This window comes from Micromonospora sp. NPDC002717 (genome assembly GCF_040295705.1).
In the GTDB taxonomy this organism is placed as follows: Bacteria; Actinomycetota; Actinomycetes; order Mycobacteriales; family Micromonosporaceae; genus Micromonospora.
This window is the reverse complement of sequence record NZ_JBEOVW010000038.1, coordinates 1-56414: the sequence shown is the minus strand read 5'-3', so window position 1 is coordinate 56414 and position 56414 is coordinate 1. Positions and strand designations below refer to the sequence as shown.

Here is a 56414-nt window from a genome sequence, read left to right as displayed (position 1 = left end):
GCGGCGCGCAGGGAAGCGGGAACCCACCCGGACGCCGCGTGTTCCACGCGCAGCGTGGAGGGAATCTCCGTCCTTTAGGGCAGAGAGGATGTCAATCCGGGAGTGGGTCGCTGAGCTCGTAGCCCGCTTCCTCGACGGCGGCGCGCACCTCGGCGACGGCGAGAACCCTGTCGCTGGTCACCGTGACCGTGCCGGCCTCGACGTCCACCGCCACGGCGGTGACGCCCCGCAGACGCTCGATCTCCTCGGTGACGAAGGCCGCGCAGTGCCCGCAGGCCATGCCGCTCACGGCCCAGGAGGCGGTGCTCATGCCGACTCCGTCGGCAGGTCGCGGGCCTGCGGTGCCGGCTGGCCCGGAGCGGGTCCGGGGTCGGCGGGCACGGCGCGGGTGAGCATGTGCGACCGGCGCATCCGACCGTCGGGGGTGAACTGTCCGAAGAAGTGCACCTCCATGGCGAGGGGCCGCTTCGGGTTGTCCACGTGCAGCGTGTACCGCGCGGCGATGCGGTCCCCGTGCGCCAGCGCCTCGTGCACCTCGATGCGGCTGTCGAGCCCCTTCCTGCGCACCGGGCGGGTGTGCGCCACCAGCTTGTCCCGGTCCATCCGGTGCCCGTCGGCGACCTGGACGATGTCGGGCGTGTGGTAGCGGTCGACGATCAGCCCGGCGTCCTCGTCGCTGCCCAACAGGTCGGCGGTGAAGGAGGTGAAGAAGTCGGCGATGAACTGCTCCGGGTCGGTGTCATGGCGTGGACGCATGGCGCTCCCGTCTCGCGGCGCGGGGGGAATAACTCTTACAGCTTGTAAGATATGGATGCCGGACAACTTTGGCAAGATGTAAGAGATGACCTCGTCCCCGAAACGCCGCGCCGACGCCCTGCGGAGCAGGGCCGCCGTCCTGGACGCGGCCGTGCGGCTCCTCAGCGCCCATCCCGACGCGAGCGTCGAGGCCGTCGCCTCGGCCGCGGGGGTGACCCGGCAGACCGTCTACGCCCACTTCTCGTCCCGACAGCAGCTGCTGACGGCGGTCCTCGACCGGGTCACCGAGGAGGTCGTCGCCGCGATGGACGCCGCCGACACCGACACCGGGCCGGCCGCCGACGCGTTGCTGCGCGTGCTCGACGTCAGCGCCCGCGAGGCCGGGAAGTACCGCGGCCTGCTCCAGGCGATCAGCGCCGTGCCGGTGAGCCCGCGGGCCGACCAGGAGCGCCACGCGCCGGTCGCGGACCGGCTCAGGCGGGTGGTGCGGCGCGGGCAGGAGGCCGGAGAGTTCGACGACCGGCTCCCGGCCGACTGGTTCGTCGCGGTGGTCGTCAAGCTGGGCCACGCCGCGAGCGAGGAGGCCGACGCCGGCCGGATGTCCGAGGCGGACGCGACGGCGGCGCTCCGCACCAGCCTGCTCCGCGTGCTCGGCGCCCCCACCCGGCCCCGCTGACCGGCACCGCCCGCTGGTCGGTGCCGGTCGGCGTCCGTCTACTGCCGCAGCGTGCTCAGCGGGTGGCGGCGGCCAGGGCGGCGCGCACCGTGGCGGCGTCGGCCGGTGCCTCGCGCTCCCAGTTCGCCGGGTCGGCCGAGTAGATGGTCCCGTACGCCGGCGTGTCCGGCTGGTAGCGCCAACTCTCGGCGAGCGTCCCGGCGTCGACGGCGTCGTAGCCGATCCGGTCGAGGAAGGCCGTGGCGTCGGCCTTCGCGCCCGCGTCGTCGCCGCCGACCGGCAACGCGCTGCGGTCGGCGGCGCCGGCGGGCCGGGCCAGCGCGTGCAGGTGCCTGAAGAAGATGTTGTTGAAGACCTTGACCACCCGTGACCGCGGCAGGTGCCGCTGCAGCAGCTCGCTGCTGGTGACCGAGCCGGCGTCGAGCTCGGGGAAGGCGCCGTCCCGCTCCGGGTAGTAGTTGTTGGTGTCCAGCACGACCTTGCCGGCCAGCGGCTCGACCGGCACGTCCCGGTACGCCTTGAGCGGGATGGTGACGACCACCAGGTCGCCGGCCTCCGCCGCCTCCGCCGGGGTGGCCGCCCGGGCGCGCGCGCCCAGCTCGTCGACGAGGTCCTTGAGGGTCTCCGGGCCGCGCGAGTTGCTCAGCACCACGTCGTAGCCGGCGGCCACCGCCAGCCGCGCCAGCGTCCCGCCGATGTGTCCACTGCCGATCAGTCCCACAGTTGTCATGTCGGTCCCCAACTCCGTTCGTTGCGGCCGTATTCCCTATCGGTTCGGTCGACAATTTCCGCCGTCGCCGCACTGGCGGCAGGGGGCGCGGCCGGCGGCGGCGATGGGTGGCCCGTACGCCAACGTACCGCCGACCGTGGTCCGGCGGACGCGTAGCGGCACCGTTCCGTCCACGGGGGAGCCGAGCCGGCGCCGGGTGGTGGTCAGGCCGCCGGGGGCAGCACCTTCTCGATCGCGGCGCGCAGCTCGGCCGCGTCGGGCTGGACGGTCGGCGCGAACCGGGCCGCGACCGTGCCGTCCGGCGCGACCAGGAACTTCTCGAAGTTCCACCGCACGTCGCCCGTGTGCCCCTCGGCGTCGGCGGTGCCCACCAGCGCGGCGTAGAGGGGGTGGCGGTCGGGGCCGTTGACGTCGACCTTCTCGGTCAGCGGGAAGGTCACCCCGTAGTTGACCTGGCAGAAGTCGCTGATCTCCTCGGCCGTGCCCGGCTCCTGGCCGGCGAACTGGTTGCAGGGCACGCCGAGCACCACCAGGCCGCGGTCGGCGTACTCGTCGTGCAGCGCCTGGAGGCCGGCGTACTGCGGGGTGAGGCCGCAGCGGGAGGCGACGTTGACCACCAGCAGCGCGCGTCCGCGGTGCTGCGCGAGGTTCGCCGGGCCGCCGGTCAGGGCGTCGATGTGGGTGTCGAAGACGGTCATGGGCCGAGGTTACGCGTCGCCGCCGGGCGCGCCGCGGGGGCCGGGCGGAGCCGACCACGCTCCCAGTGGAAATCGATACATGTACATCTTGACGAAGTGATGACGACGTGAGTAGCGTCGCAGCATCATTCTGGAAAGTTTCCTAACTGTTTAGGGAGACGCCACATGAAGAGATCGCTCCGCCGGGCCCTCTGGGTCGGCGCCGTCATGGCGGTGACGGCCGCCACGGTCCCGATGGCCAGCGCGTTCGGCGACGGCAGCGTGACCGCCGCGTTCGCCAAGGCGCAGGACTGGGGGACCGGTCACGAGACGCGGGTGACCATCACCAACGGGTCGAGCGCCTCGGTCAGCACCTGGCGCATTGAGTTCGACCTTCCGTCGGGCACCAGCATCAGCAGCTCCTGGGACGCCGACGTCACGCGCACCGGTGACCACTACGTCGCGGTCAAGAAGAGCTGGGCCGGCCCGCTCGCGCCGGGTGCCACCTTCAGCTGGGGCTACAACGGCACCGGCGCGTACAAGGCGCCGCTGAACTGCACGATCAACGGCGTGGCGTGCGGTGGCGGCAGCACCCCGCCGCCCACCACCGTGCCGCCGACCACGACGCCGCCCACCACTCCGCCGCCGACCACCCCGCCACCCACCACTCCGCCGCCGGACCCGGGCGGCAAGAAGGTCGTCGGCTACTTCGCGCAGTGGGGCGTCTACGCCCGCAACTACCACGTCAAGAACATCCACACCAGCGGCTCGGCCGCCAAGCTGACCCACATCCTGTACGCCTTCGGCAACACCACCGGCGGCCGCTGCACGATCGGCGACAGCTACGCCGACTACGAGAAGGCGTACACCGCGGCGGACAGCGTCGACGGCGTCGCCGACACCTGGGACCAGCCGCTGCGCGGCAGCTTCAACCAGCTGCGCAAGCTCAAGAAGATGTACCCGAACCTCAAGGTGATCTGGTCCTTCGGCGGCTGGACCTGGTCCGGCGGCTTCACCCAGGCCGCGCAGAACCCGGCCGCCTTCGCGGAGTCCTGCTACAACCTGGTCGAGGACCCGCGCTGGGCGGACGTCTTCGACGGCATCGACATCGACTGGGAGTACCCGAACGCCTGTGGTCTCACCTGTGACAGCAGCGGCCCGAACGCCTTCAAGAACGTGGTCAGCGCAGTGCGTACCAGGTTCGGCTCGGCGGCGCTGGTCACCGCCGCGATCACGGCGGACGGCAGCAACGGCGGCAAGATCGACGCCACCGACTACGCCGGCGCCGCACCGCACCTGAACTGGATCATGCCGATGACGTACGACTTCTTCGGCGCGTGGGCGGCCCAGGGTCCCACGGCCCCGCACTCCCCGCTCTACTCCTACCCCGGCATCCCGCAGCAGGGCTTCTGGTCCGACGCGGCCGTCCAGAAGCTCAAGAGCAAGGGCATCCCGTCCAACAAGCTGCTGCTCGGCATCGGCTTCTACGGCCGGGGCTGGACCGGGGTGACCCAGGCGGCTCCGGGCGGCAGCGCCACCGGGCCCGCCCCGGGCACCTACGAGCAGGGCATCGAGGACTACAAGGTGCTCAGGAACAGCTGCCCGGCGACGGGCACCGTCGGCGGCACCGCGTACGCCAAGTGCGGCAGCAACTGGTGGAGCTACGACACCCCGTCGACCATCAACGGCAAGATGACGTACGCGAAGAACCAGGGCCTCGGTGGCGCGTTCTTCTGGGAGCTCTCCGGCGACACCGGCAACGGCGAGCTGATCGGCGCCATCAAGGGCGGTCTCGGCTAGGCCGCAGGCCGACGCACCACCCACCCGGCGGGGAGGGGCCACGCACCGGTCCCTCCCCGCCCGGCCGTGCCTCCTGACACCCGCCCCGCGCCCCCGGGCGTCGGCGACCGACGCCGCCGAAGGCGGGAAGCGGCAGCCGGACCGGTTCGGGCGCGGCGGACCGCCAGGCACGTCGGTCGATGTGACAGACTCGCCGCTCAACGGGCTCGATGTCCACGGCGACGGAGGTGGCGATGCGCGCGACGCACGGGAGGCTGGCGGCGGGCGCCGTGCTGCTGGGAACCCTGCCCTTCGCCCTGCTCGGCTGCGGCTTCGGCCAGGAGGAGGACCCGGCGACCAAGCCCGGGCGGGCCCCGGCCGAGGAGGCCGCCGCCAAGTCGCGGGAGCGGGTGCAGGCGTACCTCGACGCGATGACCGCCAAGGACGTCGCGGCCGGCCGCAGCCAGCTCTGCGCCGTCCTCCAGGAGGGCTTCGACGCCGCCGCGACCGGCCCGAACGGCGACTTCGCCGACCACTTCACCGTCCCCCAGGCCGAGATCACCGACATCCGCCCGGGCCCCCAGGGCCAGGAGGTCAGCACCACGGTCTCGGTCAAGGCCGGCTCCCGCACGGTCGCCCGGTCGCTGCTGTTCACGGTCACCCGCGACGGCGCCGACTGGTGCATCGCCGCCGAGGCGCCGGGCGGCCACTCCCCGGCTCCGGCCGCGACGCCCTGACCTGCGCTCCGGTGAGTCATCTCTCACCTGCCGGAACCCTGCCCTCCGCCGGTCGGTCGCCCGGTCGGTCGCCGTAGGCTTTCTGTCATGCGCCATGAGTGGCATCAGCTGAGCCATCCCGCGGTGGGCAGCCCGGGGCTGCAGACCAGCCGCCCGACCATCGACTCCGCCGAGGACGCGGCCCTCGGCCTGGACCGCTGGCGGGAGCTGCCCCGCGCGCAGACCCCGCCGTGGCCGGACCCGGCCGGGGTGGCCGAGGTCTGCAAGGTGCTCGACACCGTGCCCTCGGTGGTGGCGCCCTACGAGGTCGACCAGCTCCGCCAGCGGCTCGCGCTGGTCTGCGAGGGCAAGGCGTTCCTGCTCCAGGGCGGTGACTGCGCGGAGACCTTCGCCGACAACACCGAGAGCCACCTGCTGGCCAACGCCCGCACCCTGCTCCAGATGGCGATCGTGCTCACCTACGGCGCCTCGCTGCCCGTGGTCAAGGTCGCCCGGGTCGCCGGGCAGTACACCAAGCCCCGGTCGCTGCCGACCGACGCGCGCGGGCTGCCGGCCTACCGCGGCGACATGATCAACTCGCTGGAGGCCACGCCGGAGGCGCGGGCCGCCGACCCGCAGCGCATGATCCGGGCGTACGCGAACTCGGCCGCCGCGATGAACATGCTCCGCGCGTACCTGGCCGGCGGGCTGGCCGACCTGCACGCGGTGCACGACTGGAACAAGGGCTTCGTGAAGAACTCGCCGGCCGGCGAGCGCTACGAGGCGATCGCCCGGGAGATCGACCGGGCGCTGGCGTTCATCCGCGCCTGCGGGATGACCGACGACGAGGCCCTGCGCACCGTCACCCTCTACTGCTCCCACGAGGCCCTCGCCCTGGAGTACGACCGGGCGCTCACGCGGGTCTCCGACCGCCGGGCGTACGGCCTGTCGGGGCACTTCCTGTGGATCGGCGAGCGCACCCGGCAGATCGACGGCGCGCACATCGACTTCATCTCCCGCATCGCCAACCCGATCGGGGTCAAGCTCGGCCCCACCACCACCCCGGACGAGGCGATCGAGCTCTGCGAGAAGCTCAACCCGGACAACATCCCCGGCCGGCTCACCCTGATCAGCCGGATGGGCAACCACAAGGTCCGCGACGCCCTGCCGCCGATCGTCGCCAAGGTGACCGCCGCCGGCGCCAAGGTGGTCTGGCAGTGCGACCCGATGCACGGCAACACGCACGAGTCGTCCAACGGCTACAAGACGCGGCACTTCGACCGCATCGTCGACGAGGTGCTCGGCTACTTCGAGGTGCACCGGGGCCTGGAGACCCACCCCGGCGGCCTGCACGTCGAGCTGACCGGTGAGGACGTCACCGAGTGCCTCGGCGGCGCCCAGGGCATCGAGGACCTCGACCTGCCCGACCGGTACGAGACCGCCTGCGACCCGCGACTGAACACCCAGCAGTCGCTGGAGCTGGCCTTCCTGGTGGCGGAGATGCTGCGTGGCTGATCTACCCGTCGACCTCCGTTCGGACACCGTGACCCGGCCCACGCCGGGGATGCGGGAGGCGATGGCCACCGCCGAGGTCGGCGACGACGTCTACGGCGAGGACCCGACGGTCAACGCGCTGGAGGCCGAGGTCGCCGCGCTCTTCGGGCACGAGGCGGCGCTGTTCGCCCCGACCGGGTCGATGGCCAACCAGATCGCCCTGCAACTGCTGGTGCCGCCCGGCAACGAACTGCTCTGCGACGCCGACGCCCACGTGGTGACGTACGAGATCGGGGCCGCCGCCGCGTACGGCGGCATCTCCTCGCGGACGTGGCCGGCGGTCGGCGCGGACATCGACCCGGACGCGGTCGCCGCCATGATCCGCCCGGACGGCTACTGGGCGGTGCCCACCCGCGCGATCGCGGTGGAGCAGACCCACAACCGGGGCGGCGGCGGGGTGATCCCGCTGGCGACCCTGCGCGAGCTGCGCCGGGTCGCCGACGACGCGCAGGTGGCGCTGCACTGCGACGGCGCCCGGATCTGGCACGCGCACGTCGCCGACGGCGTGCCGCTGGCCGAGTACGGCGCCCTCTTCGACACCCTGTCGGTCTGCCTCTCCAAGGGGCTCGGCGCGCCGGTCGGCTCCCTGGTCGTCGGCAGCGCCGAGCAGATCGAGCGGGCCCGGTTCATCCGTAAGCGGATGGGCGGTGGGATGCGGCAGGCCGGCATCCTCGCCGCCGCCGGCCGGTACGCGCTGGCCCACCACGTCGACCGGCTCGCCGCCGACCACGCGAAGGCGGCCCGGCTCGCCGAGGCGATCGCCCCGTTCGGGGTGCTGGCCGGCACGGTCCGCACCAACCTGGTGCCGCTGGACCTGACGAAGGCGCCGCTGGACGCGCACGCCCTGGCCGCCGCCGCCCGCGCCGAGGGCGTCCTGGTGTCGGTCCTCGGCCCCCGCGTCGCCCGCCTGGTCACCCACATGGACGTCGACGACGCCGGCATCGACCGGGCCGTCGAGGTCGTCACCCGCATCCTCCGGGGCTGACGCCCGGCGCGGGCACGCGGGGCCGAGCCGTTACGGAGGCCACGCGGCGCGTCCGGGATCCGGGCGGCTGGGGGGACCACCGCGGCGCGTGGGCCCGGGCCGCCGCAGGCCGAACTCCGCCCAGCTCCGGCCCGTCGGACCGGGGGCGGAGCTGGGCGACGTCTCAGGGGTGCAGGCGTTTGAGGGTGGCGATGTCGGCGGCGTGGCCGACGTGCTTCTCCGTCGGGGTCTCCACCACGACCGGGACGCCGGCGGTGGCCGGGTGCGCCATCAGCTCGGCGAACGCCGGCTCGCCGATGGTGCCCTTGCCGATGTTCTCGTGCCGGTCCCGGGTCGAGCCGCACAGGTCCTTCGAGTCGTTCGCGTGCACCAGTCGCAGCCGCCCGGCCCCGACCGTCGCCACCAGCGTGTCCAGCGTCGCGGTCATGCCGCCCTCGGCGGCCAGGTCGTGCCCCGCGGCCCAGGCGTGGCAGGTGTCGAAGCAGACCCCGAGCCAGGGATGCCGGTCCACCGCGTCGAGGTAGGGCCCGAGCTGTTCCACCCGGGAGGCCAGCGACCGGCCGCCGCCCGCGCTCGGCTCGACCAGCAGCCGCGGGCCGCCCGCCGCCTCCGCCTCGTCGAGCAGCGGCAGCAGCGTCTCGCGGACCTGCCGCATCGCCGCGTCGGCGTGACTCTCGTCGACCGCGCTGCCGGCGTGGAAGACCACGCCCTCGGCGCCGATCGCCCGGCCCCGGCGCAGCGCGTGGGCCAGCGTCTCCGCCGAGCGCTCGACCGTGTTGGCCGTGGGGGAGCCGAGGTTGACCAGCAGCGACGCGTGGATGAAGACCGGCAGGCCCCGCTCGCCGCAGCCGTCGCGGAACAGCGCGTCCTGGGCGGGGTCGCCGGCCGGCAACGCCCAGCCCCGCGAGTTGGAGACGTAGACCTGCACGACCTGCGAGCCGGCCGCGTCGGCGTACGGCAGGGCCGCCTTCGCCAGGCCGCCGGAGGTGGGCGTGTGTGAGCCGACCGGCCGGTGCTGCGCCGTCCCGTCCTGCGCCGTCGTCCCGTCCTGCGCCGTCATCTCGTGGTGTTCCGGGTTCGTCGTCATCACAGGCATCCGATGGTGACCTGGGTGCCCGGCGGCACCTGCGTGTTCTCGGGCGGGTTCTGGAAGCGGGTGATGCCGTTCGGGTTGAACTGGATCACCACCGGGAACTGCTGGCTCTCCAGCACCTGCTTGGCCTGCTGGCACGGCAGGTCGATGACCCGGGGCACGGGGACCAGCGGCGGGCCCTTGCTGATCTCCAGCTTGACCTTGGCGCCGCGCTCCACCCCGGTGCCGTCCGCCGGGCTCTGCCCGAGGACCTCGTCCCTGGGCTTGTCGGAGTCCTTGTAGGTGGGCGGCTCGACCAGCACCAGGCCCAGTTGGGCGAGGATCGTCCGGGCCTCGGTCAGGCTCTTGCCGACCAGGTTCGGCACCGAGATCGGGGCCTTGCCCTTGCTCAGGATCACGGTGACCTTGTCGCCCGGCTTGACCTCGGTGCCCACCTTCGGGTTGGTGTCCACCACGACGCCCGCGGGCAGGTTGTCGTCGTAGCGGGCGGTGCCCTTCGCCACCACCAGCTTCGCGTCGAGCAGGTCCGCCTCGGCCAGCTCGAACTCCTTGCCGACCACGTCGGGCACCGGGAAACGCTCCGGCCCCAGCGAGAGGGTCAGCGTGATCGTGCCGCCCTTGACGATGCGGGTGGCGGAGACCGGATCCTGCGCCAGGACGGCGTCCTTCGGGACCTTCTCGTCGTAGCGCGGCTCGGCGTAGGCGAGGGTGAAGCCGGCGCGGGCGGCCTGCGCCTCCGCGTCGGCCTTGCTCAGGGTCACCAGCTGCGGCGCCACCGTGTAGCGGCCGACCCCGAACCACCAGCCGCCCCCGGCGGCCACGAGGCCCAGCACCACGAGAGCGGCGATGACCGCCATCCGGCCCCGCGGGTCGCCCATCACCCGGGCGCGCAGCGCGGACAGCCGCGACCCCACGCTCTCGCCCTCCTCGGCCGCGGCGGCCCGGCGGCGGCCCGCCCGCGGAGCGGCGCCCTCGGGCAGCCGGGCCCAGGCCGGCCGCTCGGCCGGCTGGACCGCCGCGACCACCATCGTCGGCTGGGCCACCGCCGGCTCGTCGGTCACCCGGCGCAACACGGCGGTACGCGTGGTCGCGTTGCCCAGGTCGTCCCGGGCCACCTGCACCTCGGACAGCAGCGCGCCCGCGTCGGTCGGCCGGGCGCCCGGATCACGCCGGGTGGCCCGGGCGACCAGGTCGTCCAGCACCTTGGGCAGGCCGGGCACCAGCGTCGACGGCGCCGGGACGTCCCGGTCGACGTGCTGCCAGGCGACGTCGATCGGCCGGTCCCCGTCGTAGGGCACCCGGCCGGTGAGCATCTCGAACAGCACGATGCCGGCGGAGTAGACGTCGGTGCGGGGGTCGGCGTGCCCCTCGGTGACCAGCTCCGGGGCGACGTACGCGACCGTGGCCATCAGCTGGTTGCCGTTCTCGTCGTCGGCGCTCGCCTCGACGGCCCGGGCCAGCCCGAAGTCGGCGACCTTGACCACGCTGTCGACGAGGTTGCCCGTGCCGCCGGTGGGTGCCTCGGCGACCAGCACGTTCTCCGGCTTCACGTCGCGGTGCACCAGCCCGGCCCGGTGCGCGGCGGCGATCGCGGCGAGCATCTGCTCGGCGATGGCCAGCGCCTCGTCGGGGTCGAGCCTCCGCCGCTCGGCGAGCACCTCGCGCAGGGTGCGGCCGCGGACGTACTCCATCACCAGGTAGGGCAGGCCGGCGTGGGTGCCCTGGTCGTAGACCGCGACCACGTTCGGGTGGGTCAGCCGGGCGATCGTCTTCGCCTCGTCGGTGAACCGCTCCACGAAGCCCGCCGCCCGGGCCTGGGTCTCGGGCGCCTGGGACGGATGAATGATCTTGACCGCCACGGTGCGCTCGAGGCGCTCGTCGGTGGCGGTGTACACGGTCGCCATGCCGCCACGAGCCACGCGACCGCGGATGCGGTAGCGCCCGTCGATCAGCGAGCCCAGCAACGTGTCGGCGACCTGTGTGTCCATCGGCAGGGAGTCTATGTGCCCGGAGGGTGAAGGTTGAACAGGATGGTACAGCCGGGCTGCGACGGAAGCCTTCCCGTCGCGCTCGCGCCGCCTGTCCGACCTGCTCAGCCGCCTTGACGGGGTGCCGTTGGTCCCGCCCGGCCGGGGCATGGCAGGGTGGTCGGGTGACCGACTCCGTACCCGCCGACCGGGCCGTGCCCGCCCCCGAGACCGCCGGCCCCGCCGACGCCGCCGACTGGCTGACCCTGCCGGACGTGGCCGAGCGCCTCGACGTGTCGATCAGCAAGGTCCACCAGATGATCCGGGACCGCGAGCTGATCGCGGTGCGCCGCGACGGCGTCCGCCGGATCCCGACCGACCTGGTGGCCAACAAGACCGTGCTCAAGCACCTGCCCGGCGTGCTCAACCTGCTGGCCGACGCCGGCTACGACGACGAGGCCGCGCTGCGCTGGCTCTACGAGCCGGACGAGACCCTCCCCGGCGCCACCCCCGCGAAGGCGCTCGCCGGCGACCAGGCCCGCGAGATCAAGCGCCGCGCCCAAGCCCTCGGCTTCTAACCCTCCCCCTCCCCGCTCCCGTCCCTCCATCCCCGCGATCTTGCACTTTGCGCCCCGGCATTTCCGGCATGCGGGACAAAATGCGGGCCGAACGTGCAAGATCGCGGCGCGGGGTGGGCCGGGGGCGGGCGGTGGGGTGGGTGGGGCGCGGTCAGTCTGTGCGGCGGGTGGCGGCGATGGCCAGGTCGACCAGGGCCTGCCGGGCCTCGGTCTCCAGGTCGACCGTGGCCAGCGCGGCCAGCGCGGCGTCGGTCAGCGCGGCGATCCGCTGCTCGGTACGCGCCAGCGCGCCGCTGTCGCTGATCATCTCCCGCAGCCGGGCGACCCCGGTCTCGTCCAGCCCGGGATCGCCGAGACCGCCGAGCAGCAGTTCGCGCCCCGCCTCGTCCGTCGCCTCCAGGGCCGCCGCCACCAGATAGGTCCGCTTGCCCTCGCGCAGGTCGTCGCCGGCGGGTTTGCCGGTCTGGGCCGGGTCGCCGAACACCCCCAGCACGTCGTCGCGGAGCTGGAACGCCTCGCCCAACGGCAGCCCGTACCCGGAGTACGCCGCCAGGACCTCGGCCGGCGCGTCGGCCAGCGCGGCGCCGAGCAGTACCGGCCGCTCGACCGTGTACTTCGCCGACTTGTAGCGGGCGACCTTGCCGGCCCGCTCCAGCGAGGTGTCGCCCGTGGCCTGGGTCAGCACGTCGAGGTACTGGCCGACGGTGACCTCCGTGCGCATCTCGTCGAAGACGGGCCGGGCGCGGGCGACCGTGCGCGGGTCCAGCCCGGAGGAGTGCAGCAGCCCGTCCGACCAGACCAGGCAGAGATCGCCCAGCAGGATGGCCGCGGCGTCGCCGAAGCCGTTCGCGTCGCCGCCCCAGCCGGCCGCCTGGTGCCGGGCCGCGAACCGGCGGTGCACCGCCGGCTCCCCGCGCCGAGTGTCGGAGCGGTCCATCAGGTCGTCGTGGATCAGCGCGCTGGCCTGCACGAACTCCAGCGCCGCGAGAGCGGTGACGACCTGGTCGGAGTCCACCCCGCCGGCGCCCCGGTAGCCCCAGTAGGCGAACGCCGGCCGCAGCCGCTTGCCGCCGCCCAGCACGAACGCCTCGATCGCCTCGGCGACCGGCATCAGGGCGTCGTCGACGCCGGTCATCCAGGTGCGCTGGTCGGCCAGGAACTCGGCCAGGGCCTTGTCGATGCGTTGACGCAGCCCGGCACGGTCGACCGGGGAAACGGGAGCAGCGTGGGTCACCCCACGACGCTAGCCGGTCGGGCTCGACCCCGTCGCACCGCCGGGGGGCCGACGCGCCGCGCGCGTCGCCGGACCCCGCCGGCCGCCCGGTCCGGGCGGCGACCCAGGGCGGGGCAGGTACGGGCCGGCAGTCGCGACCAGCGCCCGGTAACGCCGGACGGCCGGCTCGTCGCCGTGCCCGGCCAGCCGCCGCCGCACCTCGGCCAGGTGGCCCAGCGCCCGGGGCGACCCGGCGCGGACCGCGTCGAGCAGCGCCTCGCCGGCCACGGCGCAGGCCCGCTCCACCTCGCCGAGCTGGAGATAGCCGCGGGCCAACCAGCCGCCGTAGATCGCCGAGGTGCGCGGGCGACCGGGCTGCCGGACGGCGTGCAGCGGCGCCTCGGCCGGTCGCGGCCGGCCCAGCGCGACCAGCGTGCGCCCGGTCATCGCCGCCAGCTCCAGGCCGTCGAGCCAGTAGAGCCACGGCGGCTCCCGACCCGGCTCCGGCGCATCGGTCACGCGGCGGGCCGCCTCGAGCGCCTGCCGCGCCGCCCCGGCCCGACCCCCGGCCGCCGCGGCCAGCGCCACCCGGTGCAGCAGCAGGGCGCGTAGGCCGGGGGTGGCCCACGGCCGCGCCCCGGCGTACGCCGTGCGGGCCAGCACCAGCGCGCCCTCCGGGTCGCCCACGCCGGCGAGCAGGTGGCTGGCCGAGCCGAGCACGTGCCCGGCGAACGCCGGGTCACCGGCGGTCGCGGCGGCGCGTAACGCCAACCGGTAGGCGTCCAGCGCGCCGGCCGCGTCCCCGGCATCGGCGGCGAGCCAGCCGGCGAGCTGGGCCGACTCGGCCAGCTCGGGCAGCAGCCGGCGGCGCGCGGCCGGCCCGCACCCCGCCAACGCCCGCACCGCCCGCCCCAGCCGGTACGCCCCGAGCCCGGCCAGGTCGGCCCCGCCGGCGAGGTCGTCGAGCCGGCGCAGCTCCGCCAGCCGCACCGGCCGGGCACGCGGCCGGGCCGGGTGGGGCCCGGGGCGGTCGGCCACCACCGCAGCCGCCGGCCGGGCCGGGCCCCGAGGCGGTGCGTCGGACCCGACTGGGCGGTCCCGGTCGTCGGCCGGTTGCCCGGACCCGGCCGGGCAGGCCTCGGCGTCGCCCGGGTCGTCGGTCGGTCGGGCGGGCGCGCCGGGCAGCAGCGCGGCGCGCGGGTCGACCAGCCAGCGCTGGGCCAGGGCGAGCAGCGCCGCCCGGGACCGGGACCCGCCGAAGGACGGCGGCGGACCGAGGCGCCGGGTGCGGGCCGCGGCGTCGGCCAGCAGGTCGAGCGGCACCGCGAGGACGACGGCGAGCCAGCCGAGCCAGAACTCGCCGGGGACGCGCAGCTGCCGTTCCCACCGGGAGACCTCGTGCCGGCTGAGCGTCGGCACCGCGGAGGCGGCGCAGAGCTCGACCGCGAGCCGTAACTGGCTCCAGCCCCGGGCCAACCGGAGTTGGGCGAGCAGCGGCCCGAGCAACTGCGGAGCGGGTGGGGGCGGCGTCATCGGTCCTCCGGGCGGGGCGTCGGCGCGGGCGGCGGCGCAGGCCCGGACGGGACCCGTGCGTCACCGGTGGAAGGCTGACCCCCGCGCGTGCCCCCGGCAGGTCGACCTCCGGCCGGCCCGCCCCGCGCTGCACCATGACTACTCCGGGGGTACGACGCTTTCCGGCCCCGGCCGGGTGGACCCGGGGCCGTCCCGCGCCGGCGACCTGTCTCCCGGCAGGCCGGTCCGGGGAGCAGTCGACGCCCTGCGGCTCGGGCACCGCCCCGCGCGGACCGTTCGGCCCGGGTCGCGGGGCGGGCGTCGGCCGGCGCCGGCCGCTCGGTCCCGGTGCGGTGGGGCGCGTCGGCCCGCGCGCGGCCGGCGTCCCCCGCTGTGGGAAGGTCTCCGGCGCGGCGTGCCCCGCCCGCTAGAGTCGTGGGGTGGCGCTCGGTCTTCCCTCGGTCCTCCCCAATCCGCAGCCGGCGATCGGGGAGCTGATCCGTGACCACCAGCCGACCTTCTCGTTCGAGTTCTTCCCGCCCAAGACCGAGCAGGGCGAGCGGCTGCTGTGGCAGGCGATCCGCGAGCTGGAGTCGCTGCGTCCCTCGTTCGTCTCGATCACCTACGGCGCGGGCGGGTCGACCCGCGACACCACGGTCGCGGTCACCGAGCGGATCGCCACCGAGACCACCCTGCTGCCGATGGCCCACCTGACCGCGGTCGACCACTCCATCGCCGAGCTGCGCCACGTCATCGGCCGGCTCGCCGGGGTCGGGGTGCGCAACGTGCTCGCCGTGCGGGGCGACCCGCCGGGCAACCCGGGCGGCGAGTGGGTCCGCCATCCCGAGGGCGTGCTCTACGCCGAGGAGCTGGTCCGCCTGGTACGCGACGCCGGCGACTTCAGCGTGGGGGTGGCGGCGTTCCCGTACAAGCACCCGCGCTCGCCCGACGTGGCCAGCGACACGGAGCACTTCGTCCGCAAGTGCCGGGCCGGCGCCGAGTTCGCGATCACCCAGATGTTCTTCGACGCCGACGACTACCTGCGGCTGCGCGACCGGGTCGCCGCGGCCGGCTGCGACACCCCGATCCTGGCCGGCGTGATGCCGGTGACCCAGATCGGCACGATCGAGCGTTCCGTGCAGCTCTCCGGGGCGCCCTTCCCGCCGGCCCTGGCCGAGCGGTTCTCGGCGATCGCCGACGACCCGGAGGCGGTGCGCCGGCTCGGCATCGAGCAGGCCAGCGAGATGTGCCGGCGGCTGCTCGACGAGGGCGTGCCGGGGATCCACTTCATCACCCTCAACCGCTCCACCGCGACCCGCGAGGTCTGGCGCAACCTCCAGGTCGGCGCGCGGGTGTGACCGCACATGCCGCGACACCTGAGCGCCGCTGCGACGGTTGATCCGTGGTGGGCACACAGCTGAACTGGGACGACTACGCCACGGCCTGGGCCCGGCTGCACGGGGGCTTCGACCCGCGGGCGGCGGCCCCGGTCGTCCGCGCCTGGCTGCGGTTCGCCTACCACGTCGGGTTCGTGCTGGGCCGGCTCCGGGTCGGCCCGACGCCGGTCACCGTGGTCGGCGTGCTGCTCTGCGCCTGCGTGCCCCTGTTCGCCGTACGGCCGCAGGACGGCCCCTTCCTCGGGGCGCTGTTCGTGCTGCTCGCCGCGGTGGCGGACAGCGTCGACGGCGCGGTGGCGGTGGCCACGAACCGCACCACCCGGCTCGGCTACGTCTACGACTCGCTGGCCGATCGGCTCGGCGAGGTCGCCTGGCTGGCCGCGTTCTGGCTGATCGGGGCGCCCGGGGCGCTCGTCGCGACCGCCGGCGCGATCTCCTGGTTGCACGAGTACGTGCGCGCCCGCGCCGTCTCCGCCGGCATGCGGGAGATCGGCGCGGTGACCGTGGGGGAGCGCCCCACCCGGGTCTCGGTCGCCCTGGTCGGGCTGCTGCTGGCCGGGCTGACCGGGCTGATCGAGCCGGACCTGGCGGCCGGCACCATCACCATGGCGACCGCCGTCTGGGTGCTGCTGGCCGGCTTCGGGCTGGGCCAACTCCTCTCCGCCGTCCGCCGCGCCCTGATCGACGCCGGCTGACCGCGCGCCGCCCGCGCAGTGCCGCCCGCGCGCCGCCCGCGCGCCGCCCGCGCGCCGCCCGCGCGCAGTGCTGACCGCCGCCCGGATGTCGGGAAGGTGCCCTCCCGCGCACCGGTCCTACCAGGCGGGGCCGATCTCGTCGGCGACGATCTGGGCGGAGAGCGTCACCATCGGCAGGCCGCCCCCGGGGTGGCTGGAGCCGCCGACCAGCCACAGCCCGTGCGCCGGGCCCCGGTTGGCCGGGCGGAGCAGGCCGCCGGCGGTGCCGTAGATCGACCCACCCGGGGCACCCGTCGCGTCGGCCAGGTCGGCCGGGGTGCGGACCTCCCGGAACACCAGCCGGTCCCGCACGTCGACGCCGCGCTCGGCCAGCACGTCGAGGACCCGGTCGGCGTACGCCTCGGCGAGGCCGGGCCGACGCCAGTCGACCGCGCCGGCGGCGGTGCCGTGCCGGGGCGCGTTGACCAGCACGAACCACGCCTCGTGGCCGGCCGGACGGACCATCGGGTCGTCGGCCACGGTGACGAAGACGGTGGGGTCCGCCGCCGGTCGGGCGCGCACGCCGCGCCCCGGCTGGCCGAAGACCGCGTCGAACTCGGCGTCGTAGTCGCGGGGGAAGAACACGGTGTGGTGGGCCAGCCCCGAGCCCCCGGCGACGCCGAGCAGCAGCACGAAGCCGGCCAGGCTGCGGTCGGTCAGCCCAGCCAGCCGGCGCGGGCTGGGCAGCAGGTCCCGGTAGAGGGTCAGCGCGTCGACGTTGGCCACCACCACGTCGGCGGGGACCGGCGCGGTGACGCCGCGCAGGCGTACGCCGTGCACCCGGCCGCCCGCGGCGTCGATCCGGGTGACCGTGGCGCCGGTCTGCACGACCACGCCGAGGTCCAGGCAGCGGGTCAGCAGCGCGTCGGCGAGCGTGCCCAGCCCGCCGCGCAGGTACCAGCCGCCGAAGGTCAGTTCGGCGTACGGCACGGCGACCAGCGCGGCCGGCGCGCGGCGCGGGTCGGCGCCGGTGTAGGTGGCGTACCGGTCGAGCAGCATCCGCAGCCGGGGGTCGGACAGGTGCCGCCGGCCCAGCCCGCGCAGCGTCCGGCCGGGCCCGATGGCGGCCAGGTCGCCCAGCCGCCAGGCCAGCGCGGCCAGGTCCAGCGGGGAGCCGATCGGGCGGCGCAGGACGTCCTGGTGGGACGCCTGCCAGACCCGCGCGGCCCGGCGCCACAGCCGCTGCCAGTCCGCCGCGGCCCGGTCGCCGAAGGCCGCGCCGATCCGGGCGGCGAACTCGGCCGGGTCGGCGCACGAGTCGAGGGCCGGGCCGCCGCCGGGGAAGACGTGCCGCACGATCGGGTCCACCGGCACCAGGTCCAGGTACTCGTCGAGCTTCGCGCCGGTCGCCTCGAACAGGTCGTGGAAGACGTCGGGCAGGGTGAGCAGGCTCGGCCCGGTGTCGAAGTGGAACGGGCCGGCCGGGGTGTCGTGGACGTACCGGCCGAGCTTGCCGCCCACCGTGTCCGCGCGTTCGAGCACGGTGACCTCGTGCCCGGTGGCGGCCAGCCGGGCGGCGGTGGCCAGTCCGCCCACCCCGGCGCCGACGACCACGATCCGCGCCATGCCGCGCCTCCCTAGGTGACGGGGCGGCCGCGCCAGGACAGGCGTCGCCGCTTCCGCAGATGGTACGACCGCAGGGTCAGCCAGCCGAGGACCACGACCGACACGGGGTGTGCCAGCGCGTCGGGCCACCACCGCCCGCGGGTCGCCCGGGCGCTGACCACCCGTCCGGCCACCCCGAGCAGATAGGCGACCAGCGCCGCGGCGGCCACCGCCGGCGTGCCGGCGGCCAGGGCGCCCACCGCCAGCAGCGGGGGAGCGGTGTAGAGCAGGAGCAGCAGGGTCACCACCGCGCCGGCGGCCCCCGGGTGGCCGAAGGTCGCCCAGAGCGACTTCGTGTAGCCGTCGCGCAGCTGCGGCCAGTCCTCGTACATGCGGCAGGCGGCCAGCCGGGAGCCGTCGGCGAGGGCGATCCGGCCGCCGGCCCGCTTGACCGCGCGGGCCAGCTCGATGTCCTCCAGGATCCTGTCCGCGACGGCGGCATGCCCTCCGGCCGCGTCGTAGCCCGCCCGGTCCACCACCAGGAACTGCCCGCCCGCGGCGGCCAGCGACGGCCGCGGCGAGTGCTCCATCGCCCGCAGCGGCAGGAAGGTCAGCCACAGCCACTGCAGCAGCGGCTGGACCAGCCGGTCGGCCGCCGTCGCCACCAGGATCCGGGGGTACGGAGACAGCAGCGTCACCCGCGCGGCGCGCAGCTCGGTGACCGCCGCCGCGACCGCGTCCGGGGCGAGCACCACGTCGGCGTCGACGAAGACCAGGACGGTCGCCGTGGGATCGGCGCGGGCGGCCAGCTGCCAGCAGGCGTGCGGCTTGCCCAGCCAGCCCGGCGGCGGGGCGACCCCGTCGAGCAGGGTGACCCGGGGATCGTCGCCGGCCACCGCGCGGACCACCTCCGCCGTGCCGTCGGTCGACCCGTCGTCGAGCACCACGACGCGCAGCGCCGGCACGCCCCGCTGGGCGAGCAGCGCGCGCAGGCAGGGGGCGACCCGCCCGGCCTCGTCGCGCAGCGGCAGCAGCACCGCCACGGGCTCGGTGACCGGCGCCGGCCGGTCGGTCGGGCGGCGCAGCCAGCGGCCGGCGTTGACCAGGGTGTGCGCGGTCAACGCGGCGACGCCGAGCAGCAGCGCGAGGACGACGGTCATGCCGTCGCGTCGACGCCGGGGCGCTGCGGCTGACGGGGCTGAATCCGGTCGTCGCGGCGGGAGCGGACCAGCGTCAACGCCAGCGGCACGGCGGCCACCGACATGCCGGCCGCGCCCCACAGCGCCGAGGCGGGCAGGTCGAGGAAGACCGCGTGGGCCAGCACGCTGGAGAAGTACGTCCACAGCCAGAGCGCGAACATCGGGTGGTCCCGCCCGTCGGTGCCGGCCACGGCGGGCCCGGCCAGCGGGCGCAGCGCGCCCATCATCAGCACGGCGAAGAGCAGCCAGCCCAGGTAGTTGCTCACCGGGATGCCGGGCAGGCCGGGCAGCGCGGGGGTGGCGTCCCGCCAGACCCAGTAGCCCTCGGCCACCATCTGCGGGTCGAGGAAGAGGTCCCAGGCGGCCAGCCCGACGGCGGCCAGCGCGATCCGCCGGACGGGGAACCGGCCGCCCCGGCGTCCCGGTCGGCCCCCGGCGTCACCCCGGCGCCCTGGCAGGCCGCCGGCGTCGCCGCCGGTCAGCCGGGTGGCGGCCAGCCAGGCCGGCCAGGCCATCCACGTCCAGGCCAGCGGGATGATCAGCGGCACTCCGGCCAGCTTCGGCCCCAGCTCGCCGGAGTAGTCGTAGCTGCCGAACGGGAAGCCGGTGGCCACGCCGAGCGCCTCGATGGCGAATCCGCCGACGGTGGCCACCGCGACCAGCGCCGCCGCCGTACGCGGGCCCCGGCTGAGCAGCGCGTGGCCGACCGAGAGCAGGTAGCCGAGCACGACGGTGGCGACGGTCAGCCGGGCCCGGGTCTCCCCGGTGGTCAGCGGGTAGCAGATCTGCGCCAGCACCAGCACGGCCAGCAGCGTCCAGGGCAGCCGCCGGGTCACGGCGCGGCCCGACCGGCCCGGCCGGGCGGGGCGGGTGCCGGCGGCTCCAGCGGCAGGTCCCGGCCGAGCACGCCGAACGGGCGCTCGTCGCCGGGGAAGCGGAAGTGGCGCAGGACGTCGACGAAGCCGAACCGGCGGTACAGCCGCCAGGCCCGGGACCGCTGCTCGTCGGCCTCCGGCGTGGAGAGCAGGGTGGTCGTCCCCTCCGCCAGGGTGAGCAGGGCCCGCAGCTGCCCCGCGCCCAGGCCGTGCCCCTGCGCGGGCGGCCGGACGTGCAGCTCCACCACCTCGAAGCAGTCGGTCAGCCAGCGCTGCCGGGCCGGGGTGTGCAGCGCCCGCCACACCTGGTCGTGCCACCACTGCCCGGGGGCGCCGAGATAGCCGTAGCCGAAGCCGGCCAGGTGACCCTCGCTGGTCAGACTGGCGACGGCGCGGAAGCCGGGCCGGCGTACGTGGGTGGCGATGTAGCCGCGCCGCGCCTCCAGCAGGTCGGTGCGGTACCCCATGGCCTCGCCGTAGACGGCCACGACGTCGTCCAGCCGTCGGACGAGATCGTCCGGTGTCCACCGCACCAACCTCATGACCGTGCACCCTCCACCGCTCCCGGGCCGCCGTCCGCGACCCACCCCAGCACCGCCCGGTCACCGACCACGTCGCGCACCTCGAACCGTGCGAAGAGTTCCTCCGCGTACCACCCCTCGGTGGGGGTCCGCATGATCGCGGCGCGGTGCTCCGGGTGACGGTACGCGAACGCCACGAGGTCCGCCGGGTCACGCCACACGCTCACCGTGCCCTGCCAGCCCAGCGGGGCCTCGCCGACGCCGAACCGGGCCAGCAGGCCGGGCGCGGCGTGCAACGCGGCGGCCACCGGGGGGATCGCCCGCCAGAAGGTGACCGCCCGCCGGGGGCGCAGCCGGGCCCGGGTCAGGGCCAGCACCGGGCCGGTGACCCGGCCGCCGGGCGGCTCGCCGAACGGCCGGCGGCCCGACCACTCGCCCCGGCTGCTCAGCGGGCGCAGGTCGACTCGGACGGCCGCGCGGGAGAGACGCGCCCAGGCGCGCCCCACCGGCGAGTCGTCGAAGCGGGCGGACGCGGCGGGGGAGTCCCACACGGTCAGCGCCGCCCACCGGGTCAGGTCGGCGTCGCCGGGCCCAAAGCCGGTGCCGCTCCCGGTGCCGAGCAGCTTGCCGAACCGCACGCCGGGCAGCGCGCGCAGCCGGCGGGGGTCGACCGCCATCCGGGTCAGCGCCCGGGGCAGCGCGGCGCGGGAGGTGCGCCACACGTGCAGGGTGACCAGCTCCGGGACGCCGTCCACGCCGTCGGTGCCGCTGCTGAGCCCGATGGTTCGCTCGCTCACGCCACCGCCTCGCTCCGCTCGACGGCGGCGCGAGGCGCCACGCTGCTGAGCCCGATGGTTCGCTCGCTCCGCTCGCTCACGCCACCTCGGCCGGCGTGCCGCCGGTGACCCGCAGCAGTTCCCGGTACGTGGTGGGGAAGACCGCCTGCGGGACGCCGCCGGCCGCCCAGACCTCGTCGTACCGCTCGAGGGCGGTGTCGACCAGGGTGCGCAGTGGGCGCGGGTGGCCGACCGGGGCGACCCCGCCGATCACCTGCCCGGTGTGCGCGCGGACGAAGTCCGGGGTGGCCCGGCGCAGCCGGGTGATCCCGATGGACGCGGCCAGGCCGGCGGTGTCCACCCGGTGCGCGCCGGAGGTGAGCACCAGCAGCGGCGCGCCGTCCGCCTCGAAGACGAGCGAGTTGGCGATCTGGCCGACCCCGACGCCGAGCGACTCGGCGGCGGCCACGGCGGTGTGGACCGCGTCGGGCAGCAGGCGGATGGCGCTCGGCGCGCCGGACCCGTCCCGCGCGCCTGCGGCGTCCAGCACGTCCTGAACCGCCCGTACGTTCGGGTGTGGCTGCATGCCGCCATTCTTCCCGGTACGCCCGCCGCCGGCTCACCCGGCCACGCCGACTCCCTTCGCGGGGGCGCGGCCGGCACGGGGTCGCGGGCCGGCGCTCCGGTCGGCTCAGCGGGGGACGGCGACGGCGTCCAGCGCGGGCGGTGCGGGCGGTGCGGCGGCCCGGGGCGTGGCGACCCGGGCCGTCTCGGCCAGCGCGACGCCGACCAGCACCAGGAGCCCGCCGGCGAGCTGGGCGGTGTTGAGCGCCTCGCCGGCGCCGAGGACGACCCAGGCGACCGCCGAGGCGATCACCGGCTCGACCATGCCGACGATCCCGACGCTGGTCGCCGGGAGGTGCCGCATCGCCCCGGCGACCAGCAGGTACGGCACGATCGAGCCGAGCACCACCACGTACCCGCAGAGCAGCGCCACCGGCACGCCCCGGTCGGTGTCGGCGGTCAGCGGCTCCCAGCCGCCGGCGCCCACGGTGACGGCGCGGGTGAGCAGGCCCGCCACGGCGGAGGCGCCGAAGGCCCAGGTGCACAGCGACAGCGTGTCCCGTCGCGCCACGCCGTGCGAGCCGAGCACGTAGTAGCCGGCGAGGAAGACCGCGGCGCCGAGACCGGCGAGCACGCCGAGGCCGTCCAGCTTCAGATCACCCCACACCTCGGCCACACAACCGAGGCCGAGCAGGCTCAGCGCCAGGCCGGCCCAGAGCCGCGGGCGTACGCGGTGGCGCTGGCCGAACCGGGCCCAGAGGGCGACCAGCAGCGGGGCGGTGTACTCGAACAGCAGCCCGATCCCGACCGGCAGCCGGGAGATGGCGACGAAGTAGAGCATCGGCACGGCGAAGAAGCCGGTCAGCCCGTACCCGATCAGCAGCGGCAGTTGGCGGGGGGCGACCCGGAGCCGGCGCGCCCCCGGGCGCAGCAGCAGGCTCAGGGCCAGCAGCCCGGTGACGGCGCCGACGGCGCGCAGCAGGGTGAGCTGCGGTGCGTCCAGACCGGCGCGGAGCACCAGCTTGGAGACCGTGCCGTTGACGGCGAACAGCGCTCCCGAGCCGAGCACCATGGCGACCCCGAGGGCGGGGCGGGGGGTTGTCACGAGCGGAGGCTACCGCCGCCCTCGTCAGGGCCGTAAGGGCCACCAGTCGTTACATCGGTCGCACCGCCCGCCGGTGCGCCGCGCGGGCCGGCGTGCCCCGGATCCTCCGTTGCCCCGCCCGGCCTGGGGCGGTGCGCCGCCGTGGCCGCGCCCGCGGGCGCCGGGAGCTGCCGCCCGACAGGGTGTGGCGCGTGGGGGACGCCGGCCGACTCCCGCGCGCCACACGTTGCATTTTCGTCGGAGGGAGGGTGTACTGTCAGCAGTAGTTAGAACGAGTGTTCGATTGCCTCGAACGCCCGTTCCAAACAGCCCGGGGCGGTGTTTCGCGGCGCCGGTCCCGGGCGGTGCGGCTCCGCGGGCCGCACCGGGGCCCCGGGCAGTCGCGAGCCCGGCCCGTCAGGCAGGAGCGTCGCCCGCCGCCCACGACCCCCGGGCGGCGGGCGACGAACCCGCCGGTTGTGCCGGCCGGGTGTGGTGTGGGGAAGCGTCCACACCCGGCCGGCCTCCCCATCCGGTGCGTCTTCCTCCGCACCACTCGCCCGGCGTCCCGCCGGCGGACCAGCTCCGCCCTCAGGGGCGGCTCGGCCACGTGGAGGAGACAGTCCCATGCCGACCAACCCGGCTCAGGCACCGACGGTGCCGGCGCACGTGCTGCCGCACCGCACCCCCGCCCAGCTTCTCGCGGTGGCCCGTCACGGGCTGGCCGAGGCCGCCCAGACCCGCCCCGACGGCCTCCGCTACGCGGCCGCCCACCTGGCCGCGCTGCGCGCGGCGGCGGCCCTGCTCGCCGCCCGGGCGCGTCCCGCCCCGGCCCGGCGCAACCGGATCACCAGCGTCTGGGTCCTGCTCTCCGGTGTCGCCCCCGAGCTCGACGAGTGGGCCCGGTTCTTCGCCCTCGGCGCCGGCAAGCGCGCCGCCGCCGAGGCCGGCATCCCGCGGGTCGTGACCGCCCGGGAGGCCGACGACCTGCTGCGCGCCGCCGAACAGTTCGTCGCGGTGGTGGAGGCCGCGCTCGGCGTGGCCCACCAACCGGCGCTCGACGGCCTCGCCGCCTGATCCGTGGCGCCCGGGCCGCCCGGCGGGGGGAGCCGGGCGGCCCAGGCGCCACGCGCACATTCCGATCGACAGCACGACGGGGGGTAGGTCCGATGGCGGGCCGGATGGTGGTCGGTTCCGCCGCACTGGCCGCTCTGGTGCGTCCGGCGAGCGCGCCGGATCCGGCGGGCGGTCACCGGGTGCTGCCGGTGGCCCCGGAGCTGACCGGGCTGCTGCCCAACCGGGGGCTGCGGCGCGGCAGCACGATCGCGGTCGCCACCGGTCAACCCCGGCGCAGCGGCGGCACCTCGCTGGTCCTGGCGCTGCTCGCCGAGGCGTCCCGGGCCGGTTCGTGGTGCGCCGTGGTGGGGGTGCCGACGTTCGGGGCGGGCGCGGCCGCCGAACTCGGCATCGCCCTGGACCGGCTCGCCCTGGTGCCCCACCCGGGCCCGGAGTGGGCCACCGTCATCGCCGCGCTGATCGACGGGGTGGACGTCGTGGTCACCGCCGTGCCGGCGACGGTCTCCGCCTCGGTCGCCAACCGGCTGGCCGCCCGGGCCCGGCAACGGGGCAGCGTCCTCGTCCCGTACGGGCGGTGGGACGGCGCGGACGTGACCCTCCAGGTGGTCCGGGGAGCCTGGGAGGGGCTCGGGACGGGCCGGGGCCGGCTGCGCCGCCGCGAGGTCACCGTCTCGGCGCGTGGGCGCGGGGCCGCCGCCCGCCCCAAGGAGATCAAGATGTGGCTGCCCGGGGACGGGCTCACCCGGGTCATTCCCCGCTCCGCCCCCGGCCCTGCCGCCGGGTCCGTCACCGGCCGGTCGGCCGCCGGCCGGCTCCGCCCGGTCGCCGCGGCCACCGTGTCCGCCCCGCCGGCCGCCGCGTCCGCCGACACCTCCCGGCACGGCCCGCTCACCCTGGTCGGTCCGGCATGACCGGCGCGCCGGTGCGGACCCTGCTGCTCTGGTGCCCGGACTGGCCGGTGCTCGCCGCCGAGATCGTCGACGGGGTGCCCGCCACCGGCCCGGTCGCCGTGCTGCACGCCAACCGGGTGGTCGCCTGCTCGGAGCGGGCGCGCGCCGAGGGGGTGCGCCGGGGGCTGCGCAAACGGGAGGCGCAGGGGCGCTGCCCGCAGCTCACCGTCGTCGAGCACGACCCGGGGCGGGACGCCCGGGCGTTCGAGCCGGTGGTCGCCGCGGTCGAGGAGCTGGTCGCGGGCGTCGAGGTGGTGCGTCCCGGCGCGTGTGCGGTGGCGGCCCGGGGGCCGAGCCGCTACCTGGGGGGAGAGGAGGCGGCCGCCGAGCGGATCGTCGAGCACGTCGCCCAGGCGTGCGCGGTGGAGAGCCAGGTCGGCATCGCCGACGGGGTCTTCGCCGCCGGGCTGGCCGCCCGCGCCGGGCAGGTCGTCCCGCCCGGCGCGACACCGCGGTTCCTCGCCGACCTGCCGGTCGAGGCGCTCGGCCGGCCGGCCCTGACCGACCTGCTGCGCCGGCTCGGCGTACGCACCCTGGGTGACTTCGCCGCGCTGCCCGCCGGCGACGTGCTGGCCCGGTTCGGCTTCGACGGCGCGCTCGCCCACCGGCTGGCCGCCGGGCGGGACCACCGTCCGCTCGCCGTCCGGCAGCCCCCGGCCGACCTCGCGGTCACCGCCGACCACGACGAGCCGCTCGACCGGGTCGACACGGCGGCCTTCGCCGCCCGGGCGCTGGCCGAGCGGCTGCACGACCGGCTCGCCGCGCACGGGCTGGCCTGCACCCGCCTCGGCATCGAGGCAGTCACCGCGCACGGCCAGGAGTTGCACCGGGTCTGGCGGCACGACGGGCTGCTCAGCTCGGCCGCCATCGCGGACCGGGTGCGCTGGCAGCTCGACGGCTGGCTGTCCGGTGGTGCCGGCCGGGGCGGCGCCCGCCCGGCCCGGCCGACGGCGGGCATCATCCGGCTGCGGTTGGTCCCCGACGGGGTGATCGCCCAGGCCGGCCTGCAACCCGGCCTGTGGGGGGAGGCCGGCGAGGAGCGGGAGCGGGCGCACCGGGCGTTGAGCAGGGTGCAGGGCATCCTCGGCCCCGAGGCCGTGGTCACCGCGGTGCTCGGCGGCGGCCGTTCGCCCGCCGACCAGGTGCGCCTGGTGCCGTGGGGGGACGAACGCCTGCCGGCCCGCCCCGGCCCACCGCCCCTGCCGGACGGGCCGTCGGACCGGCCGGGTCAGTCGTCCCTGCCGGACCGGCCGTCGCCGCTGTCGGACCGGTCGCCGCTGTCGGGCCGGTCGTCGGCGCGGTCGGGCGAGCCGCCGTGGCCGGGTCGGCTGCCGCCGCCCGCGCCGGCGGTGGTGCTGCCCGACCCGCTCGCCGCGGCCGTGCACGACGCCGCCGGCGAGCCGGTCGTGGTCAGCGCGCGGCTCCAGGTCAGCGCCGCGCCGGCCCGGCTGACCGTGGGCACCGCGCGGCCGGCCGAGATCGCCGGCTGGGCCGGCCCGTGGCCGGTCGACGAGCGCTGGTGGGCGCCGGCCGAGGCCCGCCGCCGGGCCCGGTTCCAGGTCTGCCTGGCCGACGGCACGGCCCTGCTGCTCGCGGTAGAGGCCGGGCACTGGCTGGTGGAGGCGATCTATGACTGAGGGCGCCCGGCCGACTGCGGGCGTCGCCGCCGAGCGGCAGCGGCACGACGTCAACCCGGCGGGGCCCCGATGAGCTTCCACAATCCGAAGCTGCCCTGGTCGGAGCTGGAACGCGTGCTCTCCGGCCGGAAACCCCGCGCCGGGCGGGCCGGCGGGCAGGGCGGCCGGTCGCGTGACGAGCGGCACCTGCACGTGGTCGACCCGCTGGCCGTGGACGCCGACGGCGGCGACTCTCCCGTCTGGAGCCGCAAGCGGGAGCACTACCAGCCGCCGGAGCTGACCCGCCCCGACGGCGTGGTGCCGTACGCCGAGCTGCACGCCCACACCAACTTCAGCTTCCTCGACGGCGCCAGCCACCCCGAGGAGCTGGCCGAGGAGGCCGCCCGGCTGGGGCTCACCGCGCTCGCCGTCACCGACCACGACGGCTTCTACGGGGTGGTGCGCTTCGCCGAGGCGGCCCGCGCGCTGCACCTGCCGACGATCTTCGGCGCCGAGCTCTCCCTGGACCTGCCCGGCCCCCAGAACGGCGAGCCCGACCCGCTCGGGCGGCACCTGCTGCTCCTGGCCCACGGCCACGAGGGGTACGCCCGGCTCGCCTCGACCATCGCCCGCGCCCAGCTACGCGGCGGCGAGAAGGGCCGCCCGGTCTACGGCGAGCTGGAGGAGGTCGCCGCGGAGCTGCGCGACCACGTGCTGGTGCTCACCGGCTGCCGCAAGGGGCACGTGCCGGCGGCGCTGCTCACCGAGGGGGTGGACGCGGCGGCCCGCGAGCTGGACCGGCTGACCGCCCTCTTCGGCGCGGAGACGGTGGCGGTGGAGCTGACCGACCACGGGCACCCGGTCGACGCCGACCGCAACGACGCGCTCGCCGAGCTGGCGGCGGCGGCCGGCCTGCCCACGGTGGCCACCAACAACGTGCACTACGCCACCCCGGGCCGGCGACGGCTGGCCACCACCGTCGCCGCCGTACGGGCCCGGCGCAGCCTGGACGAGATCGACGGGTGGCTGCCCGCGGCCGGCACCGCCCACCTGCGCAGCGGTGCGGAGATGGCGGCCCGGTTCGCCGCGTACCCGGGGTCGGTGGCCCGGGCCGCCGAGTTCGGGGCCGAGCTCGCCTTCGACCTCCAACTCGTCGCGCCGCGGCTGCCGGCGTACCCGGTGCCGCCGGGGCACACCGAGATGAGCTGGCTGCGCCACCTGACCGAGCGGGGGGCGCGGGAGCGCTACGGCCCCCGGGAGGCGCACCCGAGGGCGTACGCGCAGCTCGACCACGAGCTGAACATGATCGAGGAACTGGGCTTCCCCGGCTACTTCCTGGTGGTCTACGACATCGTCGCGTTCTGCCGCGAGCAGGACATCTACTGCCAGGGCCGGGGCTCGGCGGCCAACTCGGCGGTCTGCTACGCGCTGCGGATCACCAACGTGGACGCGGTCCGGCACCGGCTGCTCTTCGAGCGCTTCCTCGCCCCGGAGCGCGACGGCCCGCCCGACATCGACGTGGACATCGAGTCCGACCGCCGGGAGGAGGTCATCCAGCACGTCTACGCCCGGTACGGCCGGGAGCACACCGCCCAGGTCGCCAACGTCATCTCCTACCGGCCCCGCTCGGCGGTGCGGGACGTGGCCAAGGCGTTCGGCTTCTCGCCCGGCCAGCAGGACGCCTGGAGCAAGCAGATCGACCGGTGGGGCGCGGTCGCGGCGGTGGACGTCGAGGACATCCCCGAGCAGGTGGTCGCGTACGCGAACGAGCTGCAGACCTTTCCCCGGCACCTGGGCATCCACTCCGGCGGCATGGTGATCTGCGACCGGCCGGTGATCGAAGTCTGCCCGGTGGAGTGGGGGCGGATGCCGGGCCGCAGCGTGCTCCAGTGGGACAAGGACGACTGCGCCGCCGTCGGCCTGGTGAAGTTCGACCTGCTCGGCCTGGGCATGCTCTCCGCGCTGCACTACGGCTACGACATGATCGGGATGACCCTCGACCTGGGCGACATGACGCTGGACGACCCCGAGGTCTACGACATGCTCTGCCGGGCCGACTCGGTCGGGGTGTTCCAGGTGGAGAGCCGCGCCCAGATGGCCACCCTGCCCCGGCTGAAGCCCCGCGAGTTCTACGACCTGGTGGTCGAGGTGGCGCTGATCCGGCCCGGCCCGATCCAGGGCGGCTCGGTGCACCCGTACATCCGGCGCAAGAACGGCGAGGAGCCGGTGACCTTCCCGCACCCGCTGATGCGCAACGCGCTGGAGAAGACCCTCGGCGTGCCGCTGTTCCAGGAGCAGCTCATGCAGCTCGCGATCGACCTGGCCGGCTTCGACGCGGCCGGGGCCGACCAGCTGCGCCGGGCGATGGGGTCCAAGCGCTCGGTGGAGCGGATGGCGCAGATCGCCGACCGGCTCTACGCCGGGATGGCCGAGCGGGGCATCACCGGCGAGCTGGCCGACGACGTCTACCGCAAGCTCACCGCGTTCGCCAGCTACGGCTTCCCGGAGAGCCACGCGATGAGCTTCGCCTACCTGGTCTACGCCAGCTCCTGGCTCAAGCGCTACCACCCGGGCCCGTTCCTGGCCGCGCTGCTCAACGCCCAGCCGATGGGCTTCTACTCCCCGCAGACCCTGGTCGACGACGCCCGCCGGCACGGCGTCGAGGTCCGCCGGCCGGACGTCAACGCCAGCGGCGCCAGGGCGGTGCTGGAGTCCACCCCGCAGACCCGCTGGGGCAGCGCGCCGGGGGAGCCGCCGCACGCCTGGGGGCTGGGCGGCCCGGCCGTCCGGCTCGGGCTCTCCGCCGTGCGTACCCTCGGCGACGAGGTGGCCGAGCGGATCGAGACGGAGCGGACGGCGCACGGGCCGTACCGCGACATGGCGGACCTGGCCCGGCGCGTGGGTCTCACCGCCGCGCAGCTGGAGGCGCTGGCCACCGCGGACGCCTTCGCCTGTTTCGGGCTGTCCCGGCGGCAGGCCCTCTGGGCGGCCGGCGCGGCGGCCCAGGACCGGCCGGGCCGCCTGCCCGGCACGGTGACCGGCGCGGCCGCGCCCACCCTGCCCGGCATGGAGGCGGTGGACCGGCTGGTCGCCGACGTGTGGGCGACCGGGCTGTCGCCGGAGAGCCACCCGGCCCGCTTCATCCGCCCGCAGCTCGACGCCCTCGACGCGGTGCCGATCGCCCGGCTCGGCCGGGTGGAGCCCGGTCGGCGGATCCGGGTCGGCGGGATCGTCACCCACCGGCAGCGCCCCGCGACCGCCGGCGGGGTCACCTTCCTCAACCTGGAGGACGAGACGGGGATGCTCAATGTCACTTGCTCCCCGGGGCTCTGGCAGCGTTACCGTCGAATCGCCCGCACCAGCGCGGCGCTGGTGGTGCGCGGCCGGTTGCAGCGGCACGAGGGAGTCACCAACCTCACCGCCGACCGGCTGGACGCCATCGAGCCGCCGGTCAGCCCGGCATCGCGCGATTTCCGTTGACGACAGTGATCCACATTACGGTTTTTCGCCGCCGATGGCGGGAGACTCCTGCTCGCGCGGGCAGAGCGGCCCGCGTGGCACGAGGGGGAATGAACCGATGACGGGGAATCACGGATACAGCGGCGGAGTGGCCAACTCCCGGCGGACCCGGCTCAACGCCGGCTGGACCCCGGCGCACCACACCGAACCGCGCGAGTACGAGATCACCGAGGGTCCGGTGGCCAACGCCCTGCGGTCGCGGGCCGAGGAGGACGGCGCCACCGGCGAGTCCTGACCGCCTCCCCGGGCGGTTCCCGTCGGGGCTGGACCGGGTGACTAGGCTCGACCGGGTGGAGCAGACCCCAGGCCGGCTCGCCGGGCCGCCGCTGACCCCCCGTACCGCCGTGATCTGGTCGGTGCTGCGCGCCGAGCTGGAGCGCCGTGGCGACGCCGCGCTGACCGTGCTCGACGTCGGCGGCGGCACCGGCGGCTTCGCCGTCCCGCTCGCCCAGGCCGGGCACCGGGTGACCGTGGTCGACGCCAGTCCCGACGCGCTCGCCGCGCTGACCCGCAGGGCCGCCGAGGCCGGCGTCGCCGAGCGGGTCCGCGCCGTGCAGGGCGACGGCGACGCGCTCGCCGGGCTGGTCGAGCCGGGCAGCGCCGACCTGGTGCTCTGCCACGCCGTGCTGGAGGTGGTCGACGACCCGGCGCCGGTGGTGGCCGCGCTGGCCGCCGCGCTGCGCCCGGGCGGCGCCGCGAGCGTGCTGGTCGCCGGCCGGGCCGCCGCGGTGCTCGGCCGGGCGATGAACGGGCACCTGGACGTCGCCGCCGCGCTGGCCGCCGACCCGGCCGGCACCGCGGGCGCCCGGGACACGCTGCGCCGGCGCTACGACGCCGAGACCGCCGCCGCGCTGCTCGTCCCCGCCGGGCTCGTGGTCGAGGAGATCCACGGCGTACGCGTGCTCGCCGACCTCCTCCCGGCCGCCGTCGCGGACGGTCAGCCGGCCGCCCTGGTGGAGCTGGAACGGGCGCTCGCCGCGCGGGCCCCCTGGCGGGACCTCGCCGCACAGTTGCACCTGTTCGCCCGGCGCCCGTGACCGACCCGCTGGAGATCGTCGGGCCGCGCTACGGCGGCGGCAGCCTCGCCGACGTGCTGCCCAGCGCGCTCGCCGTGCTCGGCGTGCCCGGCGCCACCGACCCGCTCGGGCTGGGCGCCGCGCTGGCCGGGGTGCGCCGGGTGGCGGTGCTGCTGGTGGACGGCCTCGGCTGGCACCAGATCCCGACCGCCGCGCCGTACGCGCCGGCCCTGGCCGGGCTCGCCGCGACCGTGGGCCGGCCGTTGACCTCCGGCTTCCCGTCCACCACGCCGACCAGCCTGGTGACGCTGGGCACCGGCGTCGCGCCCGGCGCGCACGGCGTGCTCGGCTTCACCCTGCGGGTGCCGGGCACCGACCGGGTGCTCAACCACATCGAGTGGGCGGCCGACCCGGAGCCGCGGCGCTGGCAGCCCGTCCGCACCCAGCTCGAACGGGCCCGGGCGGCCGGCGTCGCGGTGACGGTGGTGAGCCGGCCGGAGTTCGGCGGCAGCGGGCTGACGGTGGCCGCCAACCGGGGCGGCGACTACCGCGGCGCGGCCGGCGTCGACGCGCTCGCCGCGCGGATGCTCACCGCCCTGGCCACCGGGCCGGGGCCCACCCTGGTCTCCGGCTACCACCCGGACCTGGACCGGCACGGCCACCTCACCGGCGTCGACTCGGCGCCCTGGCGGATCGCCGCGGCCGAGGTCGACCGGCTGCTCACCCGGCTCGTCGACGGGTTGCCGCCCGACGCCGCGCTGCTGGTCACCGCCGACCACGGCCAGCTCGACGTGCCGGCCGGGCACCGCGTCGACCTGGACACCGATCCCCGGCTGCGCGCCGGGGTGGCGGTGGTCGCCGGCGAGCCCCGGGTCCGCTACCTGCACGTCACGCCCGGGGCCCGGGACGACGTCGTGGCCGCCTGGTCGGAGGTGCTCGGCCCCGCGGCCCGGGTCCGCACCCGCGAGGAGGTGGTGGCCTCCGGCTGGTTCGGCCCGGTGGCGGAGGAGCACCTGCTCCGCATCGGCGACGTGGTGGTCGTCTGCAACGCCACGTACGCGGTGACGGCCTCCCGGTCCGAGCCGCCGATGGTGTCGCGGCTGGTCGGGTACCACGGGGCGGACACCGCGGCCGAGATGACCATCCCGCTGCTGGTCGTACGCGGCTGACGGCCGGCCGCCCCGCCGGTGGGCGGCGTCTCCCGGAGCGGATCGCCCGCCGGCGCGGTCAGGCGCGGGCGGGGCCTGCCGCCGTCACCGCCCGCGCCCGGTGAGCCCCTCGATCGCCCGCACGAGGTCGTCGGCGGTGGGCGCCGACGCGGGATCGAGCAGCCACTGGAGCATGGCGCCGTTGATGAGCGCCAGGGCGAGCGAACCGTAGCGGCGCGCCTGCTCCGGCGAGACCTCCGCCGGCGCCACGTCGAGCGTCAGCGCGGCGAGCTCCCGCCGGCTGGCGGCGTAGCCGGCCGCGAGCTGGTCACGCACCTCGGGTGCGAACTCCGCCTGGGCGTACGCCTGCACGCTCGCCACCAGGACCTCCCGCTGCTCGCGCGCCATCTCGAACACCCCGTGGAGGAACCGGCGGAGGCGCTCCAGCGGTGCGCCGCCGGGTTCGGCCACGACGGCCGCGGCGATCGCGTCCCCCCAGGCGTCGAACGTCTCCAGGATGGCGGCGTTCAGCAGGGCGTCCTTGCTCGTGATCCCCGCCCTCCTCGCCTCCATGGACCTCTCCGTCCTGTTCATGGCCGCACCCTGGATCAGCGCCGAACTCGAACCGAGCACGGAGTTCGGTGGCGCGCTCGGCATCGCCGTGCTGGGCAGCATCTCCGCCGGCATCTACCGGGCCCGGATGGACACCGAGGTGCCGGCCGGGCTCGGCGACGACCTGGTCCACACCGCGACCGACACGGTCGGCGGCGCCCTCGCCGTGGCCGGCCAGGTCCCGGCCGACGTGGCCGGGGTGCTGCGCGACCAGGCCTTCGCCGCCTTCACCGACGGGTTCACGGCCACCGCGGTCGTCGGCGCGGCGATCCTGCTCGTCGGGGCGCTCGTCAGCGCCGTCGCCCTGCGGCGCGTACCCGCGGGGACCCCGTCCGCCGACCGGGGCTAACGGCACGGGCCGCCCGGACGGCCCAGCGACGCATTGCGCCGCCGGCCGTCCGGGGGCATGTCGGAGGTGCCCGCTAACCTGCGGGGATGGGTCGCAGCCAGTCGTTGCCCCGGGGCGGCGATCCCCGGTTCGGGCCGGGCGCCGACGACTCCGGCTGCCCGATCCTGCACGTCGACATGGACGCGTTCTTCGCCTCGGTCGAGGTCCGCCGCCGGCCGGAACTGCGCGGCCGGGCCGTCGTGGTCGGCGGGGTTGGCCCGCGCGGGGTGGTCAGCTCCGCCAGCTACGAGGCCCGGCGCTACGGCGTCCGCAGCGCCATGCCCACCGCGCGGGCCCGGGCGCTCTGCCCGCACGCGGTCTACCTCCCGCCGGACTTCGCGCAGTACTCGGCGGCCTCCCGGGCGGTCATGCAGATCTTCCGGGACGTCACCCCGCTGGTGGAGCCGCTCTCGCTCGACGAGGCGTTCCTCGACGTGGCCGGGGCCCGGCGGCTCTTCGGCACCCCGGCCACCATCGCGCGGCGGATCCGCGAGCGCGTCGCCGGGGAGCAGGGGCTGACCTGTTCGGTCGGGGTCGCGCCGAGCAAGTTCGTGGCCAAGCTCGGCTCGACCCGCGCCAAGCCCGACGGGCTGCTCGTCGTCCCGGCCGCGCGGGTGCTCGACTTCCTGCACCCGCTGCCGGTGTCGGCGCTGTGGGGGGTGGGGGAGCGGTCCGCCGAGACGCTGCGTCGGCTCGGCCTGACCACCATCGGCGACCTCGCCGAGGCGCCGGTCGGCATGCTGCGCAAGGCGCTCGGCGAGGCGTCCGCGACCCATCTGCACGAGCTGGCCTGGGGGCGGGACGCGCGCCGGGTCAGCCCCGAGCAGGTCGAGAAGTCGATCGGCGCGGAGGTGACCTTCGACGCCGACGTGGCCGATCCCCTGGAGATCCGCCGGGCGCTGCTCGCCCTCGCCGAGAAGGTGGGCGCCCGGCTGCGCCGGGCCGGGCAGGTCGGGCGGACGGTCTCGCTGAAGGTGCGGCTGGCCGACTTCCGCACCGTCAACCGGTCGCGCACGTCGGGTGTGCCGACCGACGTCGCCCGGGAGATCTTCGACACGGTCTGGGCGCTCTACGCCGCCCTCGACCCGGGCGAGCGCATCCGCCTGGTCGGCGTCCGGGTCGAGGGCCTCGCCCCGGCGCAGGAGACCCCGCGGCAGCTCGCCCTCGGCGCGCCCGAACGGGGCTGGCGGGAGGCGGAAGCTGCCGCCGACGCCGCGGCTGCCCGTTTCGGGCGGTCCGTCATAGGTCCGGCCAGTCTGCTCGGGGTCCGGGACGGGCGACGAAATGAAAATCCACCCCGGCCGTAGGTCGTCCCGCTTTCCGACGCGCGAGGGCCCTCGTAGACTTGCGGGTAAGCAGCCGGTTGGCTGCCACGGTCTGTCGGTCCGACCGGGCCGACCCACGTGACCGGGGAGGAGTGCCGTGCCGCTCTCGGAGCACGAGCAGCGGCTGTTCGAGCAGATCGAGCGGTCGCTTGCCGAGGACCCCAAATTCGCCTCGGCCGTGCGCGCCAGCGATCCGCGTTTCCACGCGCGGCGTCGCCTGCTCGTCGCTGCCGGCGTGATCATCGCTGGGCTGGCCCTGTTGGTCTATGGCGCGGTGATCAAGACTCCGCCGCTGGCAGTGGCGGGTTTTGTCGTCATGCTGGCCTCGGCCGCGTTCGCGGTGCAGTCGCATCGTCGGGCGCAGTCACCTGACCTGCACGTCGTGGGAGGCACGACGAGTCGTCGCCGCCCCCGCGGTCGTACGGGTCGGCGGCCCTCGATCCTCGACCGGATGGAGGACCGGTGGCGGCAGCGCCCGGAGGGGCACCGCTGAGCCCGGCCCGCCGCTGAGGCGGGTCACACCACCGCGACGACGAACCGCGTCGCCGGCACGCCCGGCGACCTGAGGCGTTTCCGCGCGCCCCTGGGCCCGCCCGGGCACCCTCCGACGTTCCGCGCCTGCGCTCGCCCCGGCGGCCTCCGACGTGTCGGGTGCCCACGGCCCGCCTCGGCGGCCTCTGACGCTCTGCCGGCTCGCCGTTCGCCGCGGTCAGCCGCCACAGCGAGACCGGTCGGCCTCTGACGCTTGACGCGCCGTCAAGCCACCGTGGCCTTGGCGCCCGCGCTTCCCCGACCCGCCCTCCGCCCGTTTCGGTGGCGGCGGCCCGCGCCGCGACGGGGACGGGCCGGGAACGGCGACCTCGCCGCTCCCGGCCCGTCCGCGTGGGCGTGCGGGTCAGCGGGCCATGCGGTCGGCCAGCAGGCGGCGCGGGCTCCAGCGCAGCAGTCGGGAGCGGGCGCGCGTGCCCGCCGCCAGCAGCCGGGACGACGCGTCGGCCGTGGCCAGTCGCCAGCGCAGCAGCACCGAGGGCGGCAGCACCGCCGCCACCAGGCGGGTACGCCGGTCGGCCCGCGCGGCGAGCGCGCCGCGGATGGTGCGCAGGGCCGGCGGGAGGTGCTCGCCGGTGAGCGGGTCACGCGCGTAACGGGCGCGCTCCTCGGCGCGGCCGAGCAGCCGTACCGCCGTGGTGGCCTCGGCGTCGGCGGCCAGCGCATCCCGGGACAGCCGGTCGGCCGTGGCCCGCGGCGTCTCCGTCCGGTCCACCCGCACCCGGTAGTCCACCAGCGTGTCGAGCAGCTCGTCCCAGGCGGCGTGCGCGTCCGCCCGGGCCCGCTCGGCGTCCACCAGGACCACCATGCGCTGCCCGTCGGTGGGCGCGTCGCCGGCCTCCCCCGCCCGTACGGCGGTCGGGGCCGGCGCCGCCGGGCCGCTGCGCCGCCTCCGCAGGGCCAGCCGGCGCAGCGCCGGCAGGGCGAGCAGGGCCAGCAGAAGGAGCACCGCGCCGGCCGCGTACCACGGCCAGACGGGGGCCTGCTCGGCCGGGGCCGCCCCGCCGATGGCCAGGCCGGAGTCGGGGTCCTCCTCGGGGCCCTCGGGGCCTGCCGGGCCCGCCGACGGGTCGGTCTCGCCGACGGGGGTCGACGGGCCGGGGGCCGGCGCGTCGTCCTCGGGGGCGTCGATGTCGGGGGCCCAGGCCGACCGGGTCGAGCCCTGCACGCCGTACGCGGGGGTCGCGTCGAACGGCACCCAGCCGATGCCGTTGAAGTAGACCTCCGTCCAGGCGTGCAGGTTCCGGTTGGTCAGCGTGTACGTGCCGCCGCTGGAGTTGCTGCCGTTGGTGAACCCGAACGCCACCCGGGCCGGGATCCCGGCGGCCCGGACCAGCCACGCCATCGCGGCGGCGTACTGCTGGCAGAAGCCGACCTTGTTGTTGAGGAAGTCGACGATCTCCTGGCCGCTGATGCCGCCCTTGGTGCTCAGCGAGTACGTGAAGCCGTTGTCGGCGGAGAAGTAGTCGTAGATCCCGCGGACCTTGTCGTACTCGGTGTTCTTGTTCGCCACCAGGGTGCGGACCAGTTCCTCCACCTCGGGAATCGTCGGTGGTGCCGGGTGTGCGCGCCGCACCGGGTGGTCCGCCGGCAGCGGTCGCGCCCGCTGCAGTGCCTCGGGGGTGTACGTCGAGCGCACGTAGTCGAACGCGTAGCGCTTGCCGCGGGAGTTGTCGCGGTTGGAGAAGATCACCTGCAGGTTCGGGTCGTACAACCAGTTGCCGTTCAGGTCCTCGGTGCGCACCGGCTCGGTGTAGACCGGCAGCAGCGGCATGGTGAGGTTCTTCGTGACCTCGACCGTGGCCTGGTACGTCCGCTGCTCGATGCCCTTGCCGGACGGTGTCGGCAGGTTCTCGACGGAGCGGCCCCGGGGGTTGCCCACGTCGAAGCCGCTCGACTTGAGCTCGTCGGCGACGCCGAAGCGCAGGTAGAACGGGCTGGGCTCGTTGGTGGTGACCTTGACCAGGTCGGCCACCTCGGACTGGTTGAGCTGCCCGCTCAGCGCCGCGAAGAGGTCGATCCGGCCCGGGGCCCCGCCCTGCCCGGGGCGCCCGCTGCCGTTGCCGGCGCCGGAGCCGGAGGTCAGGGTGTCGAGCAGCCCGCCGGTCATCCCCGGCACGGCCAGCGGCAGCGCCACGGCCAGCGCCACGCCGACCACCGCGAGTCGCCGGCCAGCGGCGGCCAGCGGCGAGGACTCCCAGACGTCGACGTCGCGGCCGTCGCCGGTGAACCGCCGGCCGAACCGGCGGACCCGGTCGACGTTGTCGGTCACCAGCAGCCAGAGGTAGCCGGCGGCGCCGACGACGAACGGCACCGGCGGGATGCTGTCGACGTAGACCGCGACGGGCACGGAGTAGATGGCCAGCATGGGCAGGCCGGCCAGTGCCGGCCGGCGCAGCCCGACGGCGAGCACGTCGACCACCACCGCCACGCCGCCGATCCCCAGCACGGTGATGAACAGCAGCGGATCGGTGTCGGGCACCTCGACGCCGTAGGAGCGCATGTCCTCCAGCGACCCGCTGAACAGGTCGCCGAAGTGCGCGAAGGTCGCCGGCGTGGGCAGGAAGGCGAGCAATTCGGTGCCGCCGGGGAAGAGCCAGGTCAGGGCCAGCGTCAGGCCGGCCAGCATGCCGAGCACCTGCCCCCAGAGCGGCACCCGTGCCAGCCGGGCGAGCGCGGCCGCGGCCGCGACCACGGCCACCGCGATGGTGGCCTGGATCAGCCACGTCCAGCGTTCGAAGATGGCCGACAGCGGCGCCGCGGCGAGCAGCGTCGCCGCGGCGGCCACGAAGCCCAGGTTCCGGTGGGCGATCATGAGGGGACCCTTCCGTTCATCGCACGCCGCCGGCCACCGTCTCGGCCATCGCCGCCCGCAGGGCGAAGCCCTGCGAACCGCGGGCCGCTTGCGGCCACAACGCCGGCAACCGGGCGCCGTGGTCGACCCCGATCACCCGCCAGCCGCTCCGCAGCAGGGCGAGCGCGGCGGCGCTGTGCGCGTGGTCGGCCTCGGCCCGCGCCTTGGCGGGCAGGTTGAGCCAGGTGGAGCTGTCGAGCAGGAAACCGACGCAGGTCGCGCCGTTGCCCCGCAGCCCGGCCAGCAGCTCGGCCTCGGCCGTGCCCAGCGAGCCGAACAGGCCGATGATCAGGCCGCCGTCCGCCCGCTGCCGGACCCGCTGCACGAGCGTGGTGAGCTCGACGTTCTTGTCGAGCCCGACCTCGGCGAGCTGGTCGAGGAGCAGCCCGTCGCCGGCGGCCTCGGAGGCGTCGACGTCGGCCCCCGAGCCGGTGACCAGGCGCAGCTTGTAGCCGGCCTGCCGCAGGTGCACCGCGATGCTCGCGGCGGCGGAGACCGCCCACTCGAAGGACGCCGTCGGCCCGTCGCCCCGGTGGCCGTACGCGCGGGTGTCCAGCACGACGGTCGCCCGGCTCTCCCACGGCTGCTCCTCCCGGCGCACCATCAGCTCGCCGGTGCGCGCGGTCGACTTCCAGTGCACCCGGCGCAGGTCGTCTCCCACCCGGTACTCCCGGGTGGCGGCGTCGTCCTCGCCGTGCACGGCGACCGAGCGGGCCCGGCTGTCGCCGCTGCCGGCGTACTCGCCGGGCAGGCGTACCGAGGGCAGCGGGGTGACCTGCGGGATGACGGTCAGGTGGTCGGTGCTCGGGAAGGCGCGGCTGAGCTCGCACAGCCCGAACGGGTCGGTCATCCGGACCACCAGCGGGCCCACCTCGTAGCGACCGCGCACGTCGGCGCGCACCGTGTACGCCACCGAGCTGGCCTGGTGGGCGCCGAGCCGCTCCAGCACCACCCGCGGCCGGCTGCCCAGCGCGTACGGCAGCCGGTCCTCCAGCAGCAGGGTGCCGGTGGGCAGCCGGGACAGGTTCTGCAACCGCAGCACCACCCGGGAACTCGCCCCGACTGGCGCGCGGTGCGGGTCCAGCGACCGGTTGCAGGCCAGCTTGTAGCGGCTGCGCCCGACGTAGGCGGCGGCGAGCAGCGGCAGGACGGCCAGCAGCACGGCCACCCGGAGCAGGTCCTTCTCGCCGAGGATGCCGGCCGAGATCGCGGCCGCGACCGCGGCCGCCAGGAACGATCGGCCGCGGGTCGTCAGCCCTCGCAGCCCGTCTCGCACGTCACCGCCTCCGCGGCTCGTAGGGGGCTCGGCCGTTGCCCTCGCCCGTGGGTCGGGTGTCGTACGGGGAGCGCTTGCGGTCGTGCGGCAGCGGCAGCCGGTGCACCAGCTCGGAGACGATCGCGTCGGTGGTGCGCCGGGCCAGCTGGGCGTCGGCGGTCGGGATGATCCGGTGCGCGAGCACCGGCACGGCCAGCGCCTGCAGGTCGTCGGGGAGGACGTAGTCCCGCCCCTCCAAGGCGGCGACCGCGCGGGCGGTGCGCAGCAGCTGGAGGGTGGCCCGCGGGGAGGCGCCGAGGCGCAGGTCGGGGGCCTCCCGGGTCGCGGTGACCAGGTCGATCGCGTACTGCTTGACGGCGTCGGCGACGTGCACCTGCCGGACGTGCGCGATGAGCTGCCGCACCGTGTTGGCGTCGGAGACCGGCCGCAGCTCGTCCAGCGGGTCCGTGGCGCCGTGCCCGTCGAGCATGGCCAGCTCGGCGTTGGGGTCGGGGTAGCCCATGGCGATGCGGGCGGTGAAGCGGTCGCGCTGCGCCTCGGGGAGGGGGTAGGTGCCCTCCATCTCGATCGGGTTCTGGGTGGCCACGACCATGAACGGCGTCTGGAGCTGGTAGGTGACGCCGTCGACCGTGACCTGCCGCTCCTCCATGCACTCCAGCAGCGCGGACTGGGTCTTCGGCGAGGCGCGGTTGATCTCGTCGCCGACGACCAGGTTGGCGAAGACCGCGCCGGGACGGAACTCGAAGTCGTGCGTCTCCTGGTTGTAGACGCTGACGCCGGTGACGTCGCTGGGCAGCAGGTCCGGGGTGAACTGGATGCGGCGCACCGAGCAGTCGATCGAGCGGGCCATGGCCTTGGCGAGCTTCGTCTTGCCGACACCCGGCACGTCCTCGATGAGCAGGTGCCCCTCGGCGAGCAGCACCGCCAGGGCGAGCCGCACGGTGGCGGTCTTGCCCTCGATGACCTGCTCGATGTTCGAGACGATGGCTTCGCTGGCGGCGCGGAACTCGTCGTGCGGCAACAGGCCGCCCACCTCGTCCCAGGTCTGTTGTGTCACGGGCCTCCTCCTCGTCGCCGGACGGCAGCTCTGTATAGAGCAGCTGGACCCGCCGTTGGGTTCGCGACGCCGAGCCTCGTCTGCCGCAGGAATCTCACTGGTCTCTCAGGCTAACCATGTTTGTCGCTGTCGCCGACCCCCGCAGGTGGACCGTCGGTTACGCCCTGAATATTCGCCGGGTCGGGGGATCCGCCCGTCGCTCTGGGTGCCGCCCATGATCACGAAGGGCGCGCCCGGGGGCGTCCCGGACGGGGCCCGCGTCCCGACCGGTGGTAGCGGGCGGCGTGCGGGACCGGACGGCGGGTACACTCCCGGTCATGGCCGGAGTCTTCCTGCTCCTTACCGGGCCGTGCTGATGCGCTGACGCGCGACAGCACGGCGGCCCCTCCTGCGCGAGGGGCTTTTTTGTGCCCTCCGCCGGGCGCCCCGGCGGTCGGCCCCGGCGCCGGCCCCGACGGCACGGCGCTCCGGGGAGCAGACCTGATCCATACCGACATGACCGCGCCGAGCGAGGTCAGCATCCAGCCCGGCCGTGGCGTGGCCGGCGGCGACGAGCGAAGCGAGGAGACGCCATGAGTGAGGCAGCAGCGACGGGCGACATTCCCCCGTTCCGGTACACCGCGGCACTGGCCGAGGAGATCGAGCACCGCTGGCAGGACGTCTGGGCGCGGGAGGGCACCTTCCACGCCCCGAACCCGACCGGCCCGCTGGCCGACCCCGGCCACCCCCGGTCCGGGGCGGAGAAGCTGTACGTGCTGGACATGTTCCCGTACCCGTCGGGCGCCGGCCTGCACGTCGGGCACCCGCTGGGCTACATCGGCACCGACTGCTTCGCCCGCTACCAGCGGATGGCGGGGCGCAACGTGCTGCACGCGATGGGCTTCGACGCGTTCGGCCTGCCCGCCGAGCAGTACGCGGTGCAGACCGGCACCCACCCCCGGACCACCACCGTGGCCAACATCGAGCGCTACAAGGCGCAGCTGCGCCGGCTGGGCCTGGCCCACGACGAGCGCCGCTCGGTGGCCACCATCGACACCGACTTCTACCGCTGGACGCAGTGGATCTTCCTGCAGGTCTTCAACTCCTGGTACGACACGGAGGCGAAGCGGGCCCGCCCGATCGCCGAGCTGATCGCCGAGTTCGAGGGCGGCAACCGGCCCACGCCCGACGGCCGGCCGTGGGCGGAGCTGTCCGTCGCCGAGCGGCGCGCCGTCGTCGACGACCACCGGCTGGCGTACGTGTCGCAGGCACCGGTCAACTGGTGCCCCGGGCTGGGCACCGTGCTGGCCAACGAGGAGGTCACCGCCGACGGCCGCTCCGAGCGGGGCAACTTCCCGGTCTTCAAGCGCAACCTGAAGCAGTGGATGATGCGGATCACCGCGTACGGCGACCGGCTGCTGGACGACCTGGACAAACTGGACTGGCCCGAGCCGATCAAGCTGATGCAGCGCAACTGGATCGGCCGCTCCACCGGCGCGCACATCGACTTCCCCACCACGCTGGAGCCGATCCGGGTGTTCACCACCCGGCCGGACACGATCTTCGGCGCGACCTACATGGTGCTGGCGCCCGAGCACGGGCTGGTCGACGCCCTGGTGCCGGCCGCCTGGCCGGAGGGGACGAAGGACGCCTGGACCGGCGGGCACGCCAACCCGCGGGCGGCCGTGGAGGCGTACCGGAAGGCGGCGGCGGCCAAGACCGACGTCGAGCGGCAGGCCGACACGAAGGAGAAGACCGGCGTCTTCGTCGGGGCGTACGCCACCAACCCGGCGAACGGCGCGCAGATCCCGATCTTCATCGCGGACTACGTGCTGGCCGGCTACGGCACCGGCGCGATCATGGCGGTGCCCGCCCAGGACGAGCGGGACTGGGCGTTCGCCGAGGTCTTCGAGCTGCCGATCGTGCGTACCGTGCAGCCGTCGGAGGGCTTCGACGGCAAGGCGTACACCGGTGACGGCCCGGCGGTCAACAGCGCCGCGCCCGACCGCGGCCTGGACCTGGACGGCCTGGGGGTCGCCGACGCCAAGGCCCGGATCATCGAGTGGCTGGAGGCCAACGGGCACGGCGCCGGCGCGGTGACCTACCGGCTGCGCGACTGGCTGTTCTCCCGGCAGCGCTACTGGGGCGAGCCGTTCCCGATCGTGTACGACGAGACCGGCGCCGCCATCGCGCTGCCGGAGGAGATGCTGCCGGTCGAGCTGCCCGAGGTGGACGACTTCTCGCCGCGGACGTTCGACCCGGAGGACGCCGACAGCAACCCGGAGACCCCGCTGTCGCGCCGGCGCGACTGGGTCGAGGTGGAGCTGGACCTGGGCGACGGTCCGAAGCGCTACACCCGCGAGACCAACGTGATGCCGCAGTGGGCCGGCTCCTGCTGGTACGAGCTGCGCTACCTGGACCCGACCAACTCGGAGCGGTTCGTCGACGCGGAGAACGAGCGGTACTGGATGGGGCCGCGCGGCGAGGGCGACTGCGGGGGCACCGACCTGTACGTCGGCGGCGCCGAGCACGCCGTGCTGCACCTGCTGTACGCCCGGTTCTGGCACAAGGTGCTGTACGACCTGGGCCACGTCTCGTCGTTCGAGCCGTTCCGCAAGCTGTTCAACCAGGGCTACATCCAGGCGTACGCGTACACCGACGCCCGGGGCGCCTACGTGCCGGCCGAGGACGTGACCGAGCGCGACGGCGGCTTCTACCTGGGCGACACGGCCGTCAAGCGCGAGTACGGCAAGATGGGCAAGTCCCTGAAGAACGTGGTCACCCCGGACGAGATGTGTGCCGCGTACGGCGCGGACACCTTCCGGGTCTACGAGATGTCGATGGGCCCGCTGGAGGTGTCCCGCCCGTGGGAGACCCGGGCGGTGGTCGGCTCGTACCGCTTCCTGCAGCGGGTCTGGCGGGCGGTCGTCGACGAGCAGACCGGTGCGCTGCGGGTCACCGACGCGCCCGCCGACTCCGCGACCCGGCGGCTGCTGCACAAGGTGGTCGACGGGGTCCGCGGCGACATGGAGGCGATCCGGTTCAACACCGCCATCGCCAAGCTGATCGAGCTGACCAACGGGCTGACCCGACTGGCGGAGACCCCGCGCGAGGTGGCCGAACCGCTGGTGCTGATGGTGGCGCCGTTCGCCCCGCACATCGCCGAGGAGCTGTGGCGTCGGCTGGGGCACGACACCTCCCTGACGTACGCGGACTTCCCGACCGCCGACCCGGCGCTGCTGGTGGCCGAGACGGTGACCTACCCGGTGCAGATCAACGGCAAGGTGCGGGGCCGGGTCGAGGTCCCCGCCGACGCGTCCGAGGAGACCGTCCGCGCGGCGGCCCTGGAGGCGGTCGCGTCGTCCCTGGCCGGCAGGGAGCCCCGCAAGGTCATCGTGGTCAAGGGCCGCACGGTCTCCGTCGTCGTCTGACCGGCGCCCGGCTCCCGGGTCCGCCCGGGTCGGGGCGCGTCGATCATGGAGTTGTGGTGGGGACGAAGTCCCGAGGCCGGGACGAACCGGCCACCACAACTCCATGGTCGTCCGTGCCGGACCGTGCGGCGGTCAGCGCAGTGCGGCCGTCACCGTTCCGCGGTGGTCGGCCAGCCAGTCGTGCCAGCCGCGTACCGCGTCGGCGACGCCCGCCGCACGGAGCCGCCGCATGGCCTCCTCGCCCCGGTCCGCGCCGGCCGCGATGCCGCGCCAGGTCCCGTCGAGCTGGTCGAGCATCACGTCCACGAGGTCGGCGCGGGGCAGCGCGAGCGGTCGCGGGCCGGCCGCCTCGTAGGCGTCGCAGAGCAGCCGGGCCCGCCGGCCCAGCTCCGCCGGGTCGCCGCCCGGCCCCAGCTCCGCCCAGTGCCAGGCGGCGAAGGCCACGTCCTCGATCCGCCGGCCGGGACCGGCCAGGTCCCAGTCGAGCAGCGTCACCGGCAGCGGGCCGGCGGAGGAGTCGCGGTACACCGTGTTCTTCGGGGACAGGTCGCGGTGGCAGACCGTCTCGGCGTCCCCGGCGAGCGCGCTGCCGGCGCACGCGTCGTGCAGCCGCCGGAGCAGCGCCGCCAGCCCGGTCAACGCCGGGTCGGCGAAGTACGCCGGGTCCTCCCGGTCCCGCCACGGCACCCGGCCGTCGACGTGGCTGAGCACCTGCCGGCCCCGCTCGTCCGTGCCGAGGTGGCGGGGCGCGACGTCCGCGCCCACCCGCTCCAGGTGCCGCAGCAGCGCGGCGACGAAGTCGGCGTTCTGCGGCGGCGTACGCCGGACGGTGTCGCCGACGCGGACGACCTCGGCGATGAAGCCCCCGGAGAGCCGCTCCTCGCCCTGGTCCCCGCGCCGGTCGGGGTGGCCCGGGTCGGGGGACGGGGAGGGTCGGCCCGGCACGGCGGGCCTCAGCCCGGAGCGAGCCGGCGCTGCCGCTCGGCGCGCCACCAGCGGCGGATCAGCACCGCGCTGGCGACCAGGCCGAGCGCGGCGGGCGCGGCGGCGAACCAGTTGACGTCGCCCGGGGAGGCGGCCGCGGCGCCCACCGCCGCGTACCCGAAGGCGGTGGGGACGGAGGCGATCAGGCTGCCCGCCAGGAACGGCAGCACCCGGGCGCCGGTGGTGCCGTAGCCGTAGCTGACCAGGCCGAAGCCCGCGATCGGCAGCAGCCGTACGGTGACCACGCCGAGGACGCTCTGCCGGGCGAACCAGCCGTCCAGCCGGGCCAGCCGGCCCCGCACCCGTTCGGCGACGAACTCCCGACCGAGCAGGCGGCCGACCGCGAAGCCCAGCGCCGCCGCCAGCAGCGCCGCGCCCAGCGCGTACGCGGCGCCCTCCAGCGCGCCGAAGATCGCCCCCGAGGCGAGCGTGATGAAGGTCCGGGGGACGAGCGCCACCAGCAGCAGCGCCCCGCCGACGACCGCCGCCACGGGGGCGAGGTCGCCCAGCCGGTCGGCCAGCCGGGGCAGCTCCCCGACCTGCGGCAGGGGGACGACGAGCAGCGCCGCCCCGAACGTGGCGAGCAGGAGCAGCAGCAGCGTGAACCGGGCGGCCGACCGCTGCCGCAGCAGCCGCCGGACGGCCGGGTTCATGCCCGGGCGGCGGCGGCCACCGCGGCGCGGCGCTCGGCGCGGAGCCGGTCCGTCCAGGTGTCGTCGAGCGGCGGGAGCTGGTGCGCGCCGGTGGCCCAGCGCAGCAGCAGGTCCGCCAGGGCGGGGTTGCGGGCCAGGGCCGGGCCGTGCGAATACGTGCCGAGCAGCTTGCCCCGCCAGGCCCCCTCGGTGGCGCCGTCGTTGCCGACCCCGGCGGTCACCCGGGCCAGCGGGGAGACCCCGGGGCCGAGGTGGGTGCGACCGCCGTGGTTCTCGAACCCGGTCAGCGCCGGCACGCCCAGCCGCGGGTCGACGTCGCCGGCCAGCTCCCCGACGGCCCGGGTCGGCCCGCGGTCGGAGGAGAGGTCGAGCAGCTCCAGCCCGGCGCATCGGGTGCCCTTGGCGAAGAAGGACGTGCCGAGGAGCTGGTAGCCGGCGCAGACCCCGAACACGACCGAGCCCTGGGCGACGGCCCGGTGCAGGCCGCCGTCGGCGAGCAGCCGTTGCGCGCCGAGCGCCTGCGGGCCGTCCTCGCCGCCGCCGATGAGGTAGATGTCGGCGGTGGCGGGGAGGCGCTGGTCGGAGCGGACCTCCAGCACCTCGACCGGGAACCCGCGCTGCCGCGCCCGGCGGGCGAGGATCAGGGCGTTGCCCCGGTCGCCGTAGGTGGAGAGCAGGTCGGGGTAGATCCAGACGATACGCAGGCTCTCAGTTGACACGGTCCAACTCCGCTCGGATGTCCTGGAACGCGGTGTAGTTCGCGATGACCTCCAGGCGGCCCGGAGGCACCGCCCGGACGGCGTCGTGGAACGTCCGCACGTGCTGGAACGGCACGTCGTTGACCTCCAGCCGGACCGCCAGGTCGTACGCGCGGTCGCCGGTGATCAGCACCTGCCGGCCTCGCAGCGGGGCGAAGTCGACGTCGAACAGCCAGGAGGTGTCGAGCCCGTCGGGGTCGCGGGCGTTGATGGAGAGCAGGGTCGGCGCCTCGTCGGCCATGTCGAACGCCTCCAGCCAGCTGGCCGGGTTCTTCGCCAGCAGCAGCCGGATGTTGCGCCCGTCCCGGTCGACCTGGGCGTAGCGGCCGGCGACGGAGGTGACGGTGCCGAGCTGGAGCACCGCGTCCACCGGCCGGACGCCGAACTCGGCGGCGACGGCCAGCGCGGTGGCGGCGTTGCCGAGGTTGACCTTGCCGGGGAGCTGGAGCTTGACCTTGTGCCAGGCGCCGGTCGGGTCGAGCACGCCGTCGTCCTCCACCGTCCACTGCGGCTGGGGCCGGCGAAGCGGGCAGCCGCTGCACCACCACTGCTCGCCCGAGCGCTGGATGGTCGAGCCGCACTCGGGGCAGACCCACGAGTCGTCGTGCCAGCGCTGCCCGGCGCTGAACCAGGTGACCTGCGGCGGGGCGATGCGGTGGTCGTGGTTGGGCGGCGGCGTCGCGGCCCACACCACCATCGGGTCGTCGGCGTTGGCGACGATGCGGACGTCGGTGTGCCGGACCAGTGCGGCGCGCCAGAGCTGCGCCATCATGGCGACCTCCTTGGCCCGGTCGAGCTGGTCACGGGAGAGGTTGAGCAGCGCCACCACGTGCGGCTCGGTGGCCTCCAGCACCTGGGCCAGGTAGTGCTCGTCGACCTCCAGCACGGCGTAGGGGGTGCTGCCGGCCTTGGCCAGCGCGGAGGTGTGCCCGGTCGGCATGTTGGCGCCGAAGGAGTTGGTGGCGACCCGGCCGAGCACCCCGACCGCCGCGGCGGTGAGCCGGGTGGTGGTCGTCTTGCCGTTGGTGCCGGAGACCAGGGCGATGGCGCGCCCGGCCGACAGGTGGGCCAGCAGGTCGGGATCGATCTTCAGGCCGATCCAGCCGCCGATCACCGAGCCGTCGCCGCGGCCCGCGGCCCGCGACAGCGCCGCGGCGGTCCGCGACACCGAGCTGGCCACCTTCGCCCGCAGGGGCATCTTCGCGTCCGTCACCCGAGCGAGGTTACCGGACCGGCGGGCCCACCAGATCGCCGCCGAGGGCGAACCGTTCGGCCGGGGCGGTCCGGCGGGGTGGCCGGATCACGCTCAGCCGGACGGAGTCGATCTATGTCGGAAAGCGGACCGGCTCCGGCGGGCCGTCCGGCCCTCCACTCCACTCCACCCCATCTGACGTGCGGTTTCGCGCGGCGGAAGGGCGCGCCACGCGGGCGTTTCTGGTTGCGGGTGGAGGGAAGTGGAGTAGAGTGGGGCGCGATGGTGAGGCCGGGAGGGCCCACCGGCCCGGGGGGTCAGCGGCGCCGCGAACGCCGCTCAAGGGCGAGGGGGTTGGGCCGATGTTTCTCGGCACCCACACCCCGCGCCTGGACGACAAAGGCCGGTTGATCCTTCCGGCGAAGTTCCGGGACGAGCTGGCGGGGGGTGTCGTGATCACCAAAGGGCAGGATCGCTGCCTCTACGTCTTCCCGATGCCCGAGTTCCAGCGGATCGCGGAGCAGTTGCGCGCGCAGCCGATGACGAACAAGGCGGCCCGGGCCTACAGCCGGGTCTTCTTCGCCAGCGCGCACGACGAGGTGCCCGACAAGCAGGGCCGGGTGACGATCCCGGCCCACCTGAGGTCGTACGCCGCCCTCGACCGGGACCTGGTCGTGATCGGCGCGAGCACCCGGGTGGAGATCTGGGACAAGGCCGCCTGGGAGAACTACCTCGCGGAGAGCGAAGACGACTTCGCCGACATCGAGGAGGGGGTGCTGCCCGGCGGTCTGTAGGGCGTGACGACGCCCGACGTACTGCGAGATCTCCACCCGCTTTCGAGTTCCTGGCACCCCTTCCCCGGTGCCAGGCGCACGATCCGATGGGAGGGCCGCGGCCTCCGGCGGGCGGGAGCGGATGGGGATCTGGCGGTACGACGGCACGGCGTCGTCCGACGACAGGCGCATGAAGGACGAGGTTTCAACCAGTGGGGGTCGACATGGGGGAGCTACGCGGCACGCACGTGCCGGTGCTGCTCGAGCGGTGTCTCGAGTTGCTGGCCCCCGCGCTGGGCCGGGGCGGGCGGACGGTCCATGTCGACGCGACGCTGGGCCTGGCCGGGCACGCCGAGGCGGTGCTGGAGGCGCATCCGGAGACGGTGCTCGTCGGGCTGGACCGGGACACGGAGGCGCTCGCCCACGCGCGCGTCCGGCTGGCCCGCTTCGCCGACCGCGTCCACCTGGAGCACGCCGTCTACGACGAGCTGCCCGAGGTGCTCGACCGGCTCGGCTACCCGGGGATCGACGGGATCCTGTTCGACCTGGGGGTCTCGTCGCTGCAACTCGACGCGCCCGACCGCGGGTTCGCGTACGCGCAGGACGCCCCGCTGGACATGCGGATGGACCAGACCCGGGGGGTGACCGCCGAGGAGGTGGTCAACACCTACTCCCATCCGGACCTGGCCCGCGTGCTGCGGGTCTACGGCGAGGAGAAGTTCGCCGGCCGGATCGCCTCGGCGATCATCCGGGAGCGCGAGCGGGCCCGGATCACCTCGTCGGCCCGGCTGGCGGAGCTGGTGCGGGAGTCCATTCCGGCACCAGCCAGACGAACCGGGGGACACCCGGCAAAGAGAACGTTTCAGGCTTTACGGATCGAGGTAAACAAGGAGCTGGCAGCGCTGGAGACGGCGCTGCCGGCCGCGCTCGACAAGCTCAACGTGGGCGGCCGCATGGTGGTCCTGTCCTACCACTCGCTGGAGGACCGGCTGACCAAGGCGGCGCTCGCCGACCGGGTCCGCAGCAAGGGCCCGGTCGACCTCCCGGTCGAACTGCCCGGGTCCGGTCCGACGTTCCGGCTGCTCAGCCGGGGCGCCGAACTGCCCGGGGAGCGGGAGGTCGCCGCGAACCCGCGGGCCGCCTCGGTGCGCCTGCGGGCCGCGGAGCGGCTCGACCCGGACGCGACGCAGCAGGGGCGTACCGACCGCGAACGGTACCGCCGGCGGGTCAAGGCGATGCACCAACCGGGGGCGGGGTCCACCGGGTCCGAGACGGATCCGGGGGATCCCGGGGGACGGGACAGGGACGGACGAAGAGGGGGAGGGACATGACGAATGACAAGCGCGACCGCCGGGACGTGACCGGCGGCGGGCAGCGCGCACCGCGGTCGGGGGGCCGGATCGCGGCGGAGCGGGCCACGCGCACCGGGACCGGCACGCCGAAGGCGGACCGGACGAGCCGGCTGGGGGAGACTCGCGCCCGGGGGGCGCGCGAGTTCCCGACGCAGGGCAGTGCCGCGCTGCGGCCGGCCGAGCGGGGCGGCGCCACCGCGGCGCGCCCGCCCCGGCTGCGGGTGGCGCCGCCGCCGCCGGTGAAGGTGCCTCGGGCGCCGTTCGCGGCGCTGGTGCTGGTGCTGGTGGTCGGCGGGGTGCTCGGCATCCTGCTGGTCAACACGAAGATCAACGAGAACGCCTTCCGGCTGGAGAAGCTCCAGGAGCAGCAGGCCAAGCTCGACCTGGAGCAGCAGCAGCTCAACAAGCAGATCGCCGACGCGGAGGCCCCGGGCAACCTGGAGGCCCAGGCCCGCCGGCTCGGCCTGGTGGAGGCGGGTGAGCCGGCCTACATCCGGCTGCCCGACGGCAAGGTGATCGGTGTGCCGCAGCCGGCCGACGGCCAGCCGTCGATCACCAGCCAGCAGGGCGCGGGAGGCTGACGACCGTGCCACCGAGATCGGAGGAACCGCGCCGGGACGCCACGGGCTCCCGGCGCGGTTCGTCCCGCGACGTCGGTGGCCGGGGCGCCGAGCGGCGTTCCGGCGAGCCGGGGGCCGGTGGCATCTCCGACGCGCGGGCGTACACCCCGCGGGGCCGCACCGTCCGGGAGCAGCGCGCCGGCGCCCGGGGCGAGCGCGACGACGCCGCCGGCCGCGCCGAGCAGCGCCGGACCCCGCGCAGCACCCGCTCCGGCGATCCGTTCCGCCCCGCCCTCCAGGTGCTCGACGGCGGGCGCGCGGGCGCCGGCCGGACCGGCCGCCGGGAGGCGGCGGGCCGCTCCGGCGTCGTCCGCACCGTCACCCCGCGCGGCCCGCGCCACGACGACGAGCCGCCGGCACCCCGCCGCCGCGCGCCGCGCCGGCCGGACCGCCCGGCCGCCCGGCGACCGTCGCGCAAGCCGCCGAAGCCGCCGCGGCTGGCCGATCCCCGCCGCCGGCTGCGGCTGGGCACCGTGCTGACCCTGGTGTTGTTCGCCGTCATCGGCATCCGGCTGGTCGTCCTCCAGGCCGTGGACACCCCGGCGTACGCGGGCGGCGGCGTGGCCGACCGGCTGCGCACCGTCACCCTGCCGGCGGCGCGGGGGGCGATCTACGACCGGGACGGCGCGCCGCTGGCGCACAGCGTCGAGGCGCGGTACGTCTACGCCGACCCGACCCGGGTCAAGGACATCCAGGGCACCGCCAAGGCGCTCTCCCCGCTGCTCGGCATCCCGGCCTCCGAGCTGGCCGAGAAGATGAAGCCGCGCAAGCGGATCAACGGCGCCGACTCCGAGTTCGAGTACCTGGCCCGGGGGGTGGACATCGACCGGGCCCGGCAGATCACCGCGCTGGAGCTGCCCGGCATCGGCACCCACCGCGACGAGCGGCGCGAGGTGCCCGGCGGCGACCTCGCCGCCAACCTGCTCGGCTTCACCAGCCAGGACATGGTCGGGCTGGAGGGGCTGGAGGCCCGCTACGACGACGTGCTGCGCGGCGAGGACGGCAAGCGGGTCTACGAGGTCGGCCTCGGTGACCTGGCCGCCCCGATCCCCGGCGGCTACAGCGAGACGACGAAGGCCAAGCCGGGCAGCTCCCTGCAGCTCACCGTCGACCGCGACCTCCAGTTCATGACACAGCGGATACTGGCCCGGCACATGGCCAAGAGCAAGGGCAGCACCGGCGCGGCCGTGGTCATCGAGATTCCCTCCGGCGAGGTGCTGTCCCAGGCCAGCCACCCCACCTACAACGCGGCGAAGCCCGAGGCGAGCGAGCCGACCGACCGGGAGGACGCGGCCACCAGCTTTGTGGTCGACCCCGGCTCGGTGCACAAGGCGGTCACCTTCGGCGCCGCGCTCCAGGAGCGGGTGATCACCCCCGACACCACGCTGCCGATCGCCAACAGCATCAAGATGGGCGACACCTGGTTCTCCGACACGCACCGCGCCGACGGTAAGCGGATGAGCCTGCCCGGCATGATGGCGTACTCGTCGAATGTCGGCACCATCCAGATTGCCGACAAGCTCGGCCAGGAACGCCTGATCGACTACCAGAAGCGGTTCGGTCTCGGCGAGCCGACCGGGGTCGGCATGCCCGGCGAGGCCAGCGGGCGAGTGCTGCCGGCCGACGAGTGGAGCGGGTCGTCGTACGGGTCGGTGCCGATCGGGCACAGCGTGGACGCCACGCCGTTGCAGATGGCCGCCGTCTACGCGACGATCGCCAACAACGGCACGTACGTCCAGCCGCGCCTGGTCAAGGCGGTCATCGGGCCGGACGGGAAGTCCACCCCGACCGACCCCCCGGTCACCCGGTCGGTGCTCAGCCCGGAGAACGCCGCCGCCCTGCGCACCATCCTGGAGGCGGTGACCACCGTCGAGGACGGCACCGGCCGGGCCGCCGCGATCCCGGAGTGGCGGGTCGCCGGCAAGACCGGCACCGGCTGGCGGCTGGTCGACGGGCGCAAGCAGCCCGGCGAGGTGGCCTCGTTCATCGGCATGGCCCCGGCCGAGAACCCCCGCTACGTGATCGCGGTCTTCGCGCACACGCCCGCCGGCGGCGGCGGGGACATCGCCGCGCCGGCGTTCCGGGAGATGATGCAGTTCACGCTGCGTCACTACGGCGTGCCGCCGAGCGGGGAGAAGGCCCCGAAGTTCACGGTCTATCCGCGCTGAGCGGTCACGGCGCGACATCATCGGTGAGTGCGGACGAACCACCGGGGCGGCTGTGCGGCCGGAACCGGACGACCGGGTAGGGTCTGACGCCGTGCCCGGCAATCCTCGTCCCCGTACCGTGATCGGCGCCCGGCTCGGCGACCTCGCCGCCCGGCTCGCCGTCGACCCCCCGGAGGGGGTCGCCGAGCTGGTGGTGACCGGGGTGACCCACGCCAGCCAGGAGGTCCGCCCCGGCGACCTGTACGCCGCCCTGCCGGGTGCCCGTCGGCACGGCGCGGAGTTCGCCGCTGGCGCGGCGGCGGCCGGCGCGGTGGCGGTGCTGACCGACCCGGCGGGCGCCCCGGCCGCGGCCGAGGCGGGCCTGCCGGCGCTGGTGGTCGCCGATCCGCGCGCGGTGCTGGGCGCCCTCGCCTCGGCCGTCTACGGCGACCCGACCGAGGGGCTGACGGTGATCGGGGTGACCGGCACGGCCGGCAAGACCTCCACCGCCTACCTGGTCGAGTCGGGCCTGCGCGCCGCCGGCCACACCACCGGCCTGATCGGCACCGTGGAGACCCGCCTCGGCGACCTGGTGGTCGACAGCGTGCGCACCACGCCCGAGGCGACCGACCTGCACGCGATGCTGGCCGCCGCCCGCGAGCGCGGCGTCACCGCCGTGGTCATGGAGGTGTCCAGCCACGCCCTGGCGATGGGGCGGGTCGGGGGCGTCCGGTTCACCGTCGGCGGCTACACCAACTTCGGCTCCGACCACCTGGACTTCCACGCCGACTCGGCGGACTACTTCGCCGCGAAGGCGCAGCTGTTCGACGGGCGCTGCGCGGTGGAGGTGCTCAACCAGGACGACCCGGCGCTGAAGCCCCTGCACAAGCCGGCGACGGTGACCTACTCGGCGGCCGGCGACCCGACCGCCACCTGGTGGGCCGACGAGGTCGGCGGCGAGGGGTACGCGCAGCGCTTCACGGTGCACGGCCCGGACGGGCTGACCCTGCCGGCCGGGGTGGCGCTGCCGGGGCGGCACAACGTGGCCAACGCCCTGCTGGCCCTCGCCGTCCTGGTCGCCGCCGGGGTGGACGCGAAGACCGCCGCCGCCGGCGTGGCCGCCTGCGGCGGGGTGCCCGGCCGGCTGGAGCTGGTGGCCGCCCCCGGGCCGGTGCGCGGCGTGGTCGACTACGCGCACAAGGCGGACGCGATCGTCGCCGCGCTGGCCGCGCTGCGGGAGTTCGGCGCCGGCCGGCTGATCTGCGTCATCGGCGCCGGCGGCGACCGCGACCGGGGCAAGCGGCCGGTGATGGGCGCCGCCGCGGCGGAGGGAGCGGACGTGGTGCTGGTGACCGACGACAACCCGCGCACGGAGGACCCGGCGGCCATCCGGGCCGAGGTGCTCGCCGGCGCCCGCCGGGCCGGTACGGCCGCCCGGGTCGAGGAGGTGCCCGACCGCCGGGCCGCCATCGACGCGGCCGTCCGGCTGGCCGAGCCGGGCGACGTCATCGCGGTGCTCGGCAAGGGCCACGAACGCGGGCAGGAGATCGGCGGCGAGGTGCACCCGTTCGACGACCGCACCGAGCTGGCCGACGCGCTGCGCGCCCGGTTCGCCGACCCGGCGGGTCAGCGGTGATCGCGCTCAGCCTGGCCGAGGTCGCCTCGGCGGTCGACGGGCGGCTCGCCGCCGCCGACCCGGACGCCACGGTCACCGGCCCGGTCGAGTTCGACTCCCGCAAGGTGCGCCAGGGCGCGCTCTTCGTGGCCTTCCCCGGCGAGAAGGTGGACGGGCACGACTACGCCGCCGCCGCGGTGGAGGCCGGCGCGGTCGCGGTGCTCGGCACCCGCGAGGTGCCCGGCGTGCCGATGGTGCTGGTCGACGACGCGCTGGCCGCGATGGGCCGGCTGGCCCGCGCGGTGGTCGACCGGCTGCCGGGGCTCACCGTGATCGGGCTGACCGGATCCTCCGGCAAGACCACCACCAAGGACCTGATCGCCCAGCTCGCCGCCCGGCTCGGCCCGACGGTCGCCCCGCCCGGCTCGTTCAACAACGAGCTGGGGCACCCGTACACGGCGTTGCAGGCCGGGCCGGAGACCCGCTACCTGGTGATGGAGAAGGGCGCCCGCGGGGTGGGGCACGTGCGCTACCTGTGCGACGTGGTGCCGCCGCGGATCTCCGTGGTGCTCAACGTCGGGGTGGCGCACATCGGCGAGTTCGGCTCGGTGGAGACGATCGCGCTCGCCAAGGGGGAGCTGGTCGAGGCGCTGCCCGCCGACGGCCTGGCCGTGCTGAACGCCGACGACCCGCTGGTCGACGCGATGGCCACGCGGACGATCGCCCGGGTGGTCCGCTACGGCGAGGCGGCGCACGCCGACGTGCGGGCCGAGGACGTGACGCTGGACGACCGGGGCCGCGCCGCGTACACCCTGGTGACCCCGGAGGGGACCGCGCCGGTGCGGCTCGGGCTGACCGGCCGGCACCAGGTCTCCAACACCCTCGCCGCCGCGGCGGTGGCCCGCGAGCTGGGCATGCCGCTGGCCGAGACGGCGATCGCGCTGGGCGCGCTGGGGTTGGTCTCCACCCGTCGGATGGACGTCTTCGAACGCGCCGACGGGGTGACCGTGATCGACGACTCGTACAACGCCAACCCCGCCTCGATGGCGGTCGCGCTGCGCGCGCTGGCCGGCATCGGGCGGAAGCGGCGCACCGTCGCGGTGCTCGGCTACATGGCCGAACTCGGTCCGTTCGAACGCGACGGGCACGCCGAGGTCGGCCGGCTCGCGGCCGAGCTGGGCGTCGACCGGCTGCTCGTGGTGGGCGAGCCGGCCGCGCCGATCCACGAAGGCGCGACATCGGTAGGTGACTGGGGAGGAGAGTCGGTGCTGCTCACCGATCAGGCGGCGGCCGTCGAGGTGCTGCGGGGCGAGTTACGGCCGGGCGATGTCGTCCTGGTGAAGGGCTCCCGGTACCGCACGTGGGAGGTGGCCGACGCGCTGCGCGCCGACGCCGGTGAGGAGATCGCCTCATGAGGGCGGTCATCGTCGCCGTCGGGGTGGCCTTCCTGATCTCGCTCTTCTGCACCCCGATCGCGATCAAGGTGTTCGCCCGGCTGAAGGCCGGCCAGCCGATCCGATCAAACCTCGGGCTCGCCAGCAACGAGGGCAAGAAGGGCACGCCGACGATGGGCGGCGTGGTCTTCATCCTCGCCACGGTCATCGCGTACGTGGCCGGCCACCTGGCCCTGACCACCCTGCCGGACGCGCAGATCGCCCAGGTCGAGCCGACGATCACCGCCCTGGTGCTGCTGGGGCTGATGGTCTTCTCCGGCGCCGTCGGCTTCATCGACGACTTCCTCAAGGTGCGCAAGCGGCACAGCGGCGGGCTCAACAAGCGCGGCAAGCTGCTCGGCCAGATCCTGGTCGGGGCGGTCTTCGGGGTGGTGGCGCTCTACTTCCCGAGCACCATGACCGACGCCTCGGGCGCGGTGACCAACACCGAGACCGTGGGCAGCACGACGCTGAGCTTCATCCGGGACATCCCGGCGCTGGACGTCACCAAGATCGGCGCGGTGGTCATCTTCATCTTCGTGGTGATGGCCGCGACCAACGGCGTCAACCTCACCGACGGCCTCGACGGCCTGGCCACCGGCGCCTCGGTGATGGTCCTCGCGGCGTACGCGCTGATCGCGTTCTGGCAGTACCGGCACTGGTGCGCCGACCCGGACTACACCCAGGACTACTGCTACACGGTCCGGGACCCGCTGGAGATCGCGCTGATCGCCGGCGCGGCGGCCGGCGCCTGCGTCGGCTTCCTGTGGTGGAACACCTCGCCGGCACGGATCTTCATGGGTGACACCGGGGCCCTGGGCCTCGGCGGCCTGATCGCCGGCATGGCGATGTCCACCCGGACGATCCTGCTGCTGCCGATCATCGGCGGCCTCTTCGTGATCATCACGATGTCCGTGGTGATCCAGATCATCTCGTTCCGTACCACCGGCAAACGGGTGTTCCGGATGTCGCCGCTGCAGCACCACTTCGAGCTCGCCGGCTGGAGCGAGGTCAACATCGTGGTCCGGTTCTGGATCATCGCCGGCATCGGCGTGGCCATCGCGCTCGGCCTCTTCTACAGCGAGTTCCTCGCCAACATGACCTGAGCCGACCGGTCGGTCCCGCCGCGGGGCCCGGGCGCGCGTCGCCCGGGCCCCCC

The 56414-nt window shown here is 75.4% G+C and carries 48 protein-coding genes and 1 pseudogene; 26 read left to right on the top strand and 23 right to left on the bottom strand.

The window, feature by feature from the left end; genetic code table 11:
• Window positions 1-91: 91 nt before the first annotated feature.
• The gene (locus tag ABT006_RS31625) at window positions 92-310 is read right to left on the bottom strand and encodes a heavy-metal-associated domain-containing protein (protein WP_350712136.1); all 219 of its coding nucleotides are present in this window, start codon (window positions 308-310) and stop codon (window positions 92-94) included.
• The gene (locus ABT006_RS31620) at window positions 307-756 is read right to left on the bottom strand and encodes a nuclear transport factor 2 family protein (protein ID WP_350712135.1); all 450 of its coding nucleotides are present in this window, start codon (window positions 754-756) and stop codon (window positions 307-309) included. Before ABT006_RS31620 ends, ABT006_RS31625 begins: the two co-directional genes overlap by 4 nt.
• 85 nt (window positions 757-841) lie before the next feature.
• Here ABT006_RS31620 and ABT006_RS31615 point away from each other — a divergent pair, with 85 nt between their 5' ends.
• Window positions 842-1432: a TetR/AcrR family transcriptional regulator gene (locus ABT006_RS31615; protein WP_350712134.1), complete on the top strand. Its 591-nt coding sequence runs from the start codon at window positions 842-844 to the stop codon at window positions 1430-1432.
• 55 nt (window positions 1433-1487) lie between these two features.
• Here the strand turns inward: ABT006_RS31615 and ABT006_RS31610 are convergent, their stop codons facing one another.
• Both ABT006_RS31610 and ABT006_RS31605 read right to left on the bottom strand, forming a co-directional pair.
• Window positions 1488-2162 carry an NADPH-dependent F420 reductase gene (locus tag ABT006_RS31610; protein ID WP_350712133.1) on the bottom strand — a complete coding sequence of 225 codons (675 nt, stop codon included), beginning with the start codon at window positions 2160-2162 and terminating at the stop codon, window positions 1488-1490.
• Window positions 2163-2365: 203 nt separating this feature from the next.
• A complete protein-coding gene (locus ABT006_RS31605) occupies window positions 2366-2860 on the bottom strand; it encodes a glutathione peroxidase (protein ID WP_350712132.1) in 495 nt (164 codons plus the stop codon).
• Between the two features lie 165 nt (window positions 2861-3025).
• Here ABT006_RS31605 and ABT006_RS31600 point away from each other — a divergent pair, with 165 nt between their 5' ends.
• The 4 genes from ABT006_RS31600 (at window position 3026) to ABT006_RS31585 (ending at window position 7873) form a co-directional block, all read left to right on the top strand.
• A complete protein-coding gene (locus ABT006_RS31600) occupies window positions 3026-4639 on the top strand; it encodes a glycosyl hydrolase family 18 protein (protein WP_350712131.1) in 1614 nt (537 codons plus the stop codon).
• Between the two features lie 233 nt (window positions 4640-4872).
• Window positions 4873-5355, top strand: a complete 483-nt coding sequence (locus ABT006_RS31595) for a hypothetical protein (RefSeq protein WP_350712130.1) — start codon at window positions 4873-4875, stop codon at window positions 5353-5355.
• A gap of 87 nt (window positions 5356-5442) precedes the next feature.
• Window positions 5443-6849, top strand: a complete 1407-nt coding sequence (locus ABT006_RS31590; protein WP_350712129.1) for a class II 3-deoxy-7-phosphoheptulonate synthase — start codon at window positions 5443-5445, stop codon at window positions 6847-6849.
• Complete coding sequence (locus ABT006_RS31585; protein WP_350712128.1) at window positions 6842-7873, top strand: threonine aldolase family protein; 1032 nt, start codon at window positions 6842-6844, stop codon at window positions 7871-7873. The genes ABT006_RS31590 and ABT006_RS31585 overlap by 8 nt, the downstream gene beginning before the upstream one ends.
• A 163-nt stretch (window positions 7874-8036) precedes the next feature.
• On the opposite strand, the gene ABT006_RS31580 is transcribed toward ABT006_RS31585, so the two are convergent.
• Together ABT006_RS31580 and pknB are read right to left on the bottom strand one after the other, a co-directional pair.
• Complete coding sequence (locus tag ABT006_RS31580) at window positions 8037-8933, bottom strand: deoxyribonuclease IV (protein WP_350712140.1); 897 nt, start codon at window positions 8931-8933, stop codon at window positions 8037-8039.
• Between the two features lie 26 nt (window positions 8934-8959).
• A complete protein-coding gene (gene pknB / locus ABT006_RS31575; protein ID WP_350712127.1) occupies window positions 8960-10954 on the bottom strand; it encodes a Stk1 family PASTA domain-containing Ser/Thr kinase in 1995 nt (664 codons plus the stop codon).
• Between the two features lie 164 nt (window positions 10955-11118).
• On the opposite strand from pknB, the gene ABT006_RS31570 reads away from it, so the two are divergent.
• Entirely contained in the window at window positions 11119-11511 is a 393-nt protein-coding gene (locus ABT006_RS31570) for an Rv2175c family DNA-binding protein (protein WP_393262817.1), read from the top strand.
• 151 nt (window positions 11512-11662) lie between these two features.
• On the opposite strand, the gene ABT006_RS31565 is transcribed toward ABT006_RS31570, so the two are convergent.
• A complete protein-coding gene (locus ABT006_RS31565; protein ID WP_350712126.1) occupies window positions 11663-12745 on the bottom strand; it encodes a polyprenyl synthetase family protein in 1083 nt (360 codons plus the stop codon).
• 9 nt (window positions 12746-12754) lie between these two features.
• Window positions 12755-14257 (bottom strand): NsdA family TPR-like regulatory protein, encoded by a 1503-nt coding sequence (locus ABT006_RS31560; protein ID WP_350712125.1) that lies wholly within the window; start codon window positions 14255-14257, stop codon window positions 12755-12757.
• 419 nt (window positions 14258-14676) lie between these two features.
• Here ABT006_RS31560 and metF point away from each other — a divergent pair, with 419 nt between their 5' ends.
• On the top strand, window positions 14677-15594 hold the full coding sequence (gene metF / locus ABT006_RS31555; protein ID WP_350712124.1) for a methylenetetrahydrofolate reductase [NAD(P)H]: 918 nt from the start codon (window positions 14677-14679) through the stop codon (window positions 15592-15594).
• Between the two features lie 44 nt (window positions 15595-15638).
• Window positions 15639-16328, top strand: coding sequence for a CDP-alcohol phosphatidyltransferase family protein (locus tag ABT006_RS31550; protein WP_350712123.1), 690 nt, complete (start codon window positions 15639-15641; stop codon window positions 16326-16328).
• Window positions 16329-16445: 117 nt separating this feature from the next.
• On the opposite strand, the gene ABT006_RS31545 is transcribed toward ABT006_RS31550, so the two are convergent.
• The 7 genes from ABT006_RS31545 to ABT006_RS31515 form a co-directional block, all read right to left on the bottom strand.
• Window positions 16446-17933 (bottom strand): phytoene desaturase family protein, encoded by a 1488-nt coding sequence (locus ABT006_RS31545; RefSeq protein WP_350712122.1) that lies wholly within the window; start codon window positions 17931-17933, stop codon window positions 16446-16448.
• Window positions 17934-17944: 11 nt separating this feature from the next.
• The gene (locus ABT006_RS31540) at window positions 17945-19072 is read right to left on the bottom strand and encodes a glycosyltransferase family 2 protein (protein WP_350712121.1); all 1128 of its coding nucleotides are present in this window, start codon (window positions 19070-19072) and stop codon (window positions 17945-17947) included.
• A complete protein-coding gene (locus ABT006_RS31535) occupies window positions 19069-19947 on the bottom strand; it encodes a carotenoid biosynthesis protein (protein WP_350712120.1) in 879 nt (292 codons plus the stop codon). The genes ABT006_RS31540 and ABT006_RS31535 overlap by 4 nt, the downstream gene beginning before the upstream one ends.
• A complete protein-coding gene (locus ABT006_RS31530; protein ID WP_350712119.1) occupies window positions 19944-20528 on the bottom strand; it encodes a GNAT family N-acetyltransferase in 585 nt (194 codons plus the stop codon). Before ABT006_RS31530 ends, ABT006_RS31535 begins: the two co-directional genes overlap by 4 nt.
• Window positions 20525-21289: a monooxygenase gene (locus tag ABT006_RS31525; protein ID WP_350712138.1), complete on the bottom strand. Its 765-nt coding sequence runs from the start codon at window positions 21287-21289 to the stop codon at window positions 20525-20527. The genes ABT006_RS31530 and ABT006_RS31525 overlap by 4 nt, the downstream gene beginning before the upstream one ends.
• 91 nt (window positions 21290-21380) lie before the next feature.
• Window positions 21381-21869, bottom strand: a complete 489-nt coding sequence (locus ABT006_RS31520) for a YbaK/EbsC family protein (protein ID WP_350712118.1) — start codon at window positions 21867-21869, stop codon at window positions 21381-21383.
• A gap of 105 nt (window positions 21870-21974) precedes the next feature.
• On the bottom strand, window positions 21975-22952 hold the full coding sequence (locus ABT006_RS31515; protein ID WP_350712117.1) for an EamA family transporter: 978 nt from the start codon (window positions 22950-22952) through the stop codon (window positions 21975-21977).
• A gap of 606 nt (window positions 22953-23558) precedes the next feature.
• Here ABT006_RS31515 and ABT006_RS31510 point away from each other — a divergent pair.
• The 7 genes from ABT006_RS31510 to ABT006_RS31480 all read left to right on the top strand — a co-directional run bounded on the left by ABT006_RS31510 (window position 23559) and on the right by ABT006_RS31480 (window position 32278).
• A complete protein-coding gene (locus ABT006_RS31510) occupies window positions 23559-24008 on the top strand; it encodes an SAV_6107 family HEPN domain-containing protein (protein ID WP_350712116.1) in 450 nt (149 codons plus the stop codon).
• Window positions 24009-24100: 92 nt separating this feature from the next.
• On the top strand, window positions 24101-24919 hold the full coding sequence (gene imuA', locus ABT006_RS31505; protein ID WP_350712115.1) for a DnaE2-dependent mutagenesis accessory factor ImuA': 819 nt from the start codon (window positions 24101-24103) through the stop codon (window positions 24917-24919).
• Window positions 24916-26595, top strand: coding sequence for a DNA polymerase Y family protein (locus ABT006_RS31500; protein ID WP_350712114.1), 1680 nt, complete (start codon window positions 24916-24918; stop codon window positions 26593-26595). The genes imuA' and ABT006_RS31500 overlap by 4 nt, the downstream gene beginning before the upstream one ends.
• Before the next feature lie 69 nt (window positions 26596-26664).
• A complete protein-coding gene (locus ABT006_RS31495) occupies window positions 26665-30054 on the top strand; it encodes an error-prone DNA polymerase (protein ID WP_350712113.1) in 3390 nt (1129 codons plus the stop codon).
• Between the two features lie 97 nt (window positions 30055-30151).
• Window positions 30152-30328 carry a hypothetical protein gene (locus ABT006_RS31490; RefSeq protein ID WP_350712112.1) on the top strand — a complete coding sequence of 59 codons (177 nt, stop codon included), beginning with the start codon at window positions 30152-30154 and terminating at the stop codon, window positions 30326-30328.
• 37 nt (window positions 30329-30365) lie between these two features.
• Window positions 30366-31130: a methyltransferase domain-containing protein gene (locus ABT006_RS31485; protein ID WP_350712111.1), complete on the top strand. Its 765-nt coding sequence runs from the start codon at window positions 30366-30368 to the stop codon at window positions 31128-31130.
• The gene (locus tag ABT006_RS31480; protein ID WP_350712110.1) at window positions 31127-32278 is read left to right on the top strand and encodes an alkaline phosphatase family protein; all 1152 of its coding nucleotides are present in this window, start codon (window positions 31127-31129) and stop codon (window positions 32276-32278) included. The genes ABT006_RS31485 and ABT006_RS31480 overlap by 4 nt, the downstream gene beginning before the upstream one ends.
• Window positions 32279-32362: 84 nt before the next feature.
• On the opposite strand, the gene ABT006_RS31475 is transcribed toward ABT006_RS31480, so the two are convergent.
• The gene (locus tag ABT006_RS31475) at window positions 32363-32830 is read right to left on the bottom strand and encodes a TetR family transcriptional regulator C-terminal domain-containing protein (protein ID WP_350712109.1); all 468 of its coding nucleotides are present in this window, start codon (window positions 32828-32830) and stop codon (window positions 32363-32365) included.
• On the opposite strand from ABT006_RS31475, the gene ABT006_RS31470 reads away from it, so the two are divergent.
• The 3 genes from ABT006_RS31470 to ABT006_RS31460 all read left to right on the top strand — a co-directional run bounded on the left by ABT006_RS31470 (window position 32829) and on the right by ABT006_RS31460 (window position 35075).
• Window positions 32829-33218: a hypothetical protein gene (locus ABT006_RS31470; protein ID WP_350712108.1), complete on the top strand. Its 390-nt coding sequence runs from the start codon at window positions 32829-32831 to the stop codon at window positions 33216-33218. The genes ABT006_RS31475 and ABT006_RS31470 overlap by 2 nt on opposite strands.
• Before the next feature lie 86 nt (window positions 33219-33304).
• Entirely contained in the window at window positions 33305-34564 is a 1260-nt protein-coding gene (locus tag ABT006_RS31465; RefSeq protein ID WP_350712107.1) for a DNA polymerase IV, read from the top strand.
• A 115-nt stretch (window positions 34565-34679) separates the two neighbouring features.
• Window positions 34680-35075: an SCO2097 family morphological protein gene (locus ABT006_RS31460; RefSeq protein ID WP_350685819.1), complete on the top strand. Its 396-nt coding sequence runs from the start codon at window positions 34680-34682 to the stop codon at window positions 35073-35075.
• 402 nt (window positions 35076-35477) lie between these two features.
• On the opposite strand, the gene ABT006_RS31455 is transcribed toward ABT006_RS31460, so the two are convergent.
• Genes ABT006_RS31455 through ABT006_RS31445 form a run of 3 tightly spaced genes read right to left on the bottom strand, consistent with a single transcriptional unit; the run spans window position 35478 to window position 40318 of the window.
• Window positions 35478-37946, bottom strand: a complete 2469-nt coding sequence (locus ABT006_RS31455; protein ID WP_350712106.1) for a transglutaminase TgpA family protein — start codon at window positions 37944-37946, stop codon at window positions 35478-35480.
• Between the two features lie 16 nt (window positions 37947-37962).
• Window positions 37963-39261, bottom strand: a complete 1299-nt coding sequence (locus ABT006_RS31450; protein WP_350712105.1) for a DUF58 domain-containing protein — start codon at window positions 39259-39261, stop codon at window positions 37963-37965.
• 1 nt (window position 39262) lies between these two features.
• Window positions 39263-40318 carry an AAA family ATPase gene (locus ABT006_RS31445; RefSeq protein WP_350712104.1) on the bottom strand — a complete coding sequence of 352 codons (1056 nt, stop codon included), beginning with the start codon at window positions 40316-40318 and terminating at the stop codon, window positions 39263-39265.
• A 572-nt stretch (window positions 40319-40890) separates the two neighbouring features.
• Here ABT006_RS31445 and leuS point away from each other — a divergent pair.
• Window positions 40891-43728: a leucine--tRNA ligase gene (gene leuS, locus ABT006_RS31440; RefSeq protein WP_350712103.1), complete on the top strand. Its 2838-nt coding sequence runs from the start codon at window positions 40891-40893 to the stop codon at window positions 43726-43728.
• 132 nt (window positions 43729-43860) lie between these two features.
• Here leuS and ABT006_RS31435 read toward each other — a convergent pair whose 3' ends face one another.
• Genes ABT006_RS31435 through ABT006_RS31420 form a run of 4 tightly spaced genes read right to left on the bottom strand, consistent with a single transcriptional unit; the run spans window position 43861 to window position 47321 of the window.
• Window positions 43861-44673: a phosphotransferase gene (locus ABT006_RS31435; RefSeq protein ID WP_350712102.1), complete on the bottom strand. Its 813-nt coding sequence runs from the start codon at window positions 44671-44673 to the stop codon at window positions 43861-43863.
• A gap of 8 nt (window positions 44674-44681) precedes the next feature.
• Window positions 44682-45365, bottom strand: coding sequence for a TVP38/TMEM64 family protein (locus ABT006_RS31430; RefSeq protein ID WP_350712101.1), 684 nt, complete (start codon window positions 45363-45365; stop codon window positions 44682-44684).
• The gene (locus ABT006_RS31425) at window positions 45362-46084 is read right to left on the bottom strand and encodes a type 1 glutamine amidotransferase (protein WP_350712100.1); all 723 of its coding nucleotides are present in this window, start codon (window positions 46082-46084) and stop codon (window positions 45362-45364) included. The genes ABT006_RS31430 and ABT006_RS31425 overlap by 4 nt, the downstream gene beginning before the upstream one ends.
• The gene (locus ABT006_RS31420; RefSeq protein ID WP_350712137.1) at window positions 46074-47321 is read right to left on the bottom strand and encodes a MurT ligase domain-containing protein; all 1248 of its coding nucleotides are present in this window, start codon (window positions 47319-47321) and stop codon (window positions 46074-46076) included. The genes ABT006_RS31425 and ABT006_RS31420 overlap by 11 nt, the downstream gene beginning before the upstream one ends.
• A gap of 356 nt (window positions 47322-47677) precedes the next feature.
• Between ABT006_RS31420 and mraZ the strand changes: the two genes are divergently transcribed.
• From mraZ to mraY, 7 genes and pseudogenes are all read left to right on the top strand, one after another.
• Window positions 47678-48109 carry a division/cell wall cluster transcriptional repressor MraZ gene (gene mraZ / locus ABT006_RS31415; protein ID WP_350712099.1) on the top strand — a complete coding sequence of 144 codons (432 nt, stop codon included), beginning with the start codon at window positions 47678-47680 and terminating at the stop codon, window positions 48107-48109.
• 203 nt (window positions 48110-48312) lie between these two features.
• Window positions 48313-49426 (top strand): annotated as a pseudogene (rsmH, locus tag ABT006_RS31410) (16S rRNA (cytosine(1402)-N(4))-methyltransferase RsmH).
• Window positions 49416-50021, top strand: a complete 606-nt coding sequence (ftsL, locus tag ABT006_RS31405; protein ID WP_350712098.1) for a cell division protein FtsL — start codon at window positions 49416-49418, stop codon at window positions 50019-50021. The pseudogene rsmH and the gene ftsL overlap by 11 nt, the downstream one beginning before the upstream one ends.
• Before the next feature lie 5 nt (window positions 50022-50026).
• Window positions 50027-52228, top strand: a complete 2202-nt coding sequence (locus tag ABT006_RS31400) for a peptidoglycan D,D-transpeptidase FtsI family protein (RefSeq protein WP_350712097.1) — start codon at window positions 50027-50029, stop codon at window positions 52226-52228.
• A gap of 52 nt (window positions 52229-52280) precedes the next feature.
• Entirely contained in the window at window positions 52281-53843 is a 1563-nt protein-coding gene (locus ABT006_RS31395) for a UDP-N-acetylmuramoyl-L-alanyl-D-glutamate--2,6-diaminopimelate ligase (RefSeq protein ID WP_350712096.1), read from the top strand.
• Window positions 53840-55237, top strand: a complete 1398-nt coding sequence (locus tag ABT006_RS31390; protein WP_350712095.1) for a UDP-N-acetylmuramoyl-tripeptide--D-alanyl-D-alanine ligase — start codon at window positions 53840-53842, stop codon at window positions 55235-55237. Before ABT006_RS31395 ends, ABT006_RS31390 begins: the two co-directional genes overlap by 4 nt.
• Entirely contained in the window at window positions 55234-56361 is a 1128-nt protein-coding gene (gene mraY / locus ABT006_RS31385) for a phospho-N-acetylmuramoyl-pentapeptide-transferase (protein ID WP_350712094.1), read from the top strand. Before ABT006_RS31390 ends, mraY begins: the two co-directional genes overlap by 4 nt.
• Window positions 56362-56414: the final 53 nt, after the last annotated feature.

Excerpts from the sequence above, each read along its gene's own strand:
- pknB (WP_350712127.1), bottom strand. The coding sequence starts at position 10,954 with ATGGACACACAGGTCGCCGACACGTTGCTGGGCTCGCTGATCGACGGG.
- ABT006_RS31545 (WP_350712122.1), bottom strand. The coding sequence starts at position 17,933 with ATGGCGCGGATCGTGGTCGTCGGCGCCGGGGTGGGCGGACTGGCCACC.
- ABT006_RS31510 (WP_350712116.1), top strand. The coding sequence starts at position 23,559 with ATGCCGACCAACCCGGCTCAGGCACCGACGGTGCCGGCGCACGTGCTG.
- ABT006_RS31420 (WP_350712137.1), bottom strand. The coding sequence starts at position 47,321 with ATGCCCCTGCGGGCGAAGGTGGCCAGCTCGGTGTCGCGGACCGCCGCG.
- ABT006_RS31595 (WP_350712130.1), top strand. The coding sequence starts at position 4,873 with ATGCGCGCGACGCACGGGAGGCTGGCGGCGGGCGCCGTGCTGCTGGGA.
- ABT006_RS31580 (WP_350712140.1), bottom strand. The coding sequence starts at position 8,933 with ATGACGGCGCAGGACGGGACGACGGCGCAGGACGGGACGGCGCAGCAC.
- imuA' (WP_350712115.1), top strand. The coding sequence starts at position 24,101 with ATGGCGGGCCGGATGGTGGTCGGTTCCGCCGCACTGGCCGCTCTGGTG.
- leuS (WP_350712103.1), top strand. The coding sequence starts at position 40,891 with ATGAGTGAGGCAGCAGCGACGGGCGACATTCCCCCGTTCCGGTACACC.
- ABT006_RS31520 (WP_350712118.1), bottom strand. The coding sequence starts at position 21,869 with ATGCAGCCACACCCGAACGTACGGGCGGTTCAGGACGTGCTGGACGCC.
- ABT006_RS31615 (WP_350712134.1), top strand. The coding sequence starts at position 842 with ATGACCTCGTCCCCGAAACGCCGCGCCGACGCCCTGCGGAGCAGGGCC.
- ABT006_RS31455 (WP_350712106.1), bottom strand. The coding sequence starts at position 37,946 with ATGATCGCCCACCGGAACCTGGGCTTCGTGGCCGCCGCGGCGACGCTG.
- ABT006_RS31495 (WP_350712113.1), top strand. The coding sequence starts at position 26,665 with ATGAGCTTCCACAATCCGAAGCTGCCCTGGTCGGAGCTGGAACGCGTG.
- ABT006_RS31500 (WP_350712114.1), top strand. The coding sequence starts at position 24,916 with ATGACCGGCGCGCCGGTGCGGACCCTGCTGCTCTGGTGCCCGGACTGG.
- ABT006_RS31470 (WP_350712108.1), top strand. The coding sequence starts at position 32,829 with ATGGACCTCTCCGTCCTGTTCATGGCCGCACCCTGGATCAGCGCCGAA.
- ABT006_RS31590 (WP_350712129.1), top strand. The coding sequence starts at position 5,443 with ATGCGCCATGAGTGGCATCAGCTGAGCCATCCCGCGGTGGGCAGCCCG.
- ABT006_RS31625 (WP_350712136.1), bottom strand. The coding sequence starts at position 310 with ATGAGCACCGCCTCCTGGGCCGTGAGCGGCATGGCCTGCGGGCACTGC.
- ABT006_RS31610 (WP_350712133.1), bottom strand. The coding sequence starts at position 2,162 with ATGACAACTGTGGGACTGATCGGCAGTGGACACATCGGCGGGACGCTG.
- ABT006_RS31490 (WP_350712112.1), top strand. The coding sequence starts at position 30,152 with ATGACGGGGAATCACGGATACAGCGGCGGAGTGGCCAACTCCCGGCGG.
- ABT006_RS31600 (WP_350712131.1), top strand. The coding sequence starts at position 3,026 with ATGAAGAGATCGCTCCGCCGGGCCCTCTGGGTCGGCGCCGTCATGGCG.
- ftsL (WP_350712098.1), top strand. The coding sequence starts at position 49,416 with ATGACGAATGACAAGCGCGACCGCCGGGACGTGACCGGCGGCGGGCAG.
- ABT006_RS31465 (WP_350712107.1), top strand. The coding sequence starts at position 33,305 with ATGGGTCGCAGCCAGTCGTTGCCCCGGGGCGGCGATCCCCGGTTCGGG.
- ABT006_RS31475 (WP_350712109.1), bottom strand. The coding sequence starts at position 32,830 with ATGGAGGCGAGGAGGGCGGGGATCACGAGCAAGGACGCCCTGCTGAAC.
- ABT006_RS31605 (WP_350712132.1), bottom strand. The coding sequence starts at position 2,860 with ATGACCGTCTTCGACACCCACATCGACGCCCTGACCGGCGGCCCGGCG.
- ABT006_RS31560 (WP_350712125.1), bottom strand. The coding sequence starts at position 14,257 with ATGACGCCGCCCCCACCCGCTCCGCAGTTGCTCGGGCCGCTGCTCGCC.
- ABT006_RS31620 (WP_350712135.1), bottom strand. The coding sequence starts at position 756 with ATGCGTCCACGCCATGACACCGACCCGGAGCAGTTCATCGCCGACTTC.
- mraZ (WP_350712099.1), top strand. The coding sequence starts at position 47,678 with ATGTTTCTCGGCACCCACACCCCGCGCCTGGACGACAAAGGCCGGTTG.
- ABT006_RS31530 (WP_350712119.1), bottom strand. The coding sequence starts at position 20,528 with ATGAGGTTGGTGCGGTGGACACCGGACGATCTCGTCCGACGGCTGGAC.
- ABT006_RS31540 (WP_350712121.1), bottom strand. The coding sequence starts at position 19,072 with ATGACCGTCGTCCTCGCGCTGCTGCTCGGCGTCGCCGCGTTGACCGCG.
- mraY (WP_350712094.1), top strand. The coding sequence starts at position 55,234 with ATGAGGGCGGTCATCGTCGCCGTCGGGGTGGCCTTCCTGATCTCGCTC.
- ABT006_RS31430 (WP_350712101.1), bottom strand. The coding sequence starts at position 45,365 with ATGAACCCGGCCGTCCGGCGGCTGCTGCGGCAGCGGTCGGCCGCCCGG.